The organism is Sphingomonas sp. CFBP9019, assembly GCF_034045155.1.
Classification (GTDB): Bacteria; Pseudomonadota; Alphaproteobacteria; order Sphingomonadales; family Sphingomonadaceae; genus Sphingomonas; species Sphingomonas aerolata.
In genome coordinates, this window is sequence record NZ_JAXCWK010000001.1 from 1 (window position 1) to 57,671 (window position 57,671).

Below are 57,671 nucleotides of genomic sequence, written 5' to 3' on the forward strand. Positions count from 1 at the left end.
CTTACGTCCCTAACCGGACCGTCGCGGGGTGGAGCAGCCCGGTAGCTCGTCAGGCTCATAACCTGAAGGTCACAGGTTCAAATCCTGTCCCCGCAACCATCTTAATTTGCAAAGCCTCCCCGGAAACCCCCGCGGAGGCTTTTTGCGTTTCCGCTCCAGCGCTTAGCTCTAGCATTGACGCAAACTCGCCGCGAAGATGGATCGTAAGTACGCCGTTTTCCGGTTTCAACACCACGGTGTCGATCAGCGAACGGATGCGCTCGAACGCCTGTGCCTTCAGCGAATCGTCCGGGAACACTGCGGTAAGCTGTTAGACCCTCTCGCGATAAAGGTGTCGGCATAGACGATGTCGATACCGCTTGCCGCCACCGCTGCCACCAGCGCCTTCACGGTCGCGGCCGCGTGCTGGTCGCGACTGCCTTGCGTTCCGCATTATGCAAGCGCGCGAGTTCGCGTACCGGCAGGCGTGCAGGCTCCAGCGCGAGATCTTGGAGCGGAGAGGGCGGCTAGGACGGTATCCTCCCCGACCGGGAACCGCCGTCAACACGTCTCCAACCTCCCCACAGAATTACGATCCATGCCGCTTGATCTTCCTCTGTTCCCCCGATCGAACACGTCGCAATCCGTTAACCAACGGTCTTCGGTGCCACCGACGTCGCCGCGTTCTTCGCGTAGCTGTGGTGTCAGAATATGCACCGGCGAGAACGACCCAAACCTGGACATTCGCGCATCCTCCCCCGCTACCCGACCTTGCACAATCGCTCATCTCCCTGATCACCACGTCCTCATGAGTATGGTGACTGGGAAGGAAACGACGACATCCGGCGTTTTCGCGAAGCGCAGACGCGAATGATCTGCTGCCGTCAGCCGACAATCCTGCCTCCCATCGCTAGATCTGATCGCATCCAAACGCCCCGTGGTCACAACTGCGTACACGGCGTTTGACCGCCGGCCCAAGCAGCCAAGCATGGTCGACTCCAGAAACTCCTAGCGATTGCAGCTTAGAGGCGCGCCACTAAGCAAAGCGATCGACCAAAAAACCCCGATGGTTCGTCTGCCCAACAGAGCAAAGGTAAACGGGCAGGCCGGCGAGGGGTTGTGCCTGAAAAAGCGTCGATCATTGCACGACAAGGGCTCGACTGGCTGGATCGCTCCGCCTGCGCGGCGTCGCCTTGCGGATCAGCGGCTTGCACGCTTCGAGTATGGCGAGCAGCCCGATGCCCATGCCGAGCGCCAGCGTCATATCGCTCCAGGCGATCAAGCCGAACTTTAGCAGCATCTGCGCACGGGGCAGAAACAGGATCAGACCTGTCACGCAGGCAATCGCTGCGACGACATAGCGGAGTGCTGCATTGTGGCGGACCAGCGCATCGCGCATCGACGCGCTGAACGACCGGTTGACCAGGATCAGCGCGAGGATTTCGGCGATCAGCGCAAAGAAGATTAACGCGCGAAGCTCGCGCTCTGGCATCCCGGCCGCTTGCTCGATTAGAAACACTGCCGCCAGTATGGCGAAGGCTAGGCCGCCTTGGAACACACTCCAGACAATCATCGGCATGGAGAATAGCGCCTCGGACGGCGCGCGTGGCGGGCGGCGCATGACGTCTTCCTCGTCCCGCTCGGCTTCGAACACGAGGGTGCAGACCGGATCGATCACCATTTCGAGCAGGGCGATATGGATCGGCCCGAACAGGATCGGCATGCCGAAGAACAGCGGCAGCAGCGCGAGCCCGGCGATCGGCACGTGCACCGCAAAGATGAACGCCATCGCCTTGCGGATATTGTCGTAGATCCGTCGGCCCAGCCTCACCGATTGGACGATCGCGCCGAAGTCGTCATCGATCAGTATGATCGCGGCGGCTTCGCGCGCGACGTCCGTCCCGCGCTTGCCCATCGCCACACCGATATGCGCGGCCTTGAGAGAGGGCGCGTCGTTGACGCCGTCACCCGTCATGGCGACGATCTCGCCCGCGGCCCTGAACGCGTCGACGATGCGCAGCTTCTGCTCGGGCATTATCCGCGCGAACACCGTCACAGCTGGCAGCTGTGACGCGAGCTGGGCATCGTCGAGCGTCGTGAGGTCCGCGCCGGTCAGGACCTCGCCCTCGGCGATTCCCGCCTGCCGCGCGATCGAGCGCGCGGTCGCGGCATAATCGCCGGTGATCATCACGACACGGATTCCTGCGCGACGACACTCGGCGACCGCACCCGGAACACTGGCGCGGATCGGATCGGCCAGTCCGACCAGCCCGACCAATTGATAGCGATAGCCGTGCTGCGTTTGCGCCCAGTCGCGATCCGGCGGTGCCGCGCTCGCGACGGCGAGGACGCGAATGCCGCGCACCGCCATGGCGTCGACCGCGGCGGTCATCGCTGCGTGTTGATCCGGGGCAAGCGCGCACAGGCTGGCGATCGCCTCGGGCGCGCCCTTGGCCGCGATACGCAGCGCGTCGCCGTCGTCCCACACGTTCGACATCGCCAACAATTCGGGACGCAGCGCATAGGTGTGGACGAGCGTTCCGGTGGATGGCGACCGCGCCACGACCGCGGACCACGCGTCGTGCATCGCGATCTCCATCGGGTCGCTCGGCGCAATCGCACTGGCGCGCGCGGCGGTGGCGAGCAGCGCGTGATAGCCAGGCGTCACCGGCCTATTCTCCGCGAGCACGAGCGTCGCGGAAGAGGGCAACCAAAGCTCGGCGACCGACATGCGGTTTTCGGTCAGCGTGCCCGTCTTGTCGGTGCACAGGACCGTGGCCGATCCCAGCGTCTCGATCGCGGCCGCACGGCGGGTGAGCACGCCGACCTTGCCGATCCGCCACGCCCCCATCGCCAGAAACACCGTCAGGACGACGGGAAACTCCTCCGGCAACATCGCCATGCCGATCGCGATCCCGGCCAGCAGCGCCTCGATCCAGCCGCCGCGCAGCAGCCCGAACAACAAAACGACCAGTAGCGCGACCGCGCCGCCGCCGATCCCGCACCAGGTCACGATCCGGGTCGTCTCGCGGCGCAAACGCGGTACCTCGGTCTCCAGCCTCGCCAGCGACTGGCCGATCCGTCCCACCTCGGTGCGTGGCCCGATCGCGAGAACGCGTGCAAGCCCATTGCCGCGCGTGACGAGCGAGCCCGAATAGACGAAGGGTTGGCCTTCGCCACCGGGGCGGCGGGGCTCCGCGGCGGCGGCATCCGCTGCCGGGAGCTTGCCCACGGGCAGCGATTCGCCGGTGAGGAGCGACTCGTCGGTCTGGAGATCGTCGGCGTCGAACAGCAGCGCATCGGCGGCGATCCGGTCCCCCTGTTCGAGCACGAGGATATCGCCACACACCACCTCGCGCGCGGCGATGTGCTGGCGCGCACCATCGCGGACGACCTGCGCACGCGGTGCGGAGAGATCGCGCAATGCATCCAGCACATGCTCGGTGCGGCTTTCCTGGACCACCGTCACAACGATCGAAAACGTCGCGAAGGCGAGCAGGATCAGCGCTTCGGTAAGATCGCCGAGCAGCATATAGGCGACACCGCCGGCGAGCAGCAGCGCCAGCATCGGCTCGCGCAGCACGTCCAGCGCGAGCCGCAACACCGAATGCCGGTCGGCGCGCGGCAATTCATTGGGGCCGTCGCGTAAAAGCCGTTCGGCCGCGACCGCGCTGGACAGTCCGCTGCGATCGGCATCGACGGACGGCGTGGCCGTGCCGGGCATTCAGTGCGCCATGAGAACGGGCAAACGCGGATCGTCGATCAGGCTGCGCGTTACGCCGCCGAGCAGGATCTCGCGCATCCGTGAATGCGCAAAGCCGCCGACAACGAGGAGGTCGGCACCGCGATCGAGCGCGAAGCTGGTCAACCGGTCCTGCGCTTTCCCGCTCCGGTCTAGCGCATGCCCCTCAACCCCGAAACCGTGGCGGTGCAACAGCGCGACGACCGGTTCGAGCGCGGTTTCCGGCTGATCGGCCAGACCGTGTTTAATCGCAACGACATCGATCCGCGCACCGGGCGCGGCGAGCCGGACGAGATTCTGCAAGGCGCGCATCGCAGTCGCCCCGGGCTTCCAGCCGAGCACGGCGTGACCGACGTTGCGGATCGAGCGGCCCGGCGGCAGCAGCAACAATGGCGTGCCCGAGGCCATTAATACGGTCTCGATTGTCCGGCGGCGGAGCCAATCGATCGACCAGGTCTCATGCGGACCGATCATGACGAGATCCGCGAGAGGCGCGCTGGCGCGGACGTCGCCCGGGATCCACCCGACATCGTCGCATTGCGACACGATCTCCGCCTGGCTGTCGGGCGGCAGGAGCGCGCGCAGGCTGCTGGCATGGTCGCGGACCAGTTGCCGAAGTTCGCTGGACAAAGTGTACACCGTGCCGAACGGGGCAAGATTAGGCGACAGCATGGGTGCCGCGGTCAGGACATCGAAGATCATATGCGCCTGCCGCTGGTCGGCTAAGCCAAGGACCGCGTCGATAAAGCTGCCACCGCGGACGGGGCCCTCCACGATTGCGAGAATTGTCTTGATCATGGCCACCTCGTTGGATCGGGCCAGTTTAGGTCAAGGATCATGGGCTAGATTTACGTAGTTTACGCAGAGGCAAGCCGCGACGCTTTGCGATCTTCTCGGCCAGTCACGCCTCCCGCGCTTCAGCGTAGGGTCGATCTCATGGGAAAAGAGCAGTCGGAGCGTGTTGGCCAGTCTACCGGACGAAGTAAGCGAGCATTGACCGATATCCGCACCAACGACCTGGATACCAATTTTTCGAAAGGCATCTAAGGCACCAGGTGCCTAGAACCACAGACGGGTTACTCCCAAGCGGCTTGTAAAAGTCTGGCTTCCGCAGGGGTCTGTCCAAGTCTGACGATACCCTGAGGCTCCGATCGACGCGCTGAGCGCGACGCTGGCATAGTCGAATATGCGTGATCATCGATGCGTGATGACGACCAGGGCCTGCGACCGGCTGATCGCCGCGGCCAGGCATTGACCAAGACGCTGTGGATCCAGCGACGCGAAGCTCTCGTCGAGAATCGTGAGCGATGCGCGCTGCAGCAACGCACGCGCGAGGAAGATGCGGCTCCGCTCGCCATGCGACAACTGCCAGCCGGTCTCGCCCACCTGTTGCTCGATCCCGCCCGGCATCCGCGACAGCAGATCCCCCAGACCAAGCTCCTCGCAGAGCTCCGTCGCATCGGCGAGATCGGCGGAGGTGGGCGGCCAGCTGCGCGCCATCAGCAGGTTGAAGGCGAGCGATCCCGACAGGATATGGTTGTCGTGAAACTGCGGCGCGGCGGCGGCCAGACGGTGCCAGGCGTCGCCCCGCGTCGCCTTGTCGAGGCCGTCGAGTAGCAGCAACCCCGATGTCGGCGTCTCCAGTCCGGTCAGCAATGCAGCCAGTGTGGACTTTCCGCCGCCCGACGCGCCGTCGAGCAGGATTTTCTCACCGTGCCTGATCGTCAGGTTCGCGCGATCGACGATCCGGCGATCGGCACCGGGATAGCGAAACATAAGCCCCTCGGCCTCGATCAACGGCCGGTCCTCGTCCGCAATCCCGTCGGTTCGCCGGTTCACCGTGACCGCCCCGCCGCGCGACGCGGCAAAGAGATCGCGCACCCGCGACCAGGCGATCGCGGCGCGTGCAAGTCCAGCCGAACCGCCGGCGATCCCGCCAAAAGCGCGCTGGCCGAGAAGCAGCCCGCCCAGACTTATCGCCAGCGTCACGGGCGACGGCACCGGCTGTCCCGCAAAGGCCGGGACGAGGGCGGCGATGCCCGCGAACAGCCAGATCGATGGCAGCGCAGTCACGCCGACAATGCTCGCGCGATCCATCGCCGCCGATGTCGTGAGATAGCGCTGCACCACCGCGTCGTCCTGCGCGTCCCGGCGCGCAGCGCGGTCCTGGGCCAACCGGGTCCGATGTCCGACCATCGCCTCGATAAGCGCGTTGGTCATGTCCAGACGCTCCCCCGACCACCGTCGCATCCGCACGAAATATCGCCAGCCAAGCAACCCGGTCAGCGCGAGCCAGCCGACCAGCAGGGTCAGATGCGCGGCCGGCGCTGCGCCATGGGCGAGGACCCATGCGGTGAAGACGAGTTCGATCCCCGCGAGCAGCACCCCGATACCGCCGTTGAAGGTGAGCGCTTCGAGCGCCTGCGCGTCGATCACGCGACCGATCATCTGGCCGACACCGCTGCGCTTGATCGCGTCGGGTCGCAACGCGAGCGCGCCGGCGAGCAGCCGCGCCTTCATGATCCGTCCGAGGTCGACCGCGAGGCTCGCCTCGCACCACGCGCTCGCGGTCTGCGCAACGACGGCGGTGAGCAGGATCACCATCCAGCCGAGCAGCCAGCCGGAATCGACCTTGCCCGCCAGAACGCCTTCGCCGATCACCTTCCACCCTGCGATTTCCAGCACGTAGAGTGCGACGAATGCCGCAACGATCAGCGCGAGCGTACGCAGACCGCCGTCCAGCCGCATCTGCCGCCAGACCGGCGCGGAGGCAGGCGCACGGAGCAGGCTGATCCCGCCGATCCGTTCGGCCTGCAGCCGTTCGTGGAGCAGCGCGGCCGCGGCGCGCGGACGACGGCGTGGCTGGATCATCGCGCGATCGAGCAGTTCATCGACCGCCGCGCGGTGTTCTGCCGCGACCGGCTCGACGAGGCGATCGCGCAGCGCAGCGATCGGTACGCGGCGACGGTGCGCCTGCCGATCGAGCAGCAGCACGCCGCCGCGTCGCCGGCCGGCGAGCGCGAAGAAACCCGGGCCTTCCGCCGTGTCATCCAGCAGGATCGCGGGCCCGCCGCTTGCCAGCACAGCGTCGATCGCGGAGGCCGGTGTCTCGACGTCGACCACCTCCACTCCCAGCCGCGCCGCCGCCCATTCTGTCCACCTTGGCACGTCCTCGAGCGCGAAGGCGGCGGGGACGACCAGCGGATCGGTCGGCGGGTCGCGGATCAGCCCGGCATCCAGCGCCAGCGCCTCGATCGCTTCGCCGAGCCGGGCAAGCGGCCACCAATTGGGGGCGAGATCGGTCATCGTGCGCGCTCCACGACCAGGCCATCGACCATTGTCAGTTGCCGCCACGCCGTGCCCTTGCGCAGCGCATCCTGCACCGCGGTTTCCGCGTCGAGCAGGTCGCGGTAGCGCGACGGGGCCGCGGCCAACACCGCCGGCGCGCCGTCCTCGATCAGCTGCCCGTCCTCGATCACGAGGACCCGATCGAACGCCTGCGTTTCCGCGAGATCATGGGTGACGCACAGCAGCGTCGTCTCGGCCCACCACACGCGTGCTTCGGCGAGCAGCGTCTCGCGCTGACCACGATCGAGCCCGCGAAATGGCTCGTCGAGCAGCACCAGCCTGGGATCGGCGACCATCAGCGCCCGCCCGAACCGGACGCGCTGTCCCTCGCCGCCCGACAACAGTCCGCCGCCTTCGCCGAGCATCGTCTGCAGTCCTTCGGGCAGCGCGCGCGCGATCCCGCGCAGCCGCGCCGCCGCCATCACGGGCCCGACCTGACCGATCGCGTCGTCGGTCGCGGCGTAGAGCAGGTTGTCGAGCAGCGAGCGGTTCCACAGCTGGATCGCCGGATCGACCCAGGCAGTCGTCGCGCGCAACGCCACCGCGCAGAGCGGTGCCCCATCGACGGTGACCGTTCCTGCCGCGGGCAGATGCCAGCCGAGCAGGACGCCCAGCAGCGTCGACTTGCCCGCCCCCGAGGTGCCGACGATCGCGACATGCTCGCCTGGCGCGATGCGGACGCTGAGCCCGGTCAGGATCGGATGCCCGCCTGCGACGATATCGACCGCATCGAACGCGATCGCGACGGGACCCTCGCCGGTCGGCGCCGGGCCGGCGATCGGCTCTTCCCGGGCATCGAGCGGCTCGACGAGGCGGAGCAGGACGTTGCGCTGGCCCGGGTAGCTTTGCGCGTGCCCGGCAAGCCGCGATCCCAGGCCCGGAAGCTTCAGCGCCCAGAACACCAGCAACAGGTCCGCACCGCCGACACCGGACCCGCGCGACAGATGGCTCGCGACCAGCGCCGCCGCCGCCATGGTGCCGATCAAAGCCTGTGCGCCGTCCGCCCTAACCGCGGTGCGCGCGAGACTGCGCATCGCATGCGCCCATTCGACGAGCAGCCCCTCGTGCTGGCGCGCCACCGCGCGCTGCGCGCCGTGTGCGCGGATCGGCGCGAGGCCAAGGATCGCGTCGAGATAGAAGCCGTGGAGCGCGCCTGCGTGATTGCGGACGCGCAGGTCGCGTTCGTTGAGCACCGGCTGGATCGCGAGCGGCATCGCGATCGTCAGCAGCGCGACGCCAGCTGCGGCAAGGCCGCTGTCCGGGGCGATCAGCGCAATCGCGAGCGCGGTCAGGGCGAGTTCGAACACGGTCTCGACGAAGCGCAGACCGATGCCGGGAACATTGCGGATCCCGTGAATATTGTGGCTCCGGTCCGCCATGTCGCTGATCGGGCGGCTTTGGAAATAGCGATCGGCCAGCCGCGGCGCCTTTGCGAGCAGCGCTATCCGCAGCCGCACTTCCAGCATCCGTCCCATCCGCAGCGCCGCCGATCCCGTCGCCAGTTCGATCGTGAGCAGCACCGCGATGAACACGAGCAGCGCGACTCCCGCGGTCAGCCGGTCCAGCCCCATCGGCAGCCGCTGCGCGACGTCGATCAGGCCGCGGAACAGCAGCGCCTCGAGCATCAGCGCGCCCGCCGCGAGCGCCGTGGCGAACATCAGTGCTACCGGCGCGACCAGGCCGTCGGCCCGCAGCATCGCAACCAGCGTCCGGAGCGGCGTGGCGGGCGGCTCGACGAGCGCGGCGGCGAGTTCGGGCGGAAGATCGGCGGCGGGCGCGGCGGCGGTATGCCTGCCTGCGATGGTCACCAGCACCGCCCCGCGCACCACCGCGTCGTCCCCGGCGGGGACCGCGCTCCAATAGGTTTCGGGGATCGCCGTGAACGGATCGGCCGCAGCACGATCGGCGAGCGCCCCGATCAGTCGTGCGGCATCCGATCCGGGCGGCAGCGCGCACGCGTCGACCAGCGCCGTCACCAGCCGTATCGCTGCATCGATCGCGGCGGCGTGCTGCCACTCCGCAGCAGTGACGGTAGCGAGCAGCCGATCCGCCGTTCCGCCCGCGACGCCGATCGCGGCAAGGCGCTCGCGCCACGCCGTCGCTGCCTCCGCCGAGCGTGCCCATCCGTGCCAGGCCGCCGCGGGGACGCGCGTGCAATGCCGGTAGATCGCGGCGCGGAACGTCGCCTCGCGCAGCCAGCGTCGTCCGATCGCCGGGTCCATCACCTGCACCCAGCCGCGAACGCGCCGCCACAGCACGACGAAATGCGTCGCCTCATCGGCATGGCGAACCACGACGATCGCGGGCAGCGTTATGCTGGCGAGCATCACATGGTCGGCGGGAACCAGCACCTGCTCCGCCGCCAGGCCGAGATGGTTGGCGACGGCTTCGATCGTGTCGATCGACGTGCCGTCGACGCTGGTCTGGCACGCCTCGCGCAGCCGCCCGTAGCTGACCGGGATACCATGCCCCTCGAGCAGGCACTTGAGTGCCGCCGGGCCGCAATCCATGCTCGATGTCTGGACGACTTCGGGGGCGAGCCATCGCCGCGGACCGCTCATCGCAGCGCCCCGCCTGCGGTCCGCATCAGCAACCGCGCGGGCGAGACATGCTCGACCGCGACCTCGACCGACCCCGCAAGCCCGTGCGCCAGCGCGACGCCGCGGATGGCGCCGCGTGCCGCGGACAGCTCGACCCGCATCCGGCCGTCGCGCAGCTCGCCGGCGACACGCTCGACCCGTGCCGGCACGACGCCATATTCGGTCCAGGGATACCCCGCGAGGCGAAGCGTGGCGCGCTGACCCGGACGGATCCGGCCCAGTCCGTTGGCCGGATCGAACGCCGCGACAACGATCAGGTCGCCGGCCGGGAGGATCGTCGCGAGCCGCTGACCTGCCACGACGATCGCGCCTGGGGCGACCGCCTGGACATCCGCGACGACCCCCGACACCGGCGCGCGAACCACGCGACCGGCAATGTCGATACGCAGTTGCGTGGCCAGCGCCGCGGTCGATGCCTGGTCGTCGGCCAGGGCGAGGCGCATGCGTTCGAGCTCCTCGCGGTGCGCGCTGTTCCGGCCGCCGCGGGACTGTGCCTCGGTTGCGATGCGGCGTGCGTCCTCGGCGAGCGCATCGCGCGTAGCAGCGGCACGGCGCGCATCGGCGCGGGCGCGGATGGCGTCGGCCTGCGACACGCCACCCGCCTCGCTATCCTCGACGTGGCGTCGCGCGATATCCGCGGCAAGACGCGAAGCTGCATCGGCTTCGGTCGCGCGCGCGCGCGCCGCACGCGTTGCCGCCGCCGCGCTCGATCGATCCGCGCTTTCGGCATCCCCAAGCAGCGCCATCTCACGGTCAAGCGACGCCAGACGTCGCGGATAGTCGCGCATTCGCCGCTCCGCCTCTGCGAGCCGGAGCCGCTGGGGTTCGGCATCGAGCGAGACCAGCACGTCCCCGGCCGTCACGCGGTGCCCGATCGCGAGCCGCGTCGCGATCATCCGCCCCGATTGCGCGGGCGACACGGCTCGCGGGGCCGTGCCGACCTCAAGCCGCGCACTGGTCGACACCTCGTACAGCGTCACCGACGCCAGCGTGAACCACAGCAGCCAGATCGCGAGCAGGGCTGCTGCGACGGCAAGCGCGAATAGTGCCAGGCGCGGCGTCTCGCGAGCCAGCGCGTTATGCGTCCGGGCGAATGGCGTGGCCATGCCGCGATCACTGCCCCGCCGGAGTGAGGGGGGATGGCGGCGAAGACGTCGTCCGCCATCCACCGCCGAGCGCGCGGACAAGGCCGACGGTGGCGATCGCCCGCGCATGACGAAGCCGGACCAGCCGGGTTTGCGCGCCAAGATCCGCGCGTGCCGTGTCGAGCGACTCGAGCAGGCTGATCGAGCCGCGGGCGAGGCGTCGGGCAGCCAGCTGTTCGCCGCGAAGGCTCGCATCTGCCGCTTCGCGCGCCACCGCCTCCTCCGCCGCAAGCAGGCGCGTGGCGGCGAGCTGGTCCTCCACGTCGCGAAACGCGCGCAGGATAGTGTCGCGCTGCTGCGCCTGGGCCAGCTCCTCCTCGGCCGCCGCCCTGCGAACGCGCGCGGCGGTACGGCCACCGTCGAAGATCGGCAGCGAAAGGATCAGGTTGAAGCCGAACGTCTGCGCAGTCTGGGACAGGAGCTCGCCGAGCGTCGGCGAGGCCTGCCCGCCATTGCCCGTGAGCGCAAAGCCCGGAAACCATGCGGTCTTCGCGGCCCGATGCCGCAACCGCGCCGCCTCCACCGCATCCGCGACCGCCGCAACGTCCGGCCGTCGCAGCAGCATCTCGCTCGGCAGTCCGGCCGGGATCGTGGGAACCGTGAGGAGTTCCGGTGCGGCGCGACGGTCGGGGATTGCTGCGGCACCGACCAGCAGTGCCAGTGCATGCCGGGTCAGTGCGCGGTCGCGGTCGCGCGCGAGCAGGTCGGCGCGCAGCATGGCAAGTTCCACCTGTCGCCGATTGACATCGCGCGCCGCGGCATTGCCGCGCGCGGCCTGCGCCGCAACGATCGCCAGCGCCCGCGCCGCCCGGTCGATCGCGCTGGCCAGGACGTCGCGCTCGCCATCGAGCGCGCGCAACGTGAAATAGGTCTGCGCAATCTCCGCTTGCACCGCGAGCCGCGCACCGGCCAATGTCGCTTCTGCGGCGCGCGCATCCAGCCGCGCCGCGCGCGCGGCCTTGCCAAGGCCGCCAAATAGGTCGGGCTCCCACGCCGCACGGAGGCCAAGCTCAAACAGACGGCCGTTTTCGCCGCTGGCGGTGGCAAGATTGCCTGACTGGTCGGCGATGCCGGCGATCGCGGCAACCCGCGGCAGCCGTTCGGCGGAGGCCGTGCGGACGGCGGCCCGTGCGATCGAAAGCCGCGCCGCGATGATCGCGATGTCCGCGTTATCGATATTGCCCCGCGCGACAAGCGCGTCGAGCTCTGGGGAGCCGAAGATCGTCCACCAGTCCGCGCGCCAGGGCAGCGGGCTCGCGATGCGCTGTGCCTCGGCATAGGTCGCGGGCACGTCCGCTGCGTCAGCGCCCGCCGCGATGCCGAGCACGCTGGCAACGAGAAGGGGGATTGCGTGCCGGACGCGGAGATGGCCGGAACAAGTCCGGCCATCTCGTCTGGAAACGATCATCTGAGATCGCAACCGCAGCGGGTCAGGCGTGCGGCTTGGGATCGTCCCTGCCACGACCGCGACGGATGTGGCCGGCGGGATCATCGGCGCCGCGCTTGCCGGCGTGTAGATCGGTCTGGATCTTCATGCTTCTTCTCCTGACATGCCGCGCAGCAAGACTCCGCGGCGGGTTTCGGTGGGTCGGATCCTGTCGAAAATGGGCGTTCTTGCGTCGCTCGAAGGTTTTTCCGACCGCATCCCATCACCGCTGCAGGCGGTGACATGCGTTAGTGTCGCGCGCGCGAAAAACGGTTCAACCCATTGGAACTTTTTAGAAACTGCGTCTCGCGCCGAGGATGAGGCCGCTCTGCCAGCGTCCGCTGTCATGGTTTGGGCCATTGCCTGCCCATTGCACGGTGATGGCGAGTCTATCGAACCGGCGCGCGACACCCAGTCGCCAGTCGAGCTCGATGAATCGCGGCCTGCCGGGATCGCGTGGTGGCGTCAGGACCCCGCCATGGCCCGCCAAGGACCAGGGGCCGTGCTCGACCAGCGTCGCGTTGACGTCCACATAGGCCGCTTCGCCGCCGCGGCCGTCATAATCGGGCGTCAGGTAGAGATGCGACTGCACGCGCCGCCCGATCAGTCCGACATAGGCTTCAGTCAAACGGCGTGCATAGTCGCCGGTAAAGAACCGGCTATAGACCCGATTGGTGATGCCGATATCGAAGGTCAGCGCGCCGCTGAGACGTCTGGCGTAACCGACATACTGTACCGAACGGTGCGGCCGGACGCCGCTGTCTCGCGTCGCAACGACCGTCGCCGAAATACCGGCATAAAGCCCACGGACATCGTCATAGGCCAGCGTCGCGGTGCCGATCGGTCGATCGCCGCTGACCGTCTGTCCGCGAAAGCGGTCATCCGATGCGACGGAAATCTCGAACCCGGTTTGCGCCATCGCAGGCACGGGGCCGAGGCCAATCGAGCATATTGCAAGACCGTGCAGACCGCGCGCGCGCCGCCGCCTAATTCGGCACGGAACAGCGCGCGCTGCCGGACCGCGCCAGGTGTTGGAGCGTGTCGCACGCATCAATGACGCCGCCGCCGCTGCGCGCGGACACAAAAGACTGGCCCGTCTTGCCGGGGCGCAATTCCTGCATGAGCGCCATCAGCCCGCTGACATGCGCGGCCGCATAAGAATTTCCACTGACCAGATACCATCGACCGCCCGGCTCCGTGGTCGGCACGTCCCGCCCGGGGGCAATGTAAACCCCGGTTCGCGTTCCCGCCACTCCATCGTCTGCGACCGCGACAACGCCGGGCAGCGCCGCCGGGAAGCCCGAGCCCGTCTCCGGATCGACCGCCGCGACGAACGCGACGCCGCGCGCGATGCCGACCTGGACGAGCCGGGCGAGCAGCTGATCGAACGGCCCTGTCAGGCTGAGATTGACGACGCGCGCCTTGCGCTCGATCGCGAAGGTCAGCGCCTTGGCGAGGCTCAGCGTGTCGCAGATCGTTCCTGCGGTGCCGCCGGGTTGCCAGCATGCGCGCAGCCCCATGAGGCGCGCACCAGGCGCAATACCCGCGATTCCGACCGCGTTGTTCGCCCGCGCGCCGATGATCCCTGCGACGCCGGTCCCATGGGTTTCTGCCCCCACGGTCGCGGCATCGGCGACAAAATCGCGATTGATCATCAATTGCCCGCGAAGATCGGGGTGGCCGGCATCGATCCCGCTGTCGATGATCGCCACCGTGATGCCGTTGCCGGTCGCCATCCGGTGGAGCGCCGCCAGCTGCCAGCCGCGCGTCGCGGGCTGCGCACGGAACAGGCGATCATTGTAAAGGGCCGGCGCTTGGCCCTGCGTCGCGTAGCGGTGGAGCGGCTGTGACCAGGCGACGCCTGAAAGGTGCGAAATCCGCTCGGCGGTTCCCTCGAGTGATCGGCCTTCGGGGACGATCATTACCATGCAGTCGATCCCAAGGATCGGCAGCGGCCAGCCGGTCTCCAGCCGCAACCCTTCCTTGCGCGCGATCCGCGCCGCCAGTCGGCGTCGCGCCTGTGCACTCGTCGGATCGCCGTAGCCGCCGCCATAGTCGGTGCCCGGGCGATAGTGCTCCGGGGCGAGCCTGAGCATCACCAGGATGCGGCGATCCGCCATCGCATCGGGGCTCGCCGATGGTGCGGCCGTCGCGCCTGCCGGGCTCTGCGCGCTCGTCATCGACGGGGTGGCCGTGATCGCGAGCGCGAGGAGCAGAAGCGCGCGATTCATTTTGCGGGCGCCTGTTCGATCGGTTCCGCCATCGTCACGTCCGCGTCGCGCCGCAGCCGTGCAAGCGCCGCGCCGCCCGGTACCGCAAGAACATAGGCGCCGGACGCGGTCGGCCCGTCGACCAGTCTCGCGCCGCTTGCCTGGAGCGCCCGACGGAACGCCGCCTCGCTCGCCTCGGGCCGAAACATCGCCAGCACGTTGCCGCTGCGTGTTGCACTTGCGTTGCCCAGCACATGATACGCGCCCGGCCGCCCATCGTATCGCTGCGTCAACGTCTGCGCGCCGAGCGCCAGCACGGCGACGAATTGCGCTGCGACTACCCAGCGTAGCGTCCGGGGGCGCATGACGGCGCGACGTACCGCGCGCAGCGGATCGCGCGTGCGGCGTCGCGGCACGTCCGTCGCGACCGGCACGCCGCCCGTCGCGTCGAGCCGCGCCGCCATCGCCGCCCAGCTATCGCCGGTTTCACCCGTATCCCGCGCCACCGCATCCGCCAGATGCCGCTCCTGCACCAGATCCGCGCGGCACGCACCGCACTCGGCGAGATGCTCGGCGACGAACGCGGTCTCCACGGCATCCAGCTGCCCGGTGACGTACCAGGGCAGCAGCAGGTGCACCTCGGCATGCCGGTCGGTGGGGAAGGGAAGGATCTGGGTCATTGTCCTGTTCTAGAGCCAGTCCGACAGATCGCCGGGAAGGCTTTGCTTGAGGTGGCGGCGGGCGTGAAACATCCGCGTCTTCACGGTATCGACGGGGCAATCCATGATTTCGGCAATCTCGCGGTAGCTGAAGTCCTGGTAATAGGTCAGGTTGACGACGGCACGGTGCGACACGGACAAGCCTTCGATGGCTTCGGCCAGCGCCAGCTTCACGCGGACCGCCCGGCTGTTCTCCTCGGGTGTCGCGGCGTCGCTGGCGAGTGCTTCCGAGCGGTCGTCATCGACCGGCTCGTCCAGCTTGCGCAGCGCCGCGAGGCCCTGGCGATAGGCAATTCCGAACATCCAGGTCGACAGCCGGCTCTCACCATTAAAGCCTCCGATCCGGTTCCACACGACCATCATGGTATCGTTCCGCACCTCCTCCACGAGATGCGGGCGGCGTAACAAATTGAGGAGGAAGCGTGACAATCGGGTGTCCCACGCGCGATAGAGCATCTCGAACGCCCGCCGATCGCGCGCACGGATGCGATCGATCAGCGCGGCCTCGCCGATACCGTGTCCGTCCTTGGCGCGCGGCGCCGCAGACCCGACCCCTGTCACTCCGGTCCTCCTGTTCGCCCGTTAGTGTCTGTCCGGCAGGAAATGGTTCAATCGCAACTTCGCATAGCGATACGATCAAGTCCTGGATGAGCGGTCCTCAGCGTTCACACGGGCCGATGCCTCGTTCACCTTGCCAGCAATCAGCGCGAGACGATAAGCCAATTCCGCTCACTCTCGCGAGCATGAACACGCGGCAGAAACGTTGCTCTTCGTGCCGGATCAGGACGGTCCGCGTCCGACCAGAAAGCGGCCGGTTGGCCCCTTACCCGACCGCCTGAACGAACGTCCACTTGCGACGATAGTCTCTCAAAAGCCACCGCCCGCTTACCACCGAGGCTGCGTAGAAACGTCTTGATATGCTATGCGTGGCGGCGTCATCTGGAGACGTCGGATGGGTCGGTTTCATCGAGGGGTGTGACCGCCGGGAGCAGCTTTTTCTACCGCTCTGCGTGGACGATGACGCTGCGGAAGACAGCACCGTGCGCATTGTCGATGCGTTCGTCGACGAACTGGATCTGGCGACGCTGGGGTTTGCCGGCGCCGCTGCGACGGGTCGGCCAGGCTATCATCCGGCGACGTTGCTCAAGCTCTACGTCTACGGCTATCTGAATCAGGTTCAGTCGAGCCGACGCCTGGAGCACAAGGCGGGCCGCAACGTCGAGCTGATGTGGCTGACGGGCAAGCTCGCACCGGATATCAAGACCATCGCCGACTTTCGGCGCGGACATGGGCTGCGATCCAGGCGGCCTGTCGCCGGTTCGTGCTGTTGTGTCGGCAGCTCGGCCTCATCGCGGGCGGCACGGTCGCGGTGGACGGGAGCCGCTCTCGCGCGGTGAATGCGCGCGACCGTAATTTCACGCCGGTCACGATCCGGCGCCGGATAGAGCAGGTCGATGCCAGCATCCAGCGCTACCTCGGCATGCTTGACACCGCGGGAAAGCTTCGCGGCTGTCGTCATTTCTTGGCAAATGCGACGAGGTCGGATCTGCTCCCAAAAATCATACCCTTGGTAAATTTGCTCGTCAGATGGAGACGAGTGATGCGGCGAGGCCGATTTACCGGGGATTAGATCACTGGCGTGCTGCGCGAGTATGAGGCCGGCGTGAAAACCGCCGAGTTGTGCCGGAAGCACGGGATTAGTGACGCGACGTTCTACAACTGGAAGGCGAAACACGGCGGGATGACCGTGTCGGAGGCGGCGCGGTTGCGGGCGCTCGAGGACAAGAACCGTCGGCTGAAGGATCTGCTGGAAATAAACTGATCCGGTCTGCGAAGCGCTACGCTGCAGTGGAGGAGCTGATGGCTGACCACGGTTTCTCCGAGGGGCGTGCCTGCGGGCTTATCGGGGTCAATCGGTCGGCATGGCATTATGAGCCGCTTCGCGGGCAGGACGATGCTGCCCGCGTCCGGATGCGCGAGATCGCGAACGAGCGTCGTTGGTTCGGCTACCGGCGGCTGGCGATCCCGCTCAGGCGCGAGAGGAGAGGCATGAACCTGAAGAACGTGTATCGGTTGTATCGCGACGAGCAGGTGACGGTGCGCAAGCGTAGCGGCCTCGAGCGCGCGCTTGGGACGCGACCGCCGGTCGCCTTCATCCCCCGGCACGAGCGATAGCGCATTCTCGTGCGATCCGCTTCGACGACAGCATACGCCCGCCGCTCGCTCATCCCCAGCACCGTCCGGAGATGCGCGACTGCTTGCTGCTTCACTGCAGGCGTCACCGTTTTTTTGACAACAGGTCTTTCAGACCTGCGTTGTTCAGCATCTGTCACACAGGATTAAGATGCGCGCCGTAGCGGCCGCCTATGACAAATCGAACGTTAAGACTCTGGTCGCGGAGCATGGTCGCACGGCTGATGGTACCCGTCGCCATCATGCTGGGGCTGGTGTGCCTGCTGGGCCTGATCGGGCACGGTACCAGAGACCGTGTTCAGACGGCGCGCGATGCGGCGAATGCCGGCCAGACCGTTCGGATCAACCTGATCGAGGTGCGGTCGATCAGTCGCTCGTTGCAGCGTGACGCGCTGAACCTACTGCTCGAACGCGATCCTCGCGCACTTGCGATTATCCATCGGAAATTCGCGAAACGGTCAAACCAGATGCGGACGCAGCTTGCCCAGCTGGTGCGAAACCCCATCGCAGGGTTGAGTGCACGGAGCCCATATATCGCCAGTCAGATCATCGTATTACGTCAGTTGGCGATCATGGCTAACAACGCCACGAGGAATCGCCAGGATCGGGCTTGGACCGTCTTTCGCGATGACGTCCGTCCCAACGAGCGGATGGCATCCAAGATCGCCGATACCCTCATCGCGTCCCAGGAAGTCGAGGTCGAGCGTCTGTTCCGCAACGCCCATGATCTGGAGCGGCAAGAGGTCGCAATCAGTGTCGCGGCAGGCATCATCCTGTTCGCACTAGCCGCTTACGGCACGGTGGTGATCGTCCAACGGACCATTGTCCGCCCGTTGCTGGACATCGAACACACATTGGCGGTGATCGCTGGAGGGAATGCAGAAGGTCGCACGCCGCATGCAGAACGAACCGATGAGATCGGTCGGATGTCACGCGCGATCGAAGTCTTTCGCGCCTCGGTCGTGGAGCGCGGACGGTTGGAAGCCGATAATGGCCGGCAGCGGTTGGCGGAGGTTCAGCGCGAACGTCAAATCGAGGATGCGCGGCGCACGGCAGAGACCGCCGAGGCGGAACGTGACCGCATCGTCCGACAGGCCGCAACCACGTTGGAAGGCGAGATAGCGAACGTGCTTGCCGAGCTTCGCGGAGCAGCCGGACAATTGTCCACGACATCGGGCGAACTCGAGGATCATTCGACCGACGCGACGCGCGAGCTTGGTAGTGTCGGCGTAGCCGTCAGGCGAGCGATCGACGGAGCGACGGATATTGCCGCGGCAACGAACCAGTTTATGGGCGCGATAAGTCTGTCCAGTCAGAGTACACGTCTGTCTGCCGATCTCAGCGCAGAGGCCGCGGACTGCGCAGCCCGGCTCGCACAGGATATGACCGACGTCCAGAATGACGCCCGTGCAATTGGTGCCATCGTCGGAGTCATCAGGACCATTGCTGCACGAACCAAGCTCCTCGCACTGAACGCCGCCATGGAGGCGGCCCGTGTCGGCGAGGCCGGAAAGGGGTTTGCCGTCGTTGCCGACGCCGTGAAATCATTGGCCGCGCAGACCGCGGACGCTACGGGCGAGATTGAGGAGCAGATAGCTGGCATGCAACGCGGCACCGGGGCAGCCTATGCCGGCCTGTTGCATATCCGCGCAATGGTCGAGGACATGGCTCGCGGTACCAATGATCTCGCGTCGAGCATCGGCGAACAGGCGCAGAGCGGCCAGGCCATCAGCCGGAACGTGGATGGAACCGCGACAGACCTGGATCTGATCGGGCGTCTGGTGACGCATGTATCCGTCGCGACGCAAAGCACGACGGGAATGGCAGCCAAGGTCCGCATGGACTCACGGCTGGTCGCAAACGGTGCATCGTCAATCGACGCCGCCCTGTTGCGCTTCTTCGAGACGCTGCACGCAACGTGAGGCTACGCGCCGTCGATCCGGAGCATCGCACGGGCGCGGTTCAGCGTAGACCGCTGCCCTCCAACGCGAGGACCGCGGCCCGCATTGCTACGATGCGATCGGCAGCCGTGGGCGAAAGCTCGCCCCAGGAAAATGCCGAACGGTCACGCGCGCCTTCGCGCCACATCCGCGCAGCGACATTGTCCAGATCCGCAGCGGTCGGGGACCGGCCCGTCGACATGCAATCGACGATTTGATGGGGAACGAGCGAGGTAGCGCTGGACATCGGGAATACCTTCCACGGCAAGCGCTTTCCCTAGCTGCGTTTGATGGCACCAGAATGACAGGCACGGTGTTTTCAGACACCTAGCGATATGGAAATGCTTTCCGGAGCTTCGGGCCCTGACGCGGAAATCACGTCCAGCCATTGGCCGTGCTGATCCGAATATATGCCACAGCCATCGACGTGACGATCAAGTCATGCCGCATCGTAACATGCACGTCACAAGTTTACCGCATTCAGCCTGGAGCCGGATGCGGAAATTGGGGGCGCGATGTTTTAGATCTTGGCTGGTTGCTGGCGTCCGTCATTTTGACAAGCCGATGTAAGCGATAAAGTCGGGCGACGCGTACGCTTGCTGCTGCAACGCGACGGCATGAAGAATTGTCTGGTCTGCCCGATCAATAGTCGTCGCGTGCGCTAGAGCCAACGTATCACCGCAGGCGGACTGCCGTTCCATTAAATGAAATCTGTCATGATCTCGAACGCAACACGTTCGGGGCGCGAAGTCGCACGTCCAGCGACCACCTCGCGAGGTGTCACTGGCATATCAGCACCGGGGGAAACCGAACAATGATCCGTAGTTTGAAGGATGTCGACCGCATGACGTCCCTGCTCCTGGGAGCCGCGACCGCAGCACTGTCCGTGGCACCGGCCGCTGCCCAAACCGTAGCGGCGCCCGTCAGTCAGGCCGAGACGGGCGACGAGATCCTCGTCTCGGGGTATCGCCGCAGCCTCGAAGAAGCGATCGACATGAAGCGCAACACGATCGGCTTTTCGGACTCGATCATCGCCACCGATATCGCCGACTTCCCCGAGCAGAATCTCTCCGAAGCGCTGCAGCGCGTGCCCGGCGTGACGATCGAACGCGAACGCGGCCTCGGCACGCGCGTCAACGTCCGCGGCCTGCCGAGCGAATTCACCTTCGTGTCCATCAACAAGCTGGCGACCGCCTCGGGCTCGGGCGGCCGCGACGTCGAGTTCGACATCTTCGCGTCCGAACTGATCCAGTCGGTCACCGTGCAGAAGTCGCCGGTGGCGGCGGACGAGGAGGGCGGCATCGCCGGCTCCGTGCTGATCCGAACCGCGCGGCCGTTCGACAACCCCGGGCTTCGCGTGGTCGGCAGCGTTGATGGCGCGTATAATTCGATCTCCGAAAAGATCGATCCCAACTTCTCGTTTCTCGCCAGCAAGACCTTTGGCGATTTCGGCGTGCTCGTTTCGGTCGCCAAGCAGCAGCGCACAAACCGCACCGATTCCAACTCGGGCATCAACTTCCGCCCGATCGCGCGCTGGACCGATCGCGCCAACACCGTCTACCGCAACCAGGCGATCGCCGTATTGCAGCGCGACGCTGGCGTGACGTTCACCGAAGCCAACAAGAACAAAATCGTCTTCCTCGATAAGGTCGGCGACCGCGTCTACCAGAACGATCAGGACCGGCTCGGCCTGTCGGGCTCGGTGCAGTACAAGCCGAGTGACGATTTCAGCCTGGCATTCGACGCCTTTCTCGGATCATACGACACGACCGAGGACGAATATGACGCTGCCGGCTATTCGGCATCGAGCAATTCGACGCTCGAGACGATCCACGAATTTGATGCCAAGACGCTCGCCGATAGCGGCATCGTCGTGCTGCGCGACGTCTCCTACACCAACACGCAGCATGAATTCCTGAGCAAGGAATATATCAACGAGACCGACTATCGTCAGTTCGGCGGGGAGATGAACTGGACGACGGGCAATTGGAAGATCAATGCGCTGGGTGGCTATTCCGGCGCCAGAAAGACGCTCGACTATGCGAATCTGAAGCACGTCGCCTACGCGCCCTCGCGCACGCGCTATACCGAGAATGGCGGCGAAACGATTCAGAGCGCCAATCCGAAGACGATCGACATGTACGATGCGCCGAATTCGTATCTGTTCGAAGCCTATGAGACCACGCGCGAACAGATCAAGGACGACAAATATGCCGCTCAGATCGATCTGAGCTATCAGTTCGACTCGTCGGTGCTCAAGCGCTTCAAATTTGGTGGTCGCTACACCGACAAGACCAACGAGCGTCAATATGGCGAGGAGAAGATCCAGGGTCCGACCCGCGGCAGCACCGCCTATGTTAACACCCGCAAGCTGGGCGACAGCCCGCTCGAGACCGTCACCGACATCGTTGGCGGGAAGAACTACCAGGCACGCGACCTGAGCTGGGCGCAGGTCTCGAACGCCTATGCGCGCGACTTCTTCCGGCCCGACGGGTTCGTCACGCCGTTCAGCGATGCGAACTATTACAAGGTCAAGGAAGAGACGATCGCCGGCTATGCGATGGTCGATTTCGAATTCGACGTGGCCGTGCCGCTGTTTGTCAATCTGGGTGGCCGCTATCTGCGCACTACGATCAATTCGGAAGGGTTTCAGCAGGTCCAGAACCCGAGCGGCTCGATCGGCCTGACCCCCGCGCCGGTGTCCAGCGACGGCAAATATGAGAAATTCCTGCCCTCGTTCAACGCGCATGCCGAGCTGACCGACAGCCTGTTCCTGCGCGCTGCCGCGTCGAAGACGCTGATCCGCCCGGCGTTGACCGATCTGGCGTACAAGCGGATCGCGAGCATCGGCAATTTCCGGTACACCGATGGCAATCCCGGCCTGAAGCCTACGCTTGCCGATCAGTGGGAAGTCGGCCTCGAGCAATATCTCCCGCGCGGCGGTATTCTGGCGGCGTCCTATTTCTGGAAGAAGATCAAGGGCGTGGTGCAGAGCCAGCTGACCGGCGAGGTACCCGGCGTGACGGTCTACAACGCCAACGGCACGGTCAACGGCGTCTATGACTTCGACGTCTACCAGCCCGTCAACGCCAAGGGCGCGTACAAGGTTAGCGGCGTCGAGGTGAACGCGGTGATCCCGTTCGGCATGATTGCGGACTGGGCGGACGGCTTCGGCGTCAACGCCAACGCCACCTTCCTCGACAGTTCGCTGACGGGTCAGTCCGACCTCGGCATCGATACCTCGCCGATCGGCCTTGCCGACAAGACCTACAATGCCACGGTCTTCTACGACAAGGGACCGCTGTCGCTGCGCGTCTCGTACAACCGCAAGGGTGCCTATGTAGAGCGGATCGAGCGAAACATGTATCCGGTCTACCGCGATGCCTATGGCCAGTTCGACGTCGCCGCCAGCTATCAAGTGACGCGCAACGTCCGTGTCGAGCTGCAGGGCATCAATGTCGGGAATGCGAAGACCACCGGCTACACGATGGATCCGTCCTTTCCGGCGATCTACGAATCCTCGGGCAGCCGCATCAGCCTAGGTATCCGCGGGCAGTTCTGATCCCCGGCAGGCCTCGCCGTGGGGGCGGGGCCTGCCGCGTAATCTCGTTGTGGAGCATCCCCAAGTCTCGCGTAGCACCCTTGCCGCTCTCGCTCGACGCCAGCAACAGGACGGCACTCGCGACAAGTTCAAGCCGCCCCAGGCGCCGGAGTGGAACGCCTGTGATCAGCTCTTCGTCAGCTCCCGGCGTTGCGTCAAAATAGTACCGAATAAGACGTGTTTCAGTGCCTCCCGGACGAGACGACGTTCACGCGGATGCCGCGTTCTTTCAGCTCAGGACGGCATATCAAGCACCGCTCTGCCCGAAATCGAATAGGCTTCCGCCTGACGGTCGATGATGTCGAGTTTCCCGGCTTCTTCGAATACCGCTTTGAAATCGGGCGTGGAAAGGTGCGCGTTCAACGCCGCCTGGTCTCGCCAGGCTTCAATGAGGCGGAACGAGCCGGCGGAACCTACTTCCTCCGTAACGTCGAGAAATACACAGCCGTCCCGCAGCCTGGCTGCGCTCCCCATGCGCGAAGCGATGTCCCGGAACGCCTCCACGTCGCTGAGCTGGATGCGATATGTTGCATAGATCAGGATGGTCGGGGTGTCGGTCATGTCCAAGCTCCATCGTGGCGACGGAAAAGACGATCGATCCCGTCGCGCACGTTTCCGGGATATGGACCGGCACTGGTACTGCGGGTAGAACCTACCTAAAGGTAAGTGTCAAAGAGGCTTGATGAACGTTCCCCGATCTGACCCTGCAAGTGACTGTGGCCTCGATGTCGCGCTGGCCATCATGGGCGGCAAATGGAAGCCGCTGATCCTGTATCATCTCCGCTCGGGCCCGAGGCGGTTCGGCGATCTCAAGCGGGCGGTTGCCGGCATCAGTGAAAAGGTGCTGATCCAGCAGTTGCGTGAACTCGTTTCGGCAGGCGTAGTGGTTCGTCACGATTATGCAGAGGTGCCGCCCAAGGTCGATTACACCGTCACGCCGTTCGGCACGACGCTGATCGAGGCTCTGCTGCCCCTGTGCGAGTGGGGCGTAAGGAACCGCACCCGCGCTTCGGCCATCATGACTTCGAGGGCGAGCTAGAGAGCCGTTAACTGCGCCTCGTTGCTAAGGCTTTCTCAATATTGTATCTTTTTTGAAGAGGCATCGCCGCGATGTCGGCTATTGCCGGCCGCCGTCCCGAAAGCCACCGTTCCACTGTCCTCCCTCGGCGAACATCAGACTAACGTACAGCAAGGCGAGGCTGCTGATGGCCTGACATGTTTGCGGTCAGGCGCCCGGCGACGATCCTGGTAGCTGCCGTTTGAAATGCTATTCTCCTCGCGCGTCCAAAACGCGCTCATGCCAAATCGCAGCTAAGGTTGCCGTGTGCAGCAGCGCGATGGCCAGGTTGCTCTTTACCACCGGATTGCGCCAACCGACCGCCGGTATGGTCATCAGCTTGTAGGCGATCTGCATCGGAAACAAGACGCCGGCGATGGCGATCGACAACGTCGTATTGCCCGAAGCCTGGCCGATCAGCGCGACGGCGCTGGCCATTGCGATGGTCGCGTAAAGGCATGCAAGGATACGTCGTGCAGCACTGTCGACTCCGTAGCACGCCGTCATCGCCGGCACGTCGCGCGCGATCAACACTGGAATGACCGTCACAACGATAACATTCACGAGATGAGATAGGTCAACAAGACCATGGCTTCATCCGATCAGAAGCTGGCGCATGGTGAATATATGCATCCGATGCGTACCGGTCCAGCAAGGGCGCGGCTTATGGACCCGACAACAGACACGCCTGATCGGAATTGATCAACGAGGCGCTAAATCCGATCTATAAAATATCCTTGCGAGTTAGCTAAGCTTCGAGTTCGTTAAGTATCTATAGGCCGATGTTTTTCAATCAACGATATCCCGGTTTAGCGTCCTTAGTCCGTAAGGTAGTCAGAAAAGTAGATGACCTAAAAAGTGAACAATTTTTGCTTTACCGCCGTCAGACGAGCTCATTTAAACCGGACATTGCCGACGCAAGAAACGCGAGATAGATTCTGGCCATGTGGACATTGTTCCCTTGAAATATTGTGGCGCGGGGCATCCAGGCTTTCCGCTGCGGGCCTTCCAGGTGCGCTTCGGATTACCGGACCAGTCGGGAAGCTCTCCCGCCGTATGAGGCGGAACGGGGGCGGCTGGGGGGCAACTGACTCAAAGGATATAGATTGTTGGTGCGAACTTCCTAACTTAAGTCTACGAAAGCTACCATCAACGGCGTCCCGTTGGCTGAGAGACGCTGGAGTGCTCCCGCTTATCTGGGGGAGTGACCAATGTTCCGTTTCGATCTGGAGCCTGCGATACCGCTTCTGACGGTCATCCAGAAAGGCGTTTGGACAGCCGCGACGGTGGCGACGTTTGAGCCGGCATTTCGGCAAGAGCTGAAACGGCTTCTGGTCTCGGGGCGGCCGACATCGCTGATTATCGAAATCAGAGCCACGGTGCCCAGGGATCTGCTTGTCACCAAGGCGCTGCGCGCAATGGTTGCGCGACTTGGACATCTCAACGCGGATAGAACCGCCGTGGTGTCGTCGTTGGGATTTGCAGATTTGCAAGCCGGACGCATTCCCGACCCAAATACACGGATTTTTACGTCGATCGTTCAGGCAAGGGATTGGGTGACGAACAAGCCCGGGGAAAGCCTCAGTATGACGTCAGGCAACGAGCCGAGCGATGCTAGCCCAGAAGGGTCTGTGGTCCATGTACGCGGCCCTGCAGACGTGGACTTTGTGCTTACCCCAGCCGCCGCGCTCGAAACGGCTAGGCGTATCAGCGATGCAGCGGTGGAAGTGCTTCTCGAAACCGCGAGCGCGACGGCTCAGCGCGTCATTCCGATGTAAGCAGTTCCAAAGCCCGGACGCCTGATTTGGTGCCAGCACTGGAGTGACGCTGAGGATGGAAAGCCTCTGCATCGCATCATTGCTTGATCATGACACGCGCACTTGGCGCCACCGGCCGGAGGTTCGCCACGGTGAACCTCAGGCCGTGTTGTGTGCGCTGGGACCGGAAATTCCCAATGTCACCCGCCGAGCGCTTTGGCGATCGCCGCGGTCGCGAGGGGGCGCATGACGGCATAGCCTTGCGGGGTCGGGTGGACGCCGTCGGTTGCGTAGCCGGGCTTCATCGCCCCCGCCGGCGTCGAGAGTGCGGCGTGATAATCGACATAGGTGAAGCCATTGGCTTTGGCATAGCCGCGCAGCCAGTCGTTGAGCGCGGCGATCTGCGGGACCGGGCGTTTGTCGGGGCTCCAGGGAAAGGCGGCGGCGGGGGGAACCGAGGCGAGGATCACCTTGATCCCGTGCGCGCGCGCGAGTTCGGCCATGCTCCGGATATTGCCTTCGACGGTCTCTATCGTTGCGGCACCGGTGTTGCCGGCGATGTCGTTGGTCCCGGCCATGATGTGGACTGCCCGCGGTTTGAGCGCGATGACATCGCTGCGGAACCGGACGAGCATCTGCGGGGTCGTCTGCCCGCTGATCCCGCGATCGACCACGCCGTTCGAGAACAATGCCGCGTCGGCATGGATCCAGTTGTCGGTGATCGAATCGCCCATGAACACGACGCGGACCGTCTTGCCGGCGAGCGCGCGATTATCCGCCGCGTAACGGCACAACTGGCCAAAGTCGCGGGTCAGCATATGCCGTTTCCACGCTGCCCAGCCGGCTGCATCGGCCGGTGCTGGATGTTGCGGGCAGGGGTCGGCGACGATACCCACCGGATCGCTGGCATAGGGCGTGTCTGCGTCACTCGTCTGCGCGACGACGGAGATCGGCAACACGCCAAGTATCATTGGCAAGAGCCAGTGTTTCATCGCCATGCGGTGGATCCTTTCCTGTGTCCTGCGGCGCCCTCGACCGACGCGATTATATAATCACCGCAATTTATCATACAAACCTTGTTACCGCTATCGGATCAGGCAATACAGCGACGCTACGCGACCGGAGCTTATCGGTTGCGAGGCTAGAGGGGACGGAACTGGTGGGGAAGAGGGTGGTCTTGACGAGCGCGATCGCGTTGCTCGCCCTGTCGGCGCATCCCCGTCCCGCAGCGTCGCACGCCGAGGTTTCTCCGGCTCGTGCGCCCTATGCGTGGCGCAACGTCCGGGTCGGTGGCGGCGGCTTCGCGCCCGGCATCATCTTCAGCACCGTCGAGCGTGGGCTCGCCTATCTGCGTACCGACATGGGCGGCGCCTATCGCTGGGACGCGGCCGCGCGTGCCTGGCTGCCGTTGCAGGACGGCAATGCCGTCAGCAGCTATATGGGGATCGAGAGCATTGCCGCGGATCCGGTCGATGCGGATGTCGTGTATCTCGCGGCGGGCATGTCGGCGCGGGGCGAAGCGGCGATCTGGCGATCGGACGACCGTGGCGCGCGGTGGCGGATCACGCCGGTACCGTTCGCGATGGGCGGCAACGAGGATGGCCGCGGCCTTGGCGAACGGCTTGCGATCGACCCGCATCGCCCGGCGACGCTGATGTTCGGGTCACGCCATGACGGCCTGTCGCGAAGCGACGATTCGGGTGCGCATTGGCGAAAGGTCGACAGCTTTCCGGTTGGGGGGCTCGGCAAACCGGTACAGCCCCGCGCAACGCATGGCGGGCTGAGTTTCGTCCTGTTCGATCGCGCGCATCGCGGGCGGATCTTCGTCGGCCAGGCGGACCCCGGCGCGCATCTGTTCCGGTCCGATGACGGTGGTGCGTCGTGGCGCACCGTGTCCGGAGGGCCTGATGACAGCATGCGCGCGGTGAAGGCCGTGCTCGGCGCGGACGGCGTCCTGACGATGACGTTTTCCAACGCGATCGGGCCGAACGGGATCACGCGAGGCGGTGTCTGGCGATATGATCCCGCGACCAATGCGTGGACGGACGTGACCCCCGACAAGCGCCCGGATGCGCCGGCGGGAGGCTATATGGGCGTGGCGGTGTCGGCGCAGGATCCGCGCGTCATCGCCGTCAGTACCGTCAATCGCTATCGCCCCGTCGACACCGTCTGGCGATCGAGCGACGCGGGTGCGCATTGGGACCAGCTCTACCAGCGCAGCACGCGCGATGTGACGCAGACCCCGTTCCTTGCGTTCGATGGCCCGGCGGATTTCGGGCACTGGATCGCCGGGCTTGCGATCGATCCGTTCGACCCGGGCCACGCCGCCTATGTGACCGGCGCGACGCTGTACGAGACACGCGCTTTCGACCGACCCGGTGCCATGCCGTGGAAGCCCTGGACACGGGGTATCGAGCAGACCGCGATCATCACGCTGATCAGCCCGACGGGGGGCGCACCGTTGATCTCGGGGTTCGGCGATATTGCGGGATTCCGTCACGACGATCTGACGGTTTCACCGCCCAACAGCCACCGTAACCCCTATCTGACCAACACCAACACGCTCGATTATGCGGGACTGGCGCCGGCGGTGGTCGTCCGCAGTGGCAGCAGCCATAGTCGCGAGGTCGCGGGCGCGAGCCTGGCCTGGTCGCAGGATGGGGCCCGGAGCTGGCGACCCCTCGTCACGCCCGGCAGGGGCGCGTCCGAACGGACCGGCGATGCGCCGATCATCGTCTCGGCAGACGGTGCGGCGTTTATCGTCGAGACCGAACATCCAGTCCTGACCCGCGATCGCGGGCAGACCTGGGTCCGGATCCAGGGTCTTCCGGCGGGGCATCGGCCGGTCGCCGACAAGGTCGACCCATCCCGCTTCTACGTCGTCGACACGCTGAACAACCGCGTGTTGCGCAGCACGGACGGCGGCGCGCATTTCACGCCCGTCGCTGCACAGGGCCTCCCCGCTGACCTTTCGAGCGCGCAGGGCCGCAACCGGGAGGCGCAGAGTCCGCTGCTAGCGACGCCGGGCACGGCGGGCCTGCTGTGGCTCAACCTTGGCGGCGACCTGTATCGCTCGGTCGATGGCGGCGTGCATTGGGCGCGGGTCGGGGCAGGGTTGCGCGTCGCGCAATTCGGTCTGGGCAAGGCGGCAGCCGGCGCCCGCTGGCCGGCACTTTACGCGATCGGCCAGCAGGCCGGACAGGATGCGGTGTGGCGATCGATTGATGGGGCGACGACGTGGCATCGGATCAACGACGACCGGCATCAATGGGGACTGCGCTTTCGCGTGATCAGCGGCGATCCGCGGATCTTTGGCCGCGTCTATATCGGCACCGACGGCCGCGGCGTCGTCTATGGCGATCCGGTCGCCCGGAACAAGAAGAGCTGAGGGGATGACGATGAAACGACAGGCTCTGCTGCTTGCTTGGACGATGTCCGCGCTGGTGACCGCCGCACATGCGCAACAGGCGACGCCGGTGCCGCACGTCGAGACGAAGGCCGGACGTCATGCTCTCATTGTCGACGGCGCGCCCTTCCTGATGCTCGGCGCGCAGGTCAATAACTCGAGCAACTACGCCTCCGCGCTGCCGAAGGTCTGGCCGATGCTCGAGCGGATCCATGCGAACACCGTCGAGATTCCCGTTGCCTGGCAACAGATCGAACCGATCGAGGGGCAGTTCGATTTCTCGTTCGTCCAGACGCTGCTCGATGAGGCGCGCACGCATGACAAGCGGGTCGTCCTGCTCTGGTTCGGAACGTGGAAGAATACCGCGCCGGGCTACACGCCCGACTGGGTCAAGCTCGACAATCGCCGCTTTCCCCGGATGAAAGACAAGACGGGGCAGGATCATTCCGTCCATACGCCGCTCGCCCGGTCGACGCTCGAGGCCGACAAGCGCGCCTTTGTACGCCTGATCAGCTATCTCAAGGAGCATGATCCGCAGAATACGGTCATCCTCGTCCAGCCCGAAAACGAGGTCGGCAGCTACCGCGTCCCGCGCGACTATAGCCCGGCGGCGAACGTGCTGTTCGCGAAGCCCGTGCCCGCGGCGCTGACGCGCAAGCTCGGCAAGCCCGCCGGAAGCTGGACCGCGCTGTTCGGCGCGCAGGCCGACCGCGCGTTCAACACCTGGCATACGGCACGATATGTCGACGAGATCGCTGCCGCGGGCAAGGCGGTCAAGCCGATCCCGATGTACGTCAACGCATCGCTGGCCGGACCATCCAACGTGCCCGATCCGACCGGCGTCGCCAGTGGCGGGCCGCAGCAGGACGTGCTCGACATCTGGAAGGCCGCAGCGCCGTCGATCGATTTCGCCGCGCCAGACATCTATGACCGTGCGAGCGAGAACGTCGCGCAATATCTCGATAAATATGCGCGGCCCGACAATGCACTGATGGTTCCCGAAATCGGCAATGCCCGCGAATTCGCGCGCTATTTCTACGGGGCGCTGGGTCGTGGCGCGATCGGCTACGCGCCGTTCGGGATGGATGATACCGGCTACGTCAACTATCCGCTCGGCGCCCGGTCTCTGGACGAGGCGACGCTCGACGCGATCGCCAAGCCCTATGCCCTGTTCGCCGGCATGGCGCGTGAGTGGGCGAAGATCGCGTTCGAGCGTCCGACCTGGGGCGTTTTCAAACCCGACGACAATACGCCCCGGTCGACCGTGATGGGCGACTGGACGATCGCTGCGACCTGGGGCGAATGGCAGTTCGGTCAGAAGGACTGGACCTGGATCAAGACCGAGCCCGCGCCATGGGGCAACGAGCCCGTTGGCGGCGCGGCGATCGCGCACGTGTCCGCCAATGTCTTCTTGGTCGCCGGCGATCATATCCGGCTCAACTTCGGCGCGCGATCGGGCGGCCCTGCAAACGGCCTCGTTCTGCGCGTCGAGGAGGGGCATTTTCGGGACGGTGTCTGGGTGCGCGACCGGATCTGGAACGGCGACCAGACTGATTACGGAATCAACCTGATCGAGCCCGTGCTGCTTCGCGTCACGATGGGCGCATATCGCTGAAACGTTACCGATCGACGCGCCGCGGGCTGCGTCGGCACTGTTGGAGAGTAAGATGACCAAGCCATTCCTGACCCTGTTGCTGGCGAGCAGCGCGATCGCCTCCGCGCACGCCGCTGCACCCGGCGGATACGAGAAGATCGACGGCGGCATTGCCGTGACCCCCGCAGGCGGCGCGACCGCGCGCGTAGAGGTCACGGTTCACGGCGACGGGATCATCCACGTCGTCGCCGCCCCGACGAGTTCGATCGGCGTGACCCGCACCACGAGCCTGATGGTGCCGAGCCCCCCAAAGGCGGGCGCGTATACGGTGACGGAGCGGGAAGGGCATGTCCTCATCAAGACGACGCGGGATACGGCGGACGTCGACCTTGCGACCGGGCATGTCCGGTTCCTCGACGCCACCGGCAAGACGGTGCTCGACGAGGCCAATACGCGCCGCTTCCTGCCGAAGACGGTTGACGGGCGGCAATATGTCACGGCGTCGCAGCAGTTCAACCGCGGTACCAGCGAGGCCTTTTACGGGCTCGGCCAGCATCAGAACGCGCAGATGGATTATAACGGCGAGGACGTCGAACTCGCGCAGCACAACATGGACATCGCCGTGCCCTTCCTGGTTTCGACCGGCAAGTACGGCATCCTTTGGGACAATGACGGGATCACTCGGTTCGGCAATCCGAAGCCTTATGATCTGGTCGGCGCGGGAACCGACACGGGCCTGCGCGTGACGAGCAACGGCAAGCCGGGCTTCACCGCCAACTATTATCTCGACGGCAAGCTGGCGGTCACGCGCCAGGAAGCCACGATCAACTATCAGTATATCAAGGATCAGGCGAACTGGCCCGAGGCGGCCAAAGCCCGCACGGTGGCGGCAACCGGCGGCCAGAACACGGCCGGCAACGCGGCCCAGACGCAGCGGGTCGTATGGACCGGCCGCGTGACGCCCGACCAGACGGGCGATCATAAATTTCAGCTCTATGGCTCGAGCTATTTCAAGGTGTTCGTCGACGGGCGCGAGGTGCTCAACCGCTGGCGGCAGAACTGGAATCCCTGGTACGCCAATTTCGACCTGCCGATGACCAAAGGCAAGGCGGCCGAGATCCGCATCGAATGGGATCCGAACGCGGGATACATCGCGCTGCTCCATAATGATCCGCTGCCCCAGGCCGATCGCCACTCGGCCTGGTTCACCAGCGACGTCGCGCGGTCGGTCAATTATTGGTACGTGCCCGGCAGCGATATGGACGACGTGATTGCGGGCTATCGCAAGCTGACCGGCAAGGCCGTCATGATGCCCAAATGGGCCTATGGTTTCTGGCAGTCGCGCCAGCGCTACAATACGCAGGACGAGGTCGTCGACGTGGTCCGCAAGTATCGCGACCTCCGCATCCCGCTCGACAACATCGTCCAGGACTGGTTCTACTGGCCCGAAAATGCCTGGGGCAGCCACCAGTTCGACAAGACGCGCTTTCCGGAGCCGCAGAAGATGGTCGACCAGCTCCACGATCTGAACGCGAACTTTATGATCTCCGTCTGGCCGAAATTCTACCCGACCACCGACAATTACAAGGAGCTGGCGGCCAAGGGTTTCACCTATGACGGCAATCTGAAGATGGCGAACAAGGACTGGGTCGGGCCCGGCTATGCCAATACCGACTATGATCCCTATGCGCCCGAGGCGCGGACGATCTTCTGGCGGCAGATGCGCGACAGCCTCGCCAAGTTCGGCATCGATGCCTGGTGGCTCGATGCGTCGGAGCCGGACATCCATTCGAACCTGTCGATCCCCGAGCGGATCGCGGCGATGGGGCCGACCGCGCGCGGGCCGGCGGAGGAATACTTCAACAGCTTCCCGCTGGTTCATGTCGGCGCGGTTTATGACGGCTGGCGCCAGTACAAGCCCGATGTCCGGCCGTTCATCCTGACCCGTTCGGGCTTTGGCGGACTGCAGCGCGAGGGGGCCGCGATCTGGTCGGGTGATGTCGCCAGCCGCTGGTATGACCTGCGCGCGCAGGTGTCCGCCGGCGTCAATGCGTCGATGTCGGGCATACCCAACTGGACGCACGATATCGGCGGCTTCGCGCTCGAGGATCGCTATGCGAGCAAGACGCCCAAGCCTGCCGATCTCGACGAATGGCGCGAGCTCAACCTGCGCTGGTTCCAGTTCGGCGCGTTCAGCCCGTTGTTCCGCAGCCATGGTGAGAGCCCGTACCGCGAGATTTACGAGATCGCGCCCGAGGGCACGCCGATGCGCGCCTCGATGCTCTGGTATGATCAGCTTCGCTATCGTCTGATGCCGTATATCTACACGCTCGCTGCGGAGACGTGGTTCAAGGACGGCAGCATCATGCGGGGCATGGTGATGGATTATCCCGACGACGTGAAGGCGCGCCGGATCAACGACCAGTATATGTTCGGCCATGCGTTCCTGGTCGCGCCGGTCACCGACTACAAGGCACGCTCGCGGTCGGTGTATCTGCCGGGTGCAGCAACGCTCTGGTATGATTTCCAGTCCGGCCAGACGTATCGCGGCGGCCAGACGATCACAGCGCCCGCGCTCTATACGCGCATGCCGCTGTTCGTGAAGGCGGGGGCGATCGTGCCGATGGGGCCTGTCCGCCAGCATGTCGATGACCTGCCCGACGCACCCGTGACGGTGACCGTCTATACCGGCGCCAGCGGACAGTTCAGCCTGTACGAGGATGACGGTCGCAGCGAGCAATATCGCGGCGGTGCGTTTGCGCGCATTCCGATGCGGTATGACGATGCAGCGGGCACGCTGTCGCTCGGTGCGCGCGAGGGCAAGGGCTTCAAGGGCATGGCGACATCCCGCACGATCAACGTGCGCTGGATCACGCCCGGCAAGCCGGTGACCGACGCCGATACCGCCGATGCGACGGTGACCTATGCGGGCAAGGCGATCACGGTGCAGCGCCCGCGTTGATGGCCGCGCGAGGGGGCACGGACGCGAAATCCCTTCGGGCCTGAACAGTCGCGGCGGACATCTGGACGCCGCAACGAATGCCGGGCTAGATCGGGCGAAACGAGACCAGGAGGGACGGCATGCGCCGGCCGTCCAGAGACGGCATGTAGAGAGAGAAATGTGATGATGACGCGCGGTACCCGATCGCTCCTGAACGTCTTGCTGCGCAGCGCGGTGCTAGTCGGTGTAATCGGGGTTTCGCCCGCGCTGGCGCAAACGACGAACAACGCGCCCGCGGCGGCGGCGGCGAAGACCGATGCGCCGGTCGCGCGGCCGTGGATGGATACGAGTCTCGATCCGTCCGTCCGCGCCGATCTCATCCTCAAGGAGATGACGCTCGACGAGAAGCTGCAGCTGACCTTCGGCTATTTTTCGACCGATGCCGCCTGGCTCAAGACGCCGACCAAGAACTGGGAATTTCCGAAGGACGGCTTGCCGGGATCCGCGGGGATCGTTCCGGGCATCGCGCGGCTGGGTATCCCGAGCCAGTGGCAGACCGATGCGGGGGTCGGTGTCGCCAGCCAGCGCAGCGCAACCCCGCGGCTGCGGACGTCGTTGCCATCGGGAATATTGACCGCGGCGACGTGGAACCCGGCGCTCGCCGAAGCCGGTGGCGCGATGATCGGCAACGAGGCGTTCCTGTCGGGCTTCAACGTGCAACTGGCGGGCGGCATGAACCTGCTGCGCGAACCCCGTAACGGCCGGAATTTCGAATATGGCGGCGAGGATCCGCTGCTCGCGGGCGTCATGACGGGGCATGCGATCAAGGGAATCCAGTCCGAGCATGTCGTCTCGACGATGAAGCATTACGCGTTCAACGGGCAGGAAACCAACCGCTTCACGATCGATCACCGCATCGGTGAGCAAGCGGCGCGCCAGTCGGATCTGCTGGCGTTCCAGATCGCCAACGAGATCGGTCAGCCGGGTTCGGTGATGTGCTCGTACAATCGCGTCAACGGTCATTATGCGTGCGAGAACGACTGGCTGCTGAACACGGTCCTGAAGAAGGACTGGGGGTTCAAGGGCTATGTGATGTCGGACTGGGGGGCTGCCCATTCGACGACGGAAGCCGCCAATGCCGGGCTCGACCAGCAGTCGGGCTGGGCGTTCGATCGGTCGCCCTATTTCTCCGAAGCGCTGCGCGAGGCGGTCAATAACGGCCATGTCAGCACGGCGCGCGCGGACGACATGGCCCGGCGCGTGCTGTGGGGGATGTTCTCGGTGGGCGCATTCGATACGCCGGTCCGCGGCGATCGCGCGACGACGATCGACTATGCAGCGCACGCGGCGGTCACGCGCAGCGATGCCGAGGAGGGCATCGTCCTGCTGAAGAACGACGCCAATCTGCTGCCCCTGGCGAAAACGGCGAAGTCGATCCTGCTCATCGGTGCGCATGCCGATGTCGGCGTGTTGTCGGGCGGCGGATCGTCGCAGGTCTATTCTCACAACGCGCCGACCAGCGGCCTGATCGTGCCGGACGAGTTCAACAAGGGCTTTCCCGGCCCCAAGACCTATCACGCATCGTCGCCCATGACTGCGCTGCAGGCCAGAACCGGTGCTCGCGTCACCTATCTCGACGGCAAGGATCCGCGCGCGGCTGCGGCTGCGGCGCGCAAGGCCGATATCGTGATCGTCTTTGGCGAACAGTGGACGGGCGAGTCGATCGACGTCCCCGACCTGGCGTTGCACGATGCGCAGAATGCGCTGATCGACGCGGTCGCCCGCGCCAACCGCAAGACCGTCGTGGTGCTCGAGACGGGCGGGCCGGTCGTGATGCCGTGGCTGTCGAAGGTCGGCGCGGTGATCGAGGCCTGGTATCCGGGCACGGCGGGCGGCGAGGCGATCGCGCGCATTCTGACCGGCGAGGTCAATCCGTCGGGTCGCCTTCCCGCGACCTTCCCCGCGTCGCTGTCGCAACTGCCGCGCCCGGTTCTGGAAGGCGACCCGAAGCTCGACCGCGACGCACATCCGATGGGCAATTACGACATCGAAGGCGCCGCCATCGGCTATAAGTGGTTCGACAAGACCGGCCGCAAGCCGCTGTTCCCGTTCGGCTACGGCCTGTCCTATACCCGGTTCGCACTCGGCGGTCTGAAGGCCGACGCAAAGGGCAAGGGCATCGCCGCGACGTTCGCGGTCCGCAACACCGGGTCTGTCGCAGGCAAGACCGTCGCTCAGGTCTATGTCGCGGCGCCGGGCTGGGAAGCGCCCAAACGGCTCGGCGCGTTCAAGAAGGTCGATCTGGCACCGGGGGCGAGCCAGTCGGTGGCGACGATGATCGACCCGCGCCTGCTCGCGACCTTCGATACGGCAACCGCGACGTGGAAGATCGCGGAGGGCGACTATCAGGTCATGCTGGCCGACTCCGCGGTGAGCATCGCGCAGACGGTCACCGTGCATCTGCCGGCGCAGACGCTCGACAGCCGGGGGAAATAGTCGACGGCGCGGGGGCTGTCGCGCGGCGGCGGACGCTGACCACGACCGCGACCAGTCCCAGCGCCGACGCCCCGGCACCCGCAAGCGCGACCATCGGATAGCCGAGGCCTGCCGCGATGACGCCGCCGCCAAGCGCTGCGCCGATCGCGTTGCCCAGGTTGAACGCACCGATGTTCATCGCCGAGGCGAGGTTCGGCGCGTCGGCGGCGGCGTGCATGACGCGGACCTGAAGCGGGGGGACGAGCGCGAAGCTGGCGACACCCCACAGGAAGATGAGGATCGCGGTCGGCACCTTGAACGGCATCAGCACGGCGAAGGCGACCAGGATCGCGGTCAGCAGCGCAAGCGTCACGACCAGCGTCCGGTCGACCGAGCGATCGGCGAACCGCCCGCCGAGCCAGTTGCCGACCGTCAGGCCGACGCCGTAGGTCACCAGCATCGCGGTGACATAGCCGAGCGACGCCTGCGTCACCTCGCGCAGGATCGGCGTGATATAGGTGAAGACGGTGAACATCGCGCTGGCGCCAACGACCGTCAGGCCGAGCGCACCCAGCACCGGCCCGCGCGTGAGGACGCTCAGTTCAGCCCTCGGGTCCGTACCGATCGGCGCGGGCAAGGCGGGAAGCGTCAGCCGAAGCGCCGCCATCGTCGCGAAGCCCAGCACCGAAATACCCCAGAACGATGTGCGCCAGCCGAGGTGATCGCCTGCCCATGTCGCGAGCGGGACGCCGACGACATTGGCAATGGTCAGCCCCATGAACATCGCTGCGACCGCCCCGGCCCGGCGTTCGGGCGGCACAAGGCTGGCGGCGACGATCGCCCCGACCCCGAAGAACGCGCCGTGGTTGAACGACGTCAGGATCCGCGCGGCCATCAGCATGCCGTACCCCGTGGACACAGCGGCCAGCAGATTACCGACCGTGAAGATGCCCGCCAGCATGATCAGCAGCGTCCGCCGCGGCACGCGCCCGGTCGTCAGCGTCATCAGCGGCGCGCCGATGACCACGCCCAGCGCATAGGCACTGATGAGCAGGCCCGCTGTCGGGATCGAAACGCCGAGATCGCCGGCGATCACGGGGAGCAGCCCCATCGGCGCGAATTCGGTCACGCCGATGCCGAACGCACCGACGGACAGGGCCAGAAGCCCGGGGTTCAATTTCATCACTATGTTCCTAATGATTTGGGCGGTTCGGACCGTCGACGGACTTGGCCAGGCGAAACCCTCTCGTTGACGATAGGACGGCAGGTGTGGCTGGAACTGCAGCCCCGATGATCCCGATCGCGACTTAACCCGGCTTCGATTTCGAGGCATAAATAGGGCAACGCGCTCGGCGTTATTAGGGGGCGATGTGACGAAGGACCTTTGACTTGAACACAAAGACGGGAATGGGGGCGGATCGGGCCCGTGCGCTCGAGATCTTCGCCGTGGTCATGCGCGAGGGAAGCTTTTCGGGGGCGGGACGCGTGCTCGGACTGACGCCGTCCGCGGTGGCGCGGGCGATCGACCGGATCGAGGCCCGGCTCGGCGTCCGGCTGCTCCTGCGGTCGACCCGTGCGCTGACCCCGACGGCCGAGGGGCAGGCCTATCTCCAGACGGCGCGTCGGATCCTCGCCGACCTCGATGATGCCGAACAGCAGATCGCCGATCAGGGCGCGCCCCGGGGACGGCTGCGGATCAGTGCCGCGCTGTCGCACGGGCGGTTGTGCGTCGTCCCGCTGCTCGGCGCATTTGCCGAGGCCTATCCGCATATCCTCGTCGGTATCGCGTTGACCGACACGATCGTCGACGTTGCGGCGGGGCAGGCGGACGTCGCGATCCGCTTCGGTCCGCTGGTCGACAGCCTGTTGACCGCCCGGAAGCTCGGCGAGAGCCGGCGGGTGATCGTCGCGGCACCCGACTATCTCGCGCGGCGTGGTACCCCGACCAAGCCCGAGGACTTGCACCGGCACAATTGCCTGAATTTCAACTTCCGGCGAGTCGAACCCGTCTGGCCGTTCCGCGTCGATGGGGTAGACATGGCGCTCGTCGTGACCGGCAATATCGAAGCCAATAACGGCGAAACACTGGGGCAGCTGGCCGCCGCGGGGGTCGGGATCGCGCGCGTCGGTGCGTTCAGCGTCGTCGACGATATCGCCGCAGGCCGTCTCGTCCCGCTCTTCGAGGCGTATAATCCGGGCGACGTCGAACATATCCACGCGCTGTTCGTCGGCGGCACCAACACGCCGGCCCGCGTGCGGGTGTTCGTCGACTTTCTCGCGGAACGCCTCCGGGGGTGATCGTCGCGCCGGTGTGCCGGGAGAGGCTATTGGTCCGCGGCCATCCCGGGTCGCGCAGGCGTCTGCCGGTGACCGCTGAGATCGGATCCGGCATCGACGGCAAAGCGGCGGTTCCAGATCGTCGCGGCCGCCGACACCGCCGTCACGACCAGGAAGGCGAGGGTGAAATCGGCGAGCACCGGGCGTGTCGTGCCCGATCCGAGCATGCCGACATGCAACGCGGCCGCGCCGACGCAGATGCCGAGCGAGAGCATGAGCTGCTGGAACGTAGCGTAGAAGCTCGTCGCGCTGCTCATCCGTGACGAGGGAATCTCGTCATAGGCGATCGTGTTGTAGGCGGAGAACTGGAACGACATGAAGAAGCCGGAGAGCATCAGGACGCCAAAGATGACGGGGATGGGCCAGTCGGGGCGGAACAGCCCGCACACCGCATAGCCGCCGCTCGAACACAGGCCGCCGACGATCAGGCTATTGCGGAATCCGAACCGTCGCAGCACGCGGGGGGCGAGGCTCTTCATCATCAGCGAACCGATCGCCCCGGCGATCGTGATGGCGCCGCTCGCCGCCGCGGTCATGCCGAAGCCGAGCTGGAGCATCATCGGCAACAGGAACGGTTGCGCGCCTTGCGTGATCCGCGTCAGCGATCCGCCGATCACCGACAGGCGGAAGGTCGGGATCCGCATCAGCGACAGGTCGAGGATCGGATCGCTGCGGCGTCTGGCATGGCGGATATAGCCCACGCCCGCGACCAGGCCGATCGCGATGAGCCCGACGGCCTGCGTCAGTTCGCCCGTGCGGCTGGTCATCTCGAACCCGAACAACAGGCACCCGAGCGACACGCCCGACAGGATGAAGCCGGGGACGTCGAAGCGTGCCGGGCGATCCTCGCGCACATCGCCGATATAGCGGGTGACAAGCACCACGCCGAGCATGCCGATCGGGATGTTGAGGTAGAAGATCCAGCGCCAGTCCAGATAGGTGACGATCGCGCCCCCGACCGGCGGCCCCAGGATCGGACCGATCAGCGCGGGCATGATCAGCCACGACATGGCCTGCACCATGTCTTCCTTGGCCACGCTGCGAAGCAGGACGAGACGCCCGATCGGGATCATCATTGCGCCGCCCAGACCTTGCAGGAACCGCGCGCCCATCATGAACGACAGGCTGGTCGCCTGCCCGCACAGGATCGAACCGCCGACGAAGATCAGGATCGCGGCCCGGAACACGGTGCGCGATCCGAACCGGTCGGCGAGCCGCCCGCTCGCAGGGATGAAGATCGCCAGCGCCAGCAGATAGGAGGTGAGTGCCGATCCCATGCTCGTCGCGGGCACGCCGAAATCGCGCGCCATGGTCGGCAATGCCGTCGCGAGCACGGTGGAATCCATCTGCTCCATGAACAGCGCACAGGCGATGATCAGCGCGGTGACGCGGTAGTTGCTCGGCGTGTGCGCAGGCGCTCCGGCGTCGCGCGGGACCCGGGCGATCGTGTCGGCGGCCGGGACGATGCCGTCGCGGACTTCGCTGTTGATCGCGGCGAGCCCCCGCCGGCGAAGCCTCATGCCTGCCACCCGCCGCCCAGCGCCCTGAAGACATCGACCTGACGATCGATCAACAATGCGTCGGACGCGGCGAGGTTGGCCTGGGCCGTGGTCAGCGCCGCCTGCGCGGTCAGCAGCGACAGGAAATCGGTTCGGCCAAAGCGATAGAGCGTGCCCGCCTGGCCGGCGGCGGTCGCAGCGCTCGCCTGCGCCCGCGACAGTGCGGCGTTGCGGTCGCCTTCGCGCGCATAGGCCGACAGCGCGGTCTCGGTTTCGCGCAACGCCTCCAGCATCGTCGAATCGAACTGCGCCAGTGCCTGATCCGCCGAAGCGCCGGCCTGCGCGATTCGTGCGCGGACGACCGGGCGGTTCGGAAAGCTCCAGCTGATGAGCGGGCCGAGCCCCAGGTGAAACGCGCTGGTGGATCCCAGCGTCGAGATCGGACCGGTGAACCCGGCGGATCCCCCCAGGCTGACCTGCGGATACAGGTCGGCGGTGGCGATGCCGATCCGCGCGGTCGCCGCGGCCAGTGCGCGTTCGGCCTGACGAATATCGGGCCGGCGGCGGATCAGTGCGGCGCCGTCGCCGATCGGCAGCGGCCGGGTCAGCGCGGGGGGCTTCGCGCAGGTCGCGACCTCGGCGGGATAGGCGGCGGGTGCCCGACCCATCAGCGTCGCCAGCCGGTAGAGCGCGGCGGTGCGCGTCGCGACCTGCGACGGGATCAACGCCTCGCTCTGGTCGACCGCGGTCCTTGCCCGCGTGACGTCGAACGCCGTGCCGCGCCCACCACGTTGCAGGCGGCGCGTGACGTCGAGCGTCTGGCGCTGGAGGGCAAGTACCCGGCTGTTGGCGGCGAGCACCATGTTCGCCGTGCACACCGCGGCATAGCTGCGCGCGGTTTCGGCAGCGACGGTCACGCGGACGTCGTCGCGCGCGGCGGCGACCGCCTGCGCATCGCCCTGCGCGGCTTCGATCGCGCGCCGGATGCGCCCCGACAGGTCGAGCGGATAGGCGAGGGTGATGCCGAGATTGGCGTCAAGCGTTCCGGGCAGGTTGCCGCGGCTCACATAGGGCCGGTCGATCGACGTACCGCCGCCGATCGTGGTCGACAGCGTCCGCCCGGCGGCAACCTCAGCAACGACCGCGTCGGCACGGCGGAGATTGGCATCGGCAGCGCGCAGATCGGTGTTCGCCGCCAGCGCCTCGGCGACGAACGCGTCGAGGCGGGGATCGCCATAGAGTTGCCACCAGTGATCGGGGAGGGGGGCATCGACGAACGCGGCCTCGTGACCGCTGTCGAACGCGCCCTGCGCGGCGGGCATCGCGGCGACGGCGCGATCGGGACGTACATAGTCCGGGCCGGCGGTGGTGCAGGCGGCGAGGCCGAGCGCGAGGATACTCGCGGCAAGACCCCGGCGGGTGGGGGAGGCGGCGATCCCGCCCCGTCCAGGAGAAGGGGCGATCTGCGAGAGACGCGTGCGCATCACGCCGGCGCTCCCGACTGAAGTTTGGGCTCCACCGTCACCGTCGCCGTCCGCCCGACGATAAGCGGGACACCCTTCGGCACCTGCACGAGCTTCACACGCACGGGGATGCGCTGTGCGAGGCGGACCCAGTTGAACGTCGGGTTCACATTGGGCAGCAGGTTGGTCGTGTTCGTCCGTTCGCTGTCGTTGATGCCCGCGGCGATGCTGTCGACTCGACCGTGCAACGCCTGCGCTTCGCCCATCAGATGCACGGTCACCGGGTCGCCGAGATGGATGCTGCCGAGCTTGGTTTCCTCGAAATACCCCTCGACCCGAAGCGAGTCCGTGTCGATCAGCGCCATCGCCTGCGCGCCCGCGGCAATATAATCGCCGGGGTGCAGGTCGAGATTTGTGACGATGCCGTGCACGGTCGCCCGCACCGTCGTCCGCGCGAGATTCAGCGCCGCGGTCGATCGCGCGCTCCGGGCCTGCGCGAGCGTCGCCGAGGCAGTGGCGACGCGCGCGACATTCTGTTCGTGCGTTTCCTTGGCGACCAGGTCGCCCAGTGCGAGGTCGCGCTGTGCCTCGCGCCGCGCCTGCAGCAGCGTCGCGCGCGCGCTCGCGATCGAGGCGTCAGATTGCGCAAGCGTCAGTTCGAAGCGCGGACGATCGACCACGAACAGCACGTCGCCGGGCTTGACCCTCTGGTTGTCCCGCACGGCGACGCGCGTGACGAGACCCGCGACATCGGGGGTGACGCGAACGATGTCGGCCCGGATATGCCCGTCGCGCGTCCACGGATCGCTCTCATAGCGCTTCCACAGCCACAGCGCGACGACCACCGCGAGGGCGACGATGACCAGAGTGGCGGCGGAACGGCCGAGCGGGGCCAGCAGGGACTTGAGACGGGGCGAGGTCATGCGGAGGGTCCGGTGAGCAGGGCAAGTAGCCCGAGGATGAGGATGAACAGCGCCAGGTCGACCAGCGGACGATAGGTCACCGCGCGGTACACCCCGGCAAAGGCGAGCAGGCGGGTGGCGACGCCGGTGAGCACGACCGCGGCGCCGGCAAGCAGGAGAAGGGTCGGCAGATAGACACCGCCGATCGAGATCTCGCCGGTCATGCGGGCATCTCCGGTAAGCCCGCATAGGCGGGGGCCGAGGGAAAGAGGTTGCGGCGCAACGAGGTGAGCGCGAGCACGCTCGTGCGGTGGCGGTCGGGCATGCTCGATGCGAAGCCGGCCAGCGCCCGGTCGATCCCCGCGAGCAGATCTTGTTCGGGGGGCGCGGGCTGGTTGGGGCGCAGCGCGCGGTAATGCGAGCCGACCCCACGCAGCACCGGCGTGATCATCGCCGCCTCGTCGACCGGACCGTCGATGCGGAGCTGGCGGAGTTCGCCGACCGCCACACCGACGCGCAGGTCGGTCAGCGCATCGAGCAGCGGCTTGCCGGGATCCTCGCCCTGCAGCGCCAGCCGCGGTGCGAGCAGGCCAATCCGGTCGAGCATCCGCGCGATCCAGCCCGCCGTATCGGGCCGGCCGGTCGAATCCGCGCGCGTCGCCAGTTCGCGCCAGCCGGCGCGGAGCAACCGCCGCGCGCTGGTCTGCGCGCCGATCGTCTGAAACAGGCCGACCGTGACGACCGCGAACAACGTCCCGATCAATTGCGCGATCGCGCCGTTCATAAACTGATCCAAGCCGCCGCCGAACCGGTCGTTCAGCCCGACCGTGTTAAGTCCGCCAAGCAACGCGCCGAGCGTGACGAGCAAGGTTGCCGGCCGCGCGAGGAACATTCCTCCGATCAGCATCGGCGGCGCGAGCACCGCGGCGAGCGTCACGAAGTCGGTCACGCGCGGCAGGATCGCAAACGCATAGACGGCCGACACGACCAGGCCGAGGATCGTGCCATAGAAGAACGCCTTGATCGCCGGTGCCGGGTTGTCGCTGTTGCCGAACAAGGCGCAGCACACCCCCGCAATCAGCACCGCGCCCGCACCGTCGGGCCATGCTGTCCCGATCCAGAAGGCGCAGCCCAGCAGGATCGTCATCACCGTGCCGGCGGCTGCACGCAACGCGATGCCGCGATCCCGGTGGAGCGGTCGCCGGGCGGAGCGTGCCAGCAGCCGCGCGACGGCGGGGGTGACGGGCGCGCGCGACGGCGATCGCATCTGATCGCGCAGGTCGCGTACGTTGCGATGCGCGTCGACCAGTTCCCCGAGCCGCGCCACCAGGCTCAGCCGCAACGCGTCACGCCAGATCAGCGCGCTGCCGGGCGCGGGTTCGAGCGCGCGGGCCCGGGCAATCAGCTCATCGGCGTGCGCGCCGCGCTCCGATGCCGAAGAGGGATCGCGCAGCCGTTCGCGAACGTCCTCGATCAGCGCGAGCGCCTCGGGGCGCGGCCTGTCGGCGCCCCGCTTGAGTTCGACGAACCGGTCGTCGATCGCGCTCGCCAGCGGCAACAGCATCGACAGCTCCGCCTGGAGTGCGCGAAGCGTCCGGACGCGCGGGAGCAGCCGGGCGGTGTCGAATGGCAAGTGAATGGAAAGCTGGTGCAACTCGTTGATATCGAGCGCCAGCCGCCGCCGGTCGCGGTCGAGCGCGGCATCGCTTTCCCCCGCAAGCGAATCGCGCGACCAGCGTTCCGCGTCGGCGAGGATCGCGTCGATCCGACCGAGCAGCACGGCGGTGACGGTCTGCGGGAAGACGAGGCCGTGGATCAGACTGCCACACAGGATACCGATCGTGATCTCCTGCACCCGCAGCGCAGCGATGGTGAAGACCGCGCCCGGCGCCGCAACCGACGGAAACCCTATGATGCTGGCGGTATAGCCCGCGAGCAGGAACACATAGGCCCGCGGCGTCCGGTCGAGCAGCGAGATGTAGAGGCACAGCCCGAGCCACAGCGCGAGGCCGAGTGACAGGAGTTCGGGCGCGTTGACGAGGTTCGGCACGAGCACGACCGCGGCAATCGCGCCGAGCACGGTGCCCGCGACCCGGAACACCGCCTTGGACAACACCGCGCCGGCCAGCGGCTGCGCGACGATATAGGACGTCGTCACCGCCCAATAGGGCCGCGTCAGACCGATCCGCAGCGCGATGTAATAAGCGAGGATCGCGGCGACGAAGCATTTGACCGAGAAGAGCGCCTCCTTCCCCCCGAACCGGGACAGCGTCATCGTCCACGATCTGCCACAAACCGCGCGCCGAGCCGTTCCGCAACGCGTAGCGCGGTGGCCAGATCGTCGTCCGGCACACCCTCGAGCATCGCATGGCGTAGCGTCGCGAACTTCGCCTCGATCGTGGCGACGAGCGTTCGCCCGTGCGGCGTCAGGCGGATCCGGCTGACCCGCGCATCGGCGGGATCGCGGTGGCGCTCGACAAGCCCGGCGGCGGTCATCTGGTCGATCGAGCGCACCAGCGATGCCTGTGTCACGTCGAGTTCACAGGCGAGATCGATCTGCCGCACATCGTCGCCCAGCCGCCCGACCTGAACGAGTGCCCAGCCGGTCGATGCCGACACCCCCATGTCGCGGAGCGCGTGGTCGGCCGCCTGCCGCCAGCTGCGCGCGAGCGGCAGGAGGGTGCGGGCATAGGAGGATTCGAGCACGGCGCGGGGGGAAGTCATTAGCGTGCTAAGTAATCATGTCAGCCCATGCTGCAATGTAAAATAGTAAGTTATGCAAGGAATTTGTTCGCGCCCGCCGGGCCGCGCGGCGTGCGCGACCCGGCGGCTCAGACCTAGTGGTTGTCGCGCGGCAGGCCCATCGTCTGGGCGATGCGCTGGTATTTCTCGGCACCTTCTAGGATGGCACCGGTTTCCATCTGGCCGACCGTGGCGCGCTGAATTTCCTGCCACGGCGTCTGCGAGCGCGGGAAGGCGTATCCGCCCGCCGCAGTCAGCGTGCGGCGTCGCTCGGCGAGTTCCTCATCGGAGATCAGGACATCGGCGCTGCCCTTGCCGAGATCGATGCGAACCCGGTCGCCGGTGCGGATCAGCGCGAGGCCGCCCATTGCCGCCGCCTCGGGGCTGGCGTTGAGGATCGAGGGCGAGCCTGACGTGCCCGACTGGCGACCGTCGCCGATGCAGGGAAGCGCGTGAACGCCTTCGCGGATGAGATAAGCGGGCGGACGCATGTTGACGACCTCGGCGGCACCCGGATAGCCGATCGGCCCGGCGCCACGCATGAACAGCAGCGTATCGGTGGTGATGCCGAGCGACGGATCGTCAATCCGGTGATGATAGTCCTCGGGGCCGTCGAACACGACCGCGGGGCCTTCGAACGCCTCGGGATCGTCCGGATTGCTGAGATAGCGTTCGCGGAATTCCGGCGAGATGACGCTCGTCTTCATGATCGCGCTGTCGAACAGGTTACCGCGCAGGACGATGAAGCCGGCATCCTGCAGCAGCGGGGTCGCGAACGGACGGATGACGCGCTCGTCCTCGATCGTCGCGGTGCGGCAATTGTCGCCGATGCTCTTGCCGTTGGCGGTGATCGCGTCTTCGTGGATCAGGCCCTGCTTCATCAGCTCGGCGACGACGGCGGGCACGCCCCCGGCATGGTAATAATCCTCGCCGAGATACTCCCCGGCGGGCTGAAGGTTGACCATCAGCGGGACCTTGTGACCGTGCTTCTGCCAGTCGTCGATCGGCAGGTCGACGCCGATATGGCGCGCGATCGCGGCGAGGTGGATCGGCGCGTTGGTCGATCCGCCGATCGCCGAATTGACGACGATCGCGTTGTGGAACGCCTCCTTGGTCAGGATGTCGGAGGGCTTCAGATCCTCGGCGACCATGTCGACGATCCGCTTGCCGGTCTTGTACGCGACCTCCTGGCGGTCGCGGTAGGGCGCGGGGATCGCGGCCGAGCCGGGCAGTTGCATGCCGAGCGCCTCGGCCAGGCTGTTCATCGTCGTCGCGGTGCCCATCGTGTTGCAATAGCCGGTCGAGGGCGCGGACGAGGCGACAAGCTTGATGAAGCCCTCATCGTCGATCGCGCCGGTCGCGAGCAGCTCGCGCGCCTTCCACACGATCGTGCCCGAGCCGGTCCGCTCGCCCTTGTGCCAGCCGTTGAGCATCGGCCCGACCGACAGCGCGATGGCGGGAATGTTGACCGTCGCCGCCGCCATCAGGCAGGCGGGCGTCGTCTTGTCGCAGCCGATCGTCAGCACGACTCCGTCGAGCGGATAGCCGTAGAGCACCTCGACCAGCGCCAGATAGGCGAGGTTGCGGTCGAGCCCGGCGGTCGGGCGCTTGCCGGTCTCCTGGATCGGATGGACCGGGAATTCGAGCGCGATCCCGCCCGCCTCGCGAATGCCTTCGCGCAGCCGTTCGGCGAGCACGAGGTGGTGACGGTTGCAGGGGCTGAGGTCGCTGCCGGTTTGCGCGATGCCGATGATCGGCTTGCCCGAACGCAGTTCCTCAAGGCTCAATCCGAAGTTCAGATAGCGCTCCAGATAAAGCGCGGTCATGTCGATATTCTCGGGATTGTCGAACCACGCGCGGCTGCGGAGTTTGGGCAAGTCGGTCATGAGAGGCTTTCCGGGGTAAGCAGGTCGAATATCAGCGAGCGACGGAGACGCGGTAGATCATGGCGTGATGATAGGGCTTGCCCGGATCGACACGCGCAGAGACGAAATTCGGCTTGTTCGGTGCGTCCGGAAATTTCTGCGGTTCCAGCGCGATACCGTCACCCATCCGGTAGAGATGGCCGTGCTTGCCGATGAACGTCCCGTCAAGAAAATTGCCGGTGTAGAACTGAACGCCGGGCTCGGTCGACAGGACTTCAAGCACGCGTCCCGAGGCAGGATCCTCAAGCCGCGCGGCCAGCTCGGGCTTGGCGGTGACGCCCTTGTCGAGCGCGAAGTTGTGGTCGTAGCCGTGGCCGTAGCGGATCTGCTGGTCGCGACCGTCGCGAAGCCCTTCGCCGACGATCCGGCCGTTGCGGAAGTCGAACACGGTCCCCTGGACGGGCTGCAACGCACCGGTCGGGATCAGCTTGTCGTCGACGGGCGTGATCGCCTTGGCGGGGATCGTCAGCCGGTGGCCGTTCGCGCCCATCGCCGATCCCTCGCCACCAAGGTCGAAGATCGCGTGATTGGTCATGTTCACGATCGTCGGCTTGTCGGTCCTGGCATCATAGGCGATGCCGAGATTGCCCGCTTCGTCGAGCGTGTAGGTAACGGTGACGTCGAGATTGCCCGGATAGCCGGATTCGCCATCCGCGCTGCGGTGGCCGAGCACGAGCGTCGCGGTCGGGCCGTCCTTGATCGACAGGACTTTCCACGCGACCTTGTCGAAACCCTTGCCGCCGCCGTGCAGCGAATTGACCTTGTCGTTGAGCGGAAGCTGATAGGCCTTGCCGTCGAGCGTGAAGCGGCCGCCGGCGATGCGGTTGGCGAAGCGCCCGACCGTCACGCCGAAGAAATTGGGATGGTCGACATAGGAGGCGAGGTCATCATAGCCGAGCACGACGTCGGCGACCTTGCCGGCCTGGTCGGGCGCCATCAGCGATTGCAGCGTCGCGCCGTAGGACAGGATGCGCGCCGAGACGCCGTGCGCGTTGCTGAGCGTGATCGCCTCGATCGCCGTGCCGTCGCGCAGCGTACCCGCGGGGGTGCGCCTGGCCTCGGCCGCGTTCGCCGCCGGCGCTGCCAGGGCGGCTAAGAGAGTTGCCAAGATGATCCCCGTTTTTCCGATTCCGCTCATTCCGGTTCCTATCCTGATCCTCTGACGCCGTTGACGCGCCTTATGGGGGTATATAGTCGGACAATATATTTCTGAGCAAGCCATGCGGGAAAAGACTGATGTTCAGTCGCCGACATGGCACGGAGGATGGACGATTATGGCGATGCCGATACAGACGCACGGGACGATCGCAGGCGCTGCACCGGGGACGGGGGGCAGTGCGGAGGGGCCGAGCTACCGATCCGCGCTGACCTTGCTGGCCAGCCTGTTCTTCATGTGGGGCTTCATCACGGTCATCAACAACACGCTGCTGCCGCATCTGCGCAGCGTGTTCGATCTCAGCTACACACAGACCACGCTGATCGAGAGCGTCTGGTTCATCGCCTATTTCTTCGCGTCGATCCCGTCCGCCAAGCTGATCGAGCGTGTCGGCTATCAGCGCGCGATGGTGTTCGGGCTCGCGATGATGGCCGCCGGCGCGCTGATGATGGTGCCCGCCGCGCGGCTGCCGTCTTATGGTGTGACGCTGTTCGCCCTGTTCGTGATCGCCAGCGGCATCACGCTGCTTCAGGTCGCGGCGAACCCCTATGTCGCGGTCGTCGGCCCGCCCGAGACCGCCTCGTCACGGCTCAACCTGGTCCAGGCATTCAATTCGGCGGGTGCGACGCTCGCGCCCTTGTTCGGCGGCTATCTGATCCTCGGCCGCTCGACCTCGGGTACGGCGGTCGCCGGATCCACCGCGGTATTGACCCCCGCCGAGCGGCTTGCCGACGCGCAGTCAGTCGTGCTGCCCTATCTCATCGTCGCGGGCGTGCTGGTCGTGCTCGCGGTCGTCATCGCACGCTTCCCGCTGCCGGCAATGGGGGCGGCGACGCAGCGTTCGGCAAAGGCCGATCGCAAGGGCCTGTCGCTCTGGTCGCATCGCAACCTCGTGCTCGGCATCCCGGCAATCTTCATCTATCTGATCGCCGAGATCGGCGTCGCCAACCTCTTTATCAACTTCGTCAGCCAGCCGCAGATCGGCAATCTGACGCATGAGCAGGCCTCGCACTATCTGTTCATCCTGTGGGGCGGGATGATGGTCGGGCGGCTGGTCGGCAGCGTCATCATGCGTAGCGTTCCGGCGGAGCACGTCCTGGCGCTGGCCAGCATCGGCGCGTTCGTCGTGATGCTGGTCGCCACCTTCACTACCGGGCACGTCGCGATGTGGGCGCTGATCTCGGTCGGGCTGTTCCATTCGATCATGTTCCCGACGATCTTCACGCTCGGCATCCGCGGGCTCGGACCGCTGACGGAAGAGGGGTCGGGGCTGCTGATCATGGCAATCGCGGGTGGTGCACTGGTAATCGTGCAGGGCTGGCTCGCGGACCGTTATGGCCTGCAGATCTCGTTCCTGCTGACCGCGGCGTGTGAACTCTACATCCTGTTCTACGCGCTCTGGGGATCGCGCGTGACGCATGCGCTGCCCGAGCCGGTCGCGGTTGGATGATCCGAATGGCGGCGGTGCGGCGCGTTCAGCGCTGCATCGCCGCCTTCGTATCTTCCAGTGCCAGGTCGACCAGCGTGCGCATCGCGGCACTTGCCGCCGCGGCATCGCCAGCCGCGATCGCGTCATAGACGAGCACATGATCGGGGATCGGGTTGCGGGGCAGCGCGCGGGCGCGTTGCTTGTACTGGGTGGTCCAGTTGACCGCCGCGCCGATGCTGGCGCTCAGCACGATCAGCGCATCGTTCCGCGTCGCGGTCAGCACGGCGTCGTGGAATTCGCGATCCGCCGCGCGGCCCGCCTCGGTCGCGAGCGTGTGGCGACGCATCGCGGTGAGCGCGTCCTTCATGATCTTCAGATCGGCGCGGTCGCGGCGCTCGGCCGCGAGCGCGGCGGCGGCCGGTTCGACGATCGCGCGCAGTTCGAACAGGTCGCGCACGAACATGATGTCGGGCTCGGCCGCGAATGCCCAGGCGAGCACGTCGGGATCGAGCAGATTCCATCGGCTGCGGGGCAGGACGCGCGTGCCGATCTTGGGCCGGCTCTCGACCAGCCCCTTGGCGGTCAGCACCTGGACGGCCTCCCGGTACGCGCTTCGGGACACGTCGAGCGTCTTGGAGAAATCGACTTCCCCGGCCAGCGTGTCGCCGGGCGCATATTCGCCCGACAGGATCGCGGTGCCCAGCTTGTGCGCCACCGCGCCGTGCAGGCGGCGGCCGGTCCCCCGGGGGCTGCGTGCTGTTCCGGCGTCGGTCACAATCTCCTGTGGATCGTCGTCGTTGATCGTCATAGCGCCTGCTCCATCATCACGGCGTAACAGTCCGCGTGCCATCAAGGAACGCCAAAAGATTGCTAAATCGGGCCATTGCGCATAAGTCTGAGTATAAGGGAGCTACTATCCATGACTGATATCCAGACGGCCAAGACGGCCGGCCACGACGCGTTCCGTTCGATCGACGCGACGACCGGGCTCGCAACCGGTGAGGCCTTTGCGGTGCACGGCGCCGATGACGTCGCCGCGGCCTGCGCTGCCGCCGACGCGGCGTTTGATGCGTATCGCGCGACCGACAATGCGGCCCGCGCGGACTTTCTCGAACGGATCGGCGAAGAGATCGTCGCGCTCGGTGACACGCTGATCGTCACTGCGATGCGCGAGAGCGGCTTGCCGCGCGCGCGGCTCGAGGGCGAGCGGGGTCGTACCGTTGGCCAGCTGAAGCTGTTTGCAGGCGTCGTGCGCCGCGGCGGCTGGATGGGTGTCCGCATCGACTCGGCGCTGCCCGACCGCGCACCCTTGCCGCGTCCCGACCTGCGCCTGCGGATGATCCCGCTCGGCCCGGTCGCGGTGTTCGGCGCGAGCAATTTCCCGCTCGCCTTCTCGACCGCGGGTGGTGATACCGCCTCGGCGCTCGCTGCCGGCTGCCCCGTCGTCGTCAAGGGTCATCCGGCGCACCCCGCTACCGGCGCGATGGTCGCTGGCGCAATCGAGGCGGCGGTTGCTGCCTGCGGCCTGCCAAAGGGCGTGTTCTCGCATCTGGTCGGCCCCGGCAATGATCTGGGCAGCACGCTGGTCCAGGATCCGCGGATCGCTGCGGTCGGCTTCACCGGGTCGCGCGCTGGCGGCCTGGCACTCGTCAAGCTGGCGCAGGCGCGCGACGTGCCGATCCCGGTCTATGCCGAGATGTCGAGCATCAATCCCGTCGTGCTGCTGCCCGAGGCGCTGAAAGCGCGCGGCGCGGCGCTGGGTACGGCGTTCGTCGGGTCGCTGACGATGGGCGCGGGGCAGTTCTGCACCAATCCCGGTCTGGTCCTCGCCATCGAGGGCGACGGGCTCGATGCGTTTGTCGCCGCAGCGGCGACCGCGCTTCCCGACGCACCGGCGGCGACCATGCTCACCGGCGGCATCCATGCCGCGTACCAGAAGGGCGTCGAGGCGCTTGCGGGCCATGACGCGGTCAAGACGATCGCACAGGGCAAGGTCGGCGAAGGTGTCGCACAGGGGCAGGCGGCGTTCTTCGAAACCACAGCTGCACAGTTCCTGAGCGACGCGGCACTGGGACATGAGGTGTTCGGGGCGTCGTCGCTGCTGGTGCGCTGCGCAGACGAGAACGAGCTCCATGCCGTGCTGCGCGCCGCGGAAGGTCAGCTGACCGCGACGATCCAGATGGATGCGGGCGATGCCGGGATGGCGTCGCACCTGATCCCACTGCTCGAGCGCAAGGCGGGGCGGATCCTGGCCAATGGCTGGCCGACGGGTGTCGAGGTCGCGCATGCGATGGTCCATGGCGGACCGTTCCCGGCGACGTCGGACGGTCGCACGACCTCGGTCGGCAGCCTGGCGATCGACCGCTTCCTGCGGCCGGTATCCTACCAGAACCTGCTGCCGGAATTGCTGCCCGCCTGCGTGCGTGACGACACGGACGCGCCGCGGCTGATCGACGGCGTCGTCGCCGGCTGACCCGCCAATTCCCTGCATGATGACGTCCGGGCGAACCGTAACAGCGGCACCCGAAAAGGAGAGGAAGATGAGCTTGCGCCTGTTGCAGCATGTTGGCGTCGACGGCACGCGATCGGTGATCGCGGCCACCAGCGCGGGGGCGGCTTTCGTTCCCGGCATCGACAGCGTTCGCGCGCTCGCCGAACGGGCGATCGCGGAGGGTCTTGATCTTGCCGCCACGGTCGCGGCCTGCGGTACGGGCGCCAGCGTCGACATCGCGGCCGAACTGACGGCCGGTCGTCTGATGTCGCCGATCGATCATGTCGACCCGGCGCACGTCGTCATGACGGGTACCGGGCTGACGCATCTCGGCTCGGCCGAGGGGCGCGACAAGATGCACCGTGCCGCGGCGGATGCCGAAAAGCAGACCGATTCGATGCGGATGTTCCTGGAAGGGGTCGAGCGCGGCAAGCCGGGGCCGGGCGAGTGCGGCCAGCAGCCCGAATGGTTCTACAAGGGTGACGGTTCGGGCCTCGTCGCGCCGGGGGCAGCGCTGGAGATGCCCGATTTTGCCGAGGATGGTGGCGAAGAGCCCGAGCTTGCCGGGATCTACCTGATCGGGGCTGACGGCACGCCGTTCCGGCTCGGCCTGTGTCTGGCCAACGAGTTCAGCGATCACGTGACCGAGCGGCACAATTATCTGTGGCTCGCGCATTCCAAGCTGCGCCAGGCGTCGCTCGGCCCGGAGCTGCTCGTCGGCCCACCGCCCGAGCATGTTGAGGGGATGAGCCGGATCCACCGCGACGGCGCCGTCCTGTGGGAGAAGCCGTTCCTGTCGGGCGAGGCGAACATGTCGCACAGCATCGCCAATCTCGAGGCGCATCATTTCAAATATGATCTGTTCCGCCGCCCGGGCGACATCCATGTCCATTTCTTTGGGACTGCGACGCTGTCGTTCGCCGAGGGCGTGACGACGCGTGAAGGCGACGTGTTCGAGATCGAGGCTGCGCCCTTCACGCTGCCGCTGCGCAACACGCTGACCAGGGCCGCACCGCGGTCGGTCTCGGTAAAGGCGCTTTGAGCGTGGCGGGTATCCGCATCGCCGTTGTCGGCATGGGCAAGATCGCACGCGACCAGCATCTCCCGTCGATCGCGGGCAACGCCGAATTCGAGCTCGTCGCCAGCGTCAGCCCGCGGGATCCGGGCGTCGAGGGCGTCGTCAACTTCAGGTCGCTGGAGGCGCTGCTCGCCGAAGGTCCGGCGATCGACGCGATCGCTCTCTGCACGCCGCCGCAGGTGCGCTATTCGCTCGCCACGATGGCGCTCGAAAAGCGCCTGCACGTGTTCCTCGAAAAGCCGCCGGGCGCGACACTCGCGGAGGTCGACGCGCTCGAGGCTCAGGCAGCACAGACCGGCGCGACGCTGTTCGCCGGCTGGCATTCGCGGTTCGCGGCGGGTGTCGCGCCCGCCAAGGCCTGGCTTGCCGACCGTCGCATCGACCGCGTGTCGATCGTCTGGCGCGAAGACGTCCGCGTCTGGCATCCCGGTCAGGCGTGGATCTGGGAGCCGGGCGGGCTCGGCGTATTCGATCCGGGCATCAATGCCCTGTCGATCGCGACCGAGATCCTGCCCGAGCCGTTCTTCCTGGCGTCCGCGACACTGTCGACACCGGCCAATCGTGCCGCGCCGATCGCCGCCGATCTCGCTTTCCGCAGTGCGTCGGGCACACCGATCACGATGGATCTCGACTGGCGCCAGACCGGCCCGCAAAGCTGGGACATCGTCGTCGACACCGACGCCGGCACGCTCCGTCTTGCCAAAGGCGGCGCGGTGCTGACCCTGCCCGAGGGCAGCAGCGAGCATGACGATGCGGAATATGCCGGGCTCTATGCGCGTTTCGCCGCCCTGGTCCGCGACGGGCGCAGCGAGGTCGACACGACCCCCTTCACGCTCGTTGCCGACGCGTTCCTGCGCGGCACCCGCGTCTCGGTCGCGGCGTTCGACGACTAGGACCGCGGGCGCGGTGGCCCGCGGTCCTGTTCGGCCGTGGGGTTAAAGCCTCAGGCCGAGACCGACGCCGAAGACGAGCGGATCGAGATTGATCTTCACGTTCTGCGTACCGATTGCCGTCGTGCGCAGGCGGGCGCTCGTGTCGATGTCGATATATTTGACGTCGAGGTTGAGAAAGACCTTCGGCGTGATGTCGACGTCGACCCCGGCCTGCGCCGCCCAGCCGAAGCTGTCCTTCATACGTACCCGCGTCCGTCCGACCGCCTTTTCGAGACCCGCCGAGGCATCCTCGTTCCAGAACATCGTGTAGTTCAGTCCGGCCCCGACATAGGGACGGATCGAGCCGCGTGGGTTGAGGTGATATTGCGCGGTCAGCGTCGGGGGCAGCACCCAGGTCGAGGCCAGCTTGCCGATCGATCCGGTCGTCCCGCTACGCCCGCTGGCGCTGTGTTTGGTCGTCGCGGCGATCAGTTCGAAGCCGATCTGGTCGGTGGCCATATAGGTGACGTCGATCTCGGGCATCGCGCTGTTGTCGACGCTGACGCGCTCGCCGGGAAAGGTCGGGAGGATCCCGCCCGAGCGTTCGTTCGGGGCGACGAGGATCGCGCGCAGGCGGACGAGCACGTCGCCGGCTTGGATACCGGTGCGCGGTGCCGGGTCCTGCGCCATGGCCGGCGTGGCGATGCCGAGGCCGGCGGCGGCTAGAACTACGCCGATGGTAAGATGCTTCATTGCCCGACTCCTGATTGGGATGCGTTCGGGCTAGGCGTGCGGCCAGGCGGGGGCGTTGATCACGGCCAAACGCGGATTTGATGCCGATCAAAGACCCGCCGAAGGGGACATCGCACCCATCATCGCATGTGGACCTATCACCCCGAACTGCTCGCGACACCCGTGCCGCGCTACACCAGCTATCCGACGGCTGCCGAATTCGGCGACGATGTCGGTCCGGTCGATATGGAGGAGGCGCTGGCGGCCATCGCGCCGGGCATGGTCGTCTCGCTGTATCTGCACATCCCCTATTGCCGGGACATCTGCTGGTATTGCGGCTGCAACACGGGGGCGGCGAACCGCGCCGCGCGGCTCGCCGCCTATGTCGAACGGCTCGAACGCGAGATCGCACTCGTCGCGCAGCGGGTGACTGGCGTCCGCGTGGGACGGATCGCGTTCGGCGGCGGCAGTCCGAATGCGATTCCGCCGGCGGCGTTTCTCCGGCTCGTCGAAAGCGTCAGGACGGCGTTCGACTGCACCGATGCGATACTATCGGTCGAGGTCGATCCGCGTGGCTTCGACCGCGACTGGGCGGGGGCGATCGGGCGAGCAGGGGTGTCGCGGGTCAGCCTCGGCGTCCAGACGCTCGACCCGCAGGTCCAGGCGGCGATCGGGCGTGTGCAGCCGTCGGAGGATATCCGTCGCACGACAGCGCTATTGCGCGATGCCGGTGTCGGGTCGATCAATTTCGATCTCATGTATGGCCTGCCGCAACAGTCCGAGCAGAGCCTGCGGGCCAGCATCGCCGAGAGCATCGCGATGGGCCCCGACCGGCTTGCGGTGTTCGGCTATGCGCACGTCCCGCACCTCGTACCGCGCCAGCGACGCATCGTCGCGGACGGGCTGGCGGGAACGGCGGAGCGCTTTGCGCAGGCGGCCTTGGCGCATCGCATGCTGGTCGATGCCGGCTATGACCCGGTCGGGTTCGACCATTTCGCCCGACCGGGCGATGCGCTGGCGCAGGCGGCGGCGAGCGGCGGCCTGCGCCGCAACTTCCAGGGATTCACCGAAGACCCGGCGGAGATCCTGATCGGTCTTGGGGCCAGCGCGATCAGCGATTTCCCCGACCGGATCCTGCAGACCGAGAAGAATACGGGACGCTACGGCATGCGGATCGATGCCGGAGCCCTGGCAACCTGTCGTGGGCTGCGGCGCAGCCCCGAAGACAGGCTGCGCGGCCGGGCGATCGAGACGATCCTGACCCGGGGCACGGCCGACCTGACCGCGCTGGACGGCGGGGCGGACATCCGCAGTCGGCTGACGCCGTTCGAACGGTACGGGCTGATCGCCTGGGAGGGGAATGTGCTCCGCCTGAGCGAAGACGCGCTTCCCTATGCGCGCGTCATTGCGAGCAGACTGGACGCGTACCGGCAGACCGCGTCGGCACGGTTCAGCCATGCGGTCTAGCGCGGTTGGCGGGGCGATCGCGACGCTGCCGCCGCGCTGTGCCGCCTGCAGCGTGCGCAACGATGCGCTGTGTGCGACGCTTGAAGACGCGGGCCTAGTCGCGTTGCACGGGATCGGCCGACGGCGGACGATGCCAGCAGGGCAGGTGCTGGTCTGGAGCGGGGATCCGAACGCGATCTGCGCCACCGTCGTGTCGGGCGTGCTCAAGGCGATGCGCACGGGGCCCCAGGGTCGCGAACACATTGTCGGCCTCGCCTTTGCCGGTGATTTCGTCGGCGACCTGTTTGCCGACACCGCGAACGAGACGATCCGGGTGATCACCGATGCGGAGCTGTGCGTGTACCCGCGCGCGGCGCTGCAAAACATGCTCGACGCGCATCCGGCGATGGAACGCCTGTTGCTGCACCGCACGCTCGGTGCGCTCGACGATGCGCGGATGTGGATGCTGATGCTGGGACGCAAGGCCGCAGGCGCGCGGATCGCCACGTTCCTGCTGGAAATGGCACGGCGGATGGGTCAGCCGGGCCCGGCCCGCTTCGACCTGCCGATGAGCCGGTCGGAGGTCGGCGCACTGCTGGGGATGACGATCGAGACCGTCAGCCGGCAGATGACGTCCCTGAAACGCCGCGAGGTCCTTGCCCTGCCGGGCGGGCGCGGCGTCATCATCCTCGATCGGGCGCAGCTCGCGCGGGCCGCGGCGGGCTGAGCGACAGCGTCCGGCGCCGGTGCTAGGCGGCGCTGCGCTGGTCCGATCCCGCCTGTGTCAGGTCGAAACGCCGGGGGCAGAGGGCGACGAGCGCCGGGCGGTGGCTCACAAGGATCAGCCCCTGTCCGGTCGTGTCGAGGCGCTGCGCCAGTCGGACGGCAAGCAGCTTTTCGGTCGTGCCGTCCAGCCCCTCGCTCGGCTCGTCGAGCACGAGCCACGGCGCGAGCGAGCAATAGGCACGCGCGACCGCGAGACGGCGCCGCTCCCCGCCCGACAGGCGTGCGCCGTTTTCACCGACCCACGCGTCGAGTCCGTGATCGAGCGCGCGGACCCGATCGTCGAGCACCGCGTCGTACAGCGCCCGCCACAGCGTGGCATCGTCGGCATCCGGGTTGGCCAGCATCAGATTGTCGCGCACCGTGCCCGACAGCAGCGCGGCATCCTGTGGTGCCCAGGCGAAGCTGCGCCGCGATATCTCTGCCGGGATCAGGCCGATATCATCTCCGTCCAGCCATATCTCGCCAAGCGTGCTCGGCCGCAACGACAGCATCTTTTCGACGAGCGTCGTCTTGCCGATTCCCGAGGGGCCGGTCAGCGCGACCCGATCGCCCCGCCGCACGTGACACGTCCCCGCCGGCAGGACGAAGTGCAGTGCGCTATGGGCTGGACCGGTCGTGTTCGGCAAGGCGCGCGGAGATGCATCCTGCAGGTAAGGCTCCGCGCTCTCGTGCGTTTCCAG

The 57,671-nt window shown here is 66.4% G+C and carries 42 protein-coding genes, 1 tRNA gene and 2 pseudogenes (1 of these 45 running past the window's edge); 19 read left to right on the top strand and 26 right to left on the bottom strand.

Annotated elements, in window-relative coordinates; genetic code table 11:
• Positions 1-22 precede the first annotated feature (22 nt).
• Positions 23-99, top strand: a tRNA-Met gene (locus SOM18_RS00005).
• 1,018 nt (positions 100-1,117) lie between these two features.
• Here the strand turns inward: SOM18_RS00005 and SOM18_RS00010 are convergent.
• From SOM18_RS00010 to SOM18_RS00055, 10 genes are all read right to left on the bottom strand, one after another.
• Positions 1,118-3,703: a cation-translocating P-type ATPase gene (locus SOM18_RS00010; protein ID WP_320481118.1), complete on the bottom strand. Its 2,586-nt coding sequence runs from the start codon at positions 3,701-3,703 to the stop codon at positions 1,118-1,120.
• On the bottom strand, positions 3,704-4,519 hold the full coding sequence (locus tag SOM18_RS00015) for a universal stress protein (protein ID WP_042466795.1): 816 nt from the start codon (positions 4,517-4,519) through the stop codon (positions 3,704-3,706). It abuts the gene before it with no gap.
• Positions 4,520-4,915: 396 nt separating this feature from the next.
• A complete protein-coding gene (locus tag SOM18_RS00020; RefSeq protein ID WP_320481119.1) occupies positions 4,916-7,027 on the bottom strand; it encodes an ABC transporter ATP-binding protein in 2,112 nt (703 codons plus the stop codon).
• The gene (locus SOM18_RS00025; protein WP_320481120.1) at positions 7,024-9,630 is read right to left on the bottom strand and encodes a cysteine peptidase family C39 domain-containing protein; all 2,607 of its coding nucleotides are present in this window, start codon (positions 9,628-9,630) and stop codon (positions 7,024-7,026) included. The genes SOM18_RS00020 and SOM18_RS00025 overlap by 4 nt, the downstream gene beginning before the upstream one ends.
• Positions 9,627-10,775, bottom strand: a complete 1,149-nt coding sequence (locus SOM18_RS00030) for an HlyD family secretion protein (protein ID WP_320481121.1) — start codon at positions 10,773-10,775, stop codon at positions 9,627-9,629. Before SOM18_RS00030 ends, SOM18_RS00025 begins: the two co-directional genes overlap by 4 nt.
• A gap of 7 nt (positions 10,776-10,782) precedes the next feature.
• Complete coding sequence (locus tag SOM18_RS00035; RefSeq protein ID WP_042466997.1) at positions 10,783-12,222, bottom strand: efflux transporter outer membrane subunit; 1,440 nt, start codon at positions 12,220-12,222, stop codon at positions 10,783-10,785.
• A 310-nt stretch (positions 12,223-12,532) separates the two neighbouring features.
• The gene (locus SOM18_RS00040; RefSeq protein WP_031440440.1) at positions 12,533-13,159 is read right to left on the bottom strand and encodes a TorF family putative porin; all 627 of its coding nucleotides are present in this window, start codon (positions 13,157-13,159) and stop codon (positions 12,533-12,535) included.
• Positions 13,160-13,226: 67 nt separating this feature from the next.
• On the bottom strand, positions 13,227-14,471 hold the full coding sequence (locus tag SOM18_RS00045) for a S8 family peptidase (protein ID WP_320481122.1): 1,245 nt from the start codon (positions 14,469-14,471) through the stop codon (positions 13,227-13,229).
• A complete protein-coding gene (locus tag SOM18_RS00050; RefSeq protein WP_042466996.1) occupies positions 14,468-15,130 on the bottom strand; it encodes a zf-HC2 domain-containing protein in 663 nt (220 codons plus the stop codon). The genes SOM18_RS00045 and SOM18_RS00050 overlap by 4 nt, the downstream gene beginning before the upstream one ends.
• A 9-nt stretch (positions 15,131-15,139) precedes the next feature.
• Positions 15,140-15,730 carry an RNA polymerase sigma factor gene (locus tag SOM18_RS00055; RefSeq protein ID WP_320481123.1) on the bottom strand — a complete coding sequence of 197 codons (591 nt, stop codon included), beginning with the start codon at positions 15,728-15,730 and terminating at the stop codon, positions 15,140-15,142.
• Between the two features lie 356 nt (positions 15,731-16,086).
• On the opposite strand from SOM18_RS00055, the pseudogene SOM18_RS00060 reads away from it, so the two are divergent.
• The 3 genes and pseudogenes from SOM18_RS00060 to SOM18_RS00070 form a co-directional block, all read left to right on the top strand.
• Positions 16,087-16,670: pseudogene (locus tag SOM18_RS00060) on the top strand (transposase); the annotation flags it as partial.
• 138 nt (positions 16,671-16,808) lie between these two features.
• The gene (locus tag SOM18_RS00065; protein ID WP_235188348.1) at positions 16,809-16,991 is read left to right on the top strand and encodes a transposase; all 183 of its coding nucleotides are present in this window, start codon (positions 16,809-16,811) and stop codon (positions 16,989-16,991) included.
• Between the two features lie 38 nt (positions 16,992-17,029).
• On the top strand, positions 17,030-17,344 hold the full coding sequence (locus SOM18_RS00070; protein ID WP_152555467.1) for a hypothetical protein: 315 nt from the start codon (positions 17,030-17,032) through the stop codon (positions 17,342-17,344).
• Here the strand turns inward: SOM18_RS00070 and SOM18_RS00075 are convergent.
• Positions 17,326-17,495, bottom strand: a pseudogene (locus tag SOM18_RS00075) (IS3 family transposase); the annotation flags it as partial. The gene SOM18_RS00070 and the pseudogene SOM18_RS00075 sit on opposite strands and share 19 nt — an antisense overlap.
• 76 nt (positions 17,496-17,571) lie before the next feature.
• Between SOM18_RS00075 and SOM18_RS00080 the strand changes: the two are divergent.
• Both SOM18_RS00080 and SOM18_RS00085 read left to right on the top strand, forming a co-directional pair.
• The gene (locus tag SOM18_RS00080; protein WP_031440434.1) at positions 17,572-19,284 is read left to right on the top strand and encodes a methyl-accepting chemotaxis protein; all 1,713 of its coding nucleotides are present in this window, start codon (positions 17,572-17,574) and stop codon (positions 19,282-19,284) included.
• A gap of 862 nt (positions 19,285-20,146) precedes the next feature.
• Positions 20,147-22,864 (top strand): TonB-dependent receptor, encoded by a 2,718-nt coding sequence (locus tag SOM18_RS00085; RefSeq protein ID WP_031440433.1) that lies wholly within the window; start codon positions 20,147-20,149, stop codon positions 22,862-22,864.
• Between the two features lie 273 nt (positions 22,865-23,137).
• On the opposite strand, the gene SOM18_RS00090 is transcribed toward SOM18_RS00085, so the two are convergent.
• Entirely contained in the window at positions 23,138-23,464 is a 327-nt protein-coding gene (locus SOM18_RS00090) for a putative quinol monooxygenase (RefSeq protein ID WP_052380901.1), read from the bottom strand.
• Between the two features lie 121 nt (positions 23,465-23,585).
• Here SOM18_RS00090 and SOM18_RS00095 point away from each other — a divergent pair, with 121 nt between their 5' ends.
• Complete coding sequence (locus SOM18_RS00095) at positions 23,586-23,942, top strand: winged helix-turn-helix transcriptional regulator (RefSeq protein WP_031440431.1); 357 nt, start codon at positions 23,586-23,588, stop codon at positions 23,940-23,942.
• 228 nt (positions 23,943-24,170) lie between these two features.
• On the opposite strand, the gene SOM18_RS00100 is transcribed toward SOM18_RS00095, so the two are convergent.
• On the bottom strand, positions 24,171-24,494 hold the full coding sequence (locus SOM18_RS00100) for a hypothetical protein (RefSeq protein WP_320481124.1): 324 nt from the start codon (positions 24,492-24,494) through the stop codon (positions 24,171-24,173).
• Between the two features lie 677 nt (positions 24,495-25,171).
• On the opposite strand from SOM18_RS00100, the gene SOM18_RS00105 reads away from it, so the two are divergent.
• Positions 25,172-25,738 carry a hypothetical protein gene (locus SOM18_RS00105; protein ID WP_031440429.1) on the top strand — a complete coding sequence of 189 codons (567 nt, stop codon included), beginning with the start codon at positions 25,172-25,174 and terminating at the stop codon, positions 25,736-25,738.
• A 179-nt stretch (positions 25,739-25,917) separates the two neighbouring features.
• Here SOM18_RS00105 and SOM18_RS00110 read toward each other — a convergent pair whose 3' ends face one another.
• A complete protein-coding gene (locus tag SOM18_RS00110; RefSeq protein WP_235188350.1) occupies positions 25,918-26,688 on the bottom strand; it encodes an SGNH/GDSL hydrolase family protein in 771 nt (256 codons plus the stop codon).
• 206 nt (positions 26,689-26,894) lie between these two features.
• On the opposite strand from SOM18_RS00110, the gene SOM18_RS00115 reads away from it, so the two are divergent.
• The 4 genes from SOM18_RS00115 to SOM18_RS00130 all read left to right on the top strand — a co-directional run bounded on the left by SOM18_RS00115 (position 26,895) and on the right by SOM18_RS00130 (position 36,154).
• Positions 26,895-29,105, top strand: a complete 2,211-nt coding sequence (locus SOM18_RS00115; RefSeq protein WP_320481125.1) for a hypothetical protein — start codon at positions 26,895-26,897, stop codon at positions 29,103-29,105.
• A 10-nt stretch (positions 29,106-29,115) separates the two neighbouring features.
• On the top strand, positions 29,116-30,738 hold the full coding sequence (locus SOM18_RS00120; protein WP_414712093.1) for a DUF5597 domain-containing protein: 1,623 nt from the start codon (positions 29,116-29,118) through the stop codon (positions 30,736-30,738).
• Between the two features lie 52 nt (positions 30,739-30,790).
• A complete protein-coding gene (locus SOM18_RS00125; protein ID WP_320481126.1) occupies positions 30,791-33,679 on the top strand; it encodes a TIM-barrel domain-containing protein in 2,889 nt (962 codons plus the stop codon).
• 165 nt (positions 33,680-33,844) lie between these two features.
• Entirely contained in the window at positions 33,845-36,154 is a 2,310-nt protein-coding gene (locus tag SOM18_RS00130) for a glycoside hydrolase family 3 C-terminal domain-containing protein (RefSeq protein WP_031440424.1), read from the top strand.
• On the opposite strand, the gene SOM18_RS00135 is transcribed toward SOM18_RS00130, so the two are convergent.
• Positions 36,108-37,316 (bottom strand): MFS transporter, encoded by a 1,209-nt coding sequence (locus tag SOM18_RS00135; protein WP_042466993.1) that lies wholly within the window; start codon positions 37,314-37,316, stop codon positions 36,108-36,110. The genes SOM18_RS00130 and SOM18_RS00135 overlap by 47 nt on opposite strands.
• A 224-nt stretch (positions 37,317-37,540) precedes the next feature.
• Between SOM18_RS00135 and SOM18_RS00140 the strand changes: the two genes are divergently transcribed.
• A complete protein-coding gene (locus tag SOM18_RS00140; protein WP_320481321.1) occupies positions 37,541-38,431 on the top strand; it encodes a LysR family transcriptional regulator in 891 nt (296 codons plus the stop codon).
• 26 nt (positions 38,432-38,457) lie between these two features.
• Here SOM18_RS00140 and SOM18_RS00145 read toward each other — a convergent pair whose 3' ends face one another.
• The 8 genes from SOM18_RS00145 to SOM18_RS00180 all read right to left on the bottom strand — a co-directional run bounded on the left by SOM18_RS00145 (position 38,458) and on the right by SOM18_RS00180 (position 48,139).
• On the bottom strand, positions 38,458-39,990 hold the full coding sequence (locus SOM18_RS00145; protein ID WP_200874024.1) for an MFS transporter: 1,533 nt from the start codon (positions 39,988-39,990) through the stop codon (positions 38,458-38,460).
• On the bottom strand, positions 39,987-41,456 hold the full coding sequence (locus tag SOM18_RS00150) for a TolC family protein (RefSeq protein ID WP_320481127.1): 1,470 nt from the start codon (positions 41,454-41,456) through the stop codon (positions 39,987-39,989). The genes SOM18_RS00145 and SOM18_RS00150 overlap by 4 nt, the downstream gene beginning before the upstream one ends.
• On the bottom strand, positions 41,453-42,355 hold the full coding sequence (locus SOM18_RS00155; RefSeq protein WP_031440419.1) for an efflux RND transporter periplasmic adaptor subunit: 903 nt from the start codon (positions 42,353-42,355) through the stop codon (positions 41,453-41,455). The genes SOM18_RS00150 and SOM18_RS00155 overlap by 4 nt, the downstream gene beginning before the upstream one ends.
• Positions 42,352-42,558 carry a DUF1656 domain-containing protein gene (locus SOM18_RS00160; protein WP_031440418.1) on the bottom strand — a complete coding sequence of 69 codons (207 nt, stop codon included), beginning with the start codon at positions 42,556-42,558 and terminating at the stop codon, positions 42,352-42,354. Before SOM18_RS00160 ends, SOM18_RS00155 begins: the two co-directional genes overlap by 4 nt.
• A complete protein-coding gene (locus SOM18_RS00165; protein ID WP_320481130.1) occupies positions 42,555-44,609 on the bottom strand; it encodes an FUSC family protein in 2,055 nt (684 codons plus the stop codon). Before SOM18_RS00165 ends, SOM18_RS00160 begins: the two co-directional genes overlap by 4 nt.
• Entirely contained in the window at positions 44,606-45,058 is a 453-nt protein-coding gene (locus SOM18_RS00170) for a MarR family winged helix-turn-helix transcriptional regulator (protein ID WP_320481131.1), read from the bottom strand. Before SOM18_RS00170 ends, SOM18_RS00165 begins: the two co-directional genes overlap by 4 nt.
• Before the next feature lie 113 nt (positions 45,059-45,171).
• Positions 45,172-46,962: an IlvD/Edd family dehydratase gene (locus tag SOM18_RS00175; RefSeq protein ID WP_031440415.1), complete on the bottom strand. Its 1,791-nt coding sequence runs from the start codon at positions 46,960-46,962 to the stop codon at positions 45,172-45,174.
• Between the two features lie 31 nt (positions 46,963-46,993).
• Complete coding sequence (locus tag SOM18_RS00180; RefSeq protein WP_042466992.1) at positions 46,994-48,139, bottom strand: aldose epimerase family protein; 1,146 nt, start codon at positions 48,137-48,139, stop codon at positions 46,994-46,996.
• Between the two features lie 136 nt (positions 48,140-48,275).
• Between SOM18_RS00180 and SOM18_RS00185 the strand changes: the two genes are divergently transcribed.
• Positions 48,276-49,607 carry a sugar MFS transporter gene (locus SOM18_RS00185; protein ID WP_031440413.1) on the top strand — a complete coding sequence of 444 codons (1,332 nt, stop codon included), beginning with the start codon at positions 48,276-48,278 and terminating at the stop codon, positions 49,605-49,607.
• A gap of 25 nt (positions 49,608-49,632) precedes the next feature.
• On the opposite strand, the gene SOM18_RS00190 is transcribed toward SOM18_RS00185, so the two are convergent.
• The gene (locus SOM18_RS00190) at positions 49,633-50,394 is read right to left on the bottom strand and encodes a FadR/GntR family transcriptional regulator (protein WP_056407587.1); all 762 of its coding nucleotides are present in this window, start codon (positions 50,392-50,394) and stop codon (positions 49,633-49,635) included.
• A gap of 111 nt (positions 50,395-50,505) precedes the next feature.
• On the opposite strand from SOM18_RS00190, the gene SOM18_RS00195 reads away from it, so the two are divergent.
• From SOM18_RS00195 to SOM18_RS00205, 3 genes are all read left to right on the top strand, one after another.
• Positions 50,506-52,059: an aldehyde dehydrogenase (NADP(+)) gene (locus tag SOM18_RS00195; RefSeq protein ID WP_031440411.1), complete on the top strand. Its 1,554-nt coding sequence runs from the start codon at positions 50,506-50,508 to the stop codon at positions 52,057-52,059.
• Between the two features lie 67 nt (positions 52,060-52,126).
• Entirely contained in the window at positions 52,127-53,119 is a 993-nt protein-coding gene (araD1, locus tag SOM18_RS00200; RefSeq protein WP_031440410.1) for an AraD1 family protein, read from the top strand.
• Between the two features lie 2 nt (positions 53,120-53,121).
• On the top strand, positions 53,122-54,048 hold the full coding sequence (locus SOM18_RS00205; protein WP_128082123.1) for a Gfo/Idh/MocA family protein: 927 nt from the start codon (positions 53,122-53,124) through the stop codon (positions 54,046-54,048).
• 42 nt (positions 54,049-54,090) lie between these two features.
• On the opposite strand, the gene SOM18_RS00210 is transcribed toward SOM18_RS00205, so the two are convergent.
• The gene (locus tag SOM18_RS00210) at positions 54,091-54,780 is read right to left on the bottom strand and encodes an OmpW/AlkL family protein (RefSeq protein WP_031440407.1); all 690 of its coding nucleotides are present in this window, start codon (positions 54,778-54,780) and stop codon (positions 54,091-54,093) included.
• A 126-nt stretch (positions 54,781-54,906) separates the two neighbouring features.
• On the opposite strand from SOM18_RS00210, the gene SOM18_RS00215 reads away from it, so the two are divergent.
• Together SOM18_RS00215 and SOM18_RS00220 are read left to right on the top strand one after the other, a co-directional pair.
• Entirely contained in the window at positions 54,907-56,226 is a 1,320-nt protein-coding gene (locus SOM18_RS00215; RefSeq protein ID WP_031440406.1) for a radical SAM protein, read from the top strand.
• Complete coding sequence (locus SOM18_RS00220) at positions 56,216-56,932, top strand: Crp/Fnr family transcriptional regulator (protein WP_320481132.1); 717 nt, start codon at positions 56,216-56,218, stop codon at positions 56,930-56,932. Before SOM18_RS00215 ends, SOM18_RS00220 begins: the two co-directional genes overlap by 11 nt.
• 22 nt (positions 56,933-56,954) lie before the next feature.
• Here the strand turns inward: SOM18_RS00220 and SOM18_RS00225 are convergent, their stop codons facing one another.
• On the bottom strand, positions 56,955-57,671 hold the 3' end of the coding sequence (locus SOM18_RS00225) for an amino acid ABC transporter ATP-binding/permease protein (protein WP_031440404.1). The gene runs 942 nt beyond the window's last position; only the last 717 of its 1,659 coding nucleotides appear in the window; its start codon lies off the right edge, out of view; its stop codon occupies positions 56,955-56,957.

What these genes read in the sequence shown, in the direction of transcription:
- SOM18_RS00010 (WP_320481118.1), bottom strand. Translation starts at nt 3,703, where the DNA reads ATGCCCGGCACGGCCACGCCGTCCGTCGATGCCGATCGCAGCGGACTG.
- SOM18_RS00015 (WP_042466795.1), bottom strand. Translation starts at nt 4,519, where the DNA reads ATGATCAAGACAATTCTCGCAATCGTGGAGGGCCCCGTCCGCGGTGGC.
- SOM18_RS00020 (WP_320481119.1), bottom strand. Translation starts at nt 7,027, where the DNA reads ATGACCGATCTCGCCCCCAATTGGTGGCCGCTTGCCCGGCTCGGCGAA.
- SOM18_RS00025 (WP_320481120.1), bottom strand. Translation starts at nt 9,630, where the DNA reads ATGAGCGGTCCGCGGCGATGGCTCGCCCCCGAAGTCGTCCAGACATCG.
- SOM18_RS00030 (WP_320481121.1), bottom strand. Translation starts at nt 10,775, where the DNA reads ATGGCCACGCCATTCGCCCGGACGCATAACGCGCTGGCTCGCGAGACG.
- SOM18_RS00035 (WP_042466997.1), bottom strand. Translation starts at nt 12,222, where the DNA reads ATGATCGTTTCCAGACGAGATGGCCGGACTTGTTCCGGCCATCTCCGC.
- SOM18_RS00040 (WP_031440440.1), bottom strand. Translation starts at nt 13,159, where the DNA reads ATGGCGCAAACCGGGTTCGAGATTTCCGTCGCATCGGATGACCGCTTT.
- SOM18_RS00045 (WP_320481122.1), bottom strand. Translation starts at nt 14,471, where the DNA reads ATGAATCGCGCGCTTCTGCTCCTCGCGCTCGCGATCACGGCCACCCCG.
- SOM18_RS00050 (WP_042466996.1), bottom strand. Translation starts at nt 15,130, where the DNA reads ATGACCCAGATCCTTCCCTTCCCCACCGACCGGCATGCCGAGGTGCAC.
- SOM18_RS00070 (WP_152555467.1), top strand. Translation starts at nt 17,030, where the DNA reads ATGGCTGACCACGGTTTCTCCGAGGGGCGTGCCTGCGGGCTTATCGGG.
- SOM18_RS00080 (WP_031440434.1), top strand. Translation starts at nt 17,572, where the DNA reads ATGGTCGCACGGCTGATGGTACCCGTCGCCATCATGCTGGGGCTGGTG.
- SOM18_RS00085 (WP_031440433.1), top strand. Translation starts at nt 20,147, where the DNA reads ATGACGTCCCTGCTCCTGGGAGCCGCGACCGCAGCACTGTCCGTGGCA.
- SOM18_RS00090 (WP_052380901.1), bottom strand. Translation starts at nt 23,464, where the DNA reads ATGACCGACACCCCGACCATCCTGATCTATGCAACATATCGCATCCAG.
- SOM18_RS00095 (WP_031440431.1), top strand. Translation starts at nt 23,586, where the DNA reads ATGAACGTTCCCCGATCTGACCCTGCAAGTGACTGTGGCCTCGATGTC.
- SOM18_RS00105 (WP_031440429.1), top strand. Translation starts at nt 25,172, where the DNA reads ATGTTCCGTTTCGATCTGGAGCCTGCGATACCGCTTCTGACGGTCATC.
- SOM18_RS00110 (WP_235188350.1), bottom strand. Translation starts at nt 26,688, where the DNA reads ATGATACTTGGCGTGTTGCCGATCTCCGTCGTCGCGCAGACGAGTGAC.
- SOM18_RS00120 (WP_414712093.1), top strand. Translation starts at nt 29,116, where the DNA reads ATGAAACGACAGGCTCTGCTGCTTGCTTGGACGATGTCCGCGCTGGTG.
- SOM18_RS00125 (WP_320481126.1), top strand. Translation starts at nt 30,791, where the DNA reads ATGACCAAGCCATTCCTGACCCTGTTGCTGGCGAGCAGCGCGATCGCC.
- SOM18_RS00130 (WP_031440424.1), top strand. Translation starts at nt 33,845, where the DNA reads ATGACGCGCGGTACCCGATCGCTCCTGAACGTCTTGCTGCGCAGCGCG.
- SOM18_RS00135 (WP_042466993.1), bottom strand. Translation starts at nt 37,316, where the DNA reads ATGAAATTGAACCCCGGGCTTCTGGCCCTGTCCGTCGGTGCGTTCGGC.
- SOM18_RS00140 (WP_320481321.1), top strand. Translation starts at nt 37,541, where the DNA reads ATGGGGGCGGATCGGGCCCGTGCGCTCGAGATCTTCGCCGTGGTCATG.
- SOM18_RS00145 (WP_200874024.1), bottom strand. Translation starts at nt 39,990, where the DNA reads ATGAGGCTTCGCCGGCGGGGGCTCGCCGCGATCAACAGCGAAGTCCGC.
- SOM18_RS00155 (WP_031440419.1), bottom strand. Translation starts at nt 42,355, where the DNA reads ATGACCTCGCCCCGTCTCAAGTCCCTGCTGGCCCCGCTCGGCCGTTCC.
- SOM18_RS00160 (WP_031440418.1), bottom strand. Translation starts at nt 42,558, where the DNA reads ATGACCGGCGAGATCTCGATCGGCGGTGTCTATCTGCCGACCCTTCTC.
- SOM18_RS00165 (WP_320481130.1), bottom strand. Translation starts at nt 44,609, where the DNA reads ATGACGCTGTCCCGGTTCGGGGGGAAGGAGGCGCTCTTCTCGGTCAAA.
- SOM18_RS00170 (WP_320481131.1), bottom strand. Translation starts at nt 45,058, where the DNA reads ATGACTTCCCCCCGCGCCGTGCTCGAATCCTCCTATGCCCGCACCCTC.
- SOM18_RS00175 (WP_031440415.1), bottom strand. Translation starts at nt 46,962, where the DNA reads ATGACCGACTTGCCCAAACTCCGCAGCCGCGCGTGGTTCGACAATCCC.
- SOM18_RS00180 (WP_042466992.1), bottom strand. Translation starts at nt 48,139, where the DNA reads ATGAGCGGAATCGGAAAAACGGGGATCATCTTGGCAACTCTCTTAGCC.
- SOM18_RS00185 (WP_031440413.1), top strand. Translation starts at nt 48,276, where the DNA reads ATGGCGATGCCGATACAGACGCACGGGACGATCGCAGGCGCTGCACCG.
- SOM18_RS00190 (WP_056407587.1), bottom strand. Translation starts at nt 50,394, where the DNA reads ATGACGATCAACGACGACGATCCACAGGAGATTGTGACCGACGCCGGA.
- SOM18_RS00195 (WP_031440411.1), top strand. Translation starts at nt 50,506, where the DNA reads ATGACTGATATCCAGACGGCCAAGACGGCCGGCCACGACGCGTTCCGT.
- araD1 (WP_031440410.1), top strand. Translation starts at nt 52,127, where the DNA reads ATGAGCTTGCGCCTGTTGCAGCATGTTGGCGTCGACGGCACGCGATCG.
- SOM18_RS00210 (WP_031440407.1), bottom strand. Translation starts at nt 54,780, where the DNA reads ATGAAGCATCTTACCATCGGCGTAGTTCTAGCCGCCGCCGGCCTCGGC.
- SOM18_RS00215 (WP_031440406.1), top strand. Translation starts at nt 54,907, where the DNA reads ATGTGGACCTATCACCCCGAACTGCTCGCGACACCCGTGCCGCGCTAC.
- SOM18_RS00220 (WP_320481132.1), top strand. Translation starts at nt 56,216, where the DNA reads ATGCGGTCTAGCGCGGTTGGCGGGGCGATCGCGACGCTGCCGCCGCGC.